Raw genomic sequence first — 40558 nt, 5'->3', positions numbered from 1 at the left:
CTTATTGTGTATGTGAGGAGAACGCGCACCACCTGGCGCAACCCCTGCACCACAGGCGGCATCGTCAGATGTTGATAAGAGCCAGGTCCTACGGCTACCCCCAGTCCCCGCCGGCGACCCAGCCGGCGTACGGCTACCCCCAGCCGACCAGCCAGCCCGCGTACGGCTACCCCCAGGCCCCGGTCACGGTCGCCCCGGACCCGGACTTCCGGCTGCCCCCGCAGGGCCCGCAGTTCATCGGACGCTGAAGAGAACGCCCCGGCTCACCGCTCCGCCTTGGTCTTGAAGCCGCGTCCCCACTGAAGGCCCCACCCGTACAGCCGGTCCAGCTCCGCCTGGAACCCGTAGACGAACTTCACCTCACGCCGGACGACGATCTCGCCCTTGACGTTCTCGATCATCACGACGGCGCAGGAGCGGGCCTGGGGGTGACGTTCGTCGAGGCCGATCTCGATGCGCGGCCCGTTGCTCGGATACAGCGTCACGATCGCGTGCGTGCGGTCGAACGCCGGTGTCTGGTCGTAGATGTAGACGAAGACCAGGATCCGCTTGATGGCGTCCTTGTGGTCGAGGTTGACGTAGATCGTCTCCCCGGACGCCGACCCGAACCGGTCGTCCCCGCTGAGCTTCACGAACGGCGCCGAGTTGACGTCCCCGAAGAACCCGCCGAGGGGCTGCACCACGCCCTTGGAGCCGTCGGCCAGCTCGTAGAGACACCCGAGGTCGAGGTCGACGTTGACCATGCTCTGGCTGTGCCCCATGACCTCCGGCGGCTTGAGGGCCCGGAAGGGGTGCCTGAGCAGGCTCTCCCGCTGTGAGCCGCCGATGTCGGAGGTCCGCATCCGCCAGGCCAGGTTGATGCGCAGATGGCCCGTCTCGGCGCCCTGTTCCTTGAGAGAGACCCGGTCGTGCCGTTTGGTCAGCACGATCGAGTTGGTCGCCGCGTTGCCCGAGTCGAACTCGGCCGCGCGTCCGCGCCAGAGCCCGTCCAAGAAGCCCATGTTCCCGCCCCCACCGTTTCGCGTCAGAAGACCGGCGGGGCGGCGTCGAGGAGTCGACGCCGCCCCGCTCAGAGCGTTCCCTCACACGAGGGCAGGTCACACCCCGGACGAGACCTCGGTCTTGTCGTCCGAGCCCTCAGCTTTTCCCTCTGCCGCTGCCAGTGCGTTGTTGCGGCGCACGGAGGACCAGAAGGACCAGCCGATCAGGACCACACCGACGAGACCGGTGATGACCTCGTGGATCTGGTACTGGATGGTGATCATGAGGATCACGGCCAGCGCACCGATCGCGTAGTGCGCGCCGTGCTCCAGGTAGACGTAGTCGTCGAGGGTGCCCTGACGGACCAGGTACACGGTCAGCGAACGGACGTACATGGCGCCGATGCCCAGGCCCAGCGCCATCAGCACGATGTCGTTGGTGACGGCGAAGGCGCCGATCACACCGTCGAAGGAGAAGGAGGCGTCGAGGACCTCCAGGTAGAGGAACATGAAGAACGCGGCCTTGCCCGCGAGCGCGACGGCCGAGCGCGGCTTGCCGGTGCGCGCGGCCTCTTCCTCCTCCTCGTGCTCACGTTCCTCCTCCTCTTCGAGCTTGTCCTCGAAGTAGCCGGAGAGACCACCGACGATCATGTAGGTGATCAGACCCGCGATACCGGAGAGCAGAACCGTCTCTGCCTTGTCGACATGCGCGCCGCCGTGCTGGTGGGCGTGGGTCGCGAAGGTCATGGCGGTGATCAGCAGGACGACGAGCGCGATGCAGACCGACAGCATGTCGACCTTGCCGAGCTTGGCGAGCGGGCGCTCCAGCCACGCGAGCCACTTGATGTCCCGGTCCTCGAAGATGAAGTCGAGGAAGATCATCAGCAGGAACATGCCACCGAACGCGGCGATCGCCGGGTGGGCGTCGGTGACCAGCTGCTGGTACTGGTCCTTGTCGTTGAGCGCGAGGTCGACGGCCTCGATGGGACCCATCTGGGCGGTGACCGCCACGATCACGACCGGGAACACCAGCCGCATACCGAACACGGCGATGAGGACACCGATGGTGAGGAAGATCTTCTGCCAGAAGGCATTCATCTTCTTCAGGATTCCGGCGTTGACCACCGCGTTGTCGAAGGACAGCGAGATCTCGAGGATGGAGAGGATCGCCACGATGCCGAACCCGGTCCACCCCCCGTAGAAGACCGCCGCTACGAGGCCGAGCGCGGTGACCGCGAACGACCAGCCGAAGGTTTTCAGAACCACTGGCTACCCAATCCTGTATGTACGGGTCTCCCCCGCTGCCCTACTCGGCTCTTTACCGAACTTTGAAGCGGAGTCTAGTCGGCCCCTCTCCGTACCCCACCGGGCCCCGGTTTTTGCTCATATCGCGTGACGCGACGTCGACTACGAGACGTGGACCCCGAAGTCCAGCGCGATGCCCCGCAGCCCGGACGCGTACCCCTGCCCGACGGCGCGGAACTTCCATTCGCCCTGGTACCGGTAGACCTCGCCGAAGATCATCGCGGTCTCGGTGGAGGCGTCCTCGCTGAGGTCGTAGCGGGCCAGTTCCTGGCCGTCGGCCTGGTTCACCACGCGGATGAAGGCGTTGCTGACCTGCCCGAAGGTCTGGCCCCGGTTGTCGGCGTCGTGGATCGAGACCGGAAAGACGATCTTGTCGCACTGGGCCGGCACCTTGGAGAGGTCGATCAGGATCGACTCGTCGTCGCCGTCGCCCTCACCGGTGAGGTTGTCGCCGGTGTGCTCCACCGAGCCGTCGGGGCTCTTGAGCTGGTTGTAGAAGATGAACCACTCGTCCCCCATGACCCTGCCGCTGTTGCAGATCAGCGCGCTGGCATCGAGGTCGAAATCGGCTCCGGTGGTGGAGCGCGCGTCCCAGCCGAGCCCGACCATCACCTGAGTGAGGTTGGGTGCGGCCTTGGAGAGGGAGACATTGCCCCCCTTGGCGAGCGTGACGCCCATGATGCTGGTCCTCCCCGTGTGCTGCTGTGTCTCTGGTGGTCCTGCGCGTCCGGCGCCACACGTAAACCGTGTGGCGCCGGACGGGGTGGCACGTGCGCCCGGCAGAGCCCGGCGGAGCCGTCAGACGTTGACGCCGAAGTCCTGCGCGATGCCGCGCAGGCCCGAGGCGTAGCCCTGGCCGATGGCGCGGAACTTCCACTCCGCTCCGTGCCGGTACAGCTCGCCGAAGACCATCGCGGTCTCGGTGGACGCGTCCTCGGAGAGGTCGTAGCGCGCGATCTCCGCCTCGCCGGCCTGGTTCACGACGCGGATGAACGCGTTGCGGACCTGGCCGAAGGACTGCTGGCGGTTCTCGGCGTCGTAGATCGAGACCGGGAAGACGATCTTCTCGATCTCGGCCGGGACGCCCGCGAGGTTGACCTTGAGCTGCTCGTCGTCGCCCTCGCCCTCACCGGTGATGTTGTCGCCGGTGTGCTCGACCGAGCCGTCGGGGCTCTTGAGGTTGTTGAAGAAGACGAAGTTCGCGTCGCTGCTCACCTTGCCCGAGCTGTCCAGCAGCAGTGCGCTGGCGTCCAGGTCGAAGTCGGTGCCGGTCGTGGTGCGGACGTCCCAGCCCAGACCGATGATGACCGCGGTCAGGCCGGGGGCCTCCTTGGTCAGCGATACGTTGCCGCCCTTGCTGAGGCTGACTCCCACGAGTCCTCCATTGGTGTCCAGGGGCGGGGAGCCCCGCCATGCGTTTGGTACCGGATCAACGAGTCGATCCTAGTGACGGGTTCCCGCCCTACGCAGGGCTTGGAACCTAACAATCACAGGGTGTCCCGACTCAGATGGTGTCGAGCGCCTTCACGTACTCGTTCAGGTCGCGGGCGTCCGGAAGGGCGTTGACGACGGTCCAGCGGACCACGCCCTCCTTGTCGATGACGAAGGTGCCGCGCACCGCGCAGCCCTTGTCCTCGGCGAAGACGCCGTAGGCGCGCGAGACCTCGCCGTGCGGCCAGAAGTCGCTGAGCAGCGGATACTCCAGGCCTTCCTGCTCGGCGAAGACGCGCAGGGTGTGGATGGAGTCGTTGGAGACGGCGAGCAGCTGGGTGTCGCGGTCGGAGAACTGCGGCAGGTTGTCGCGCAGCTCGCAGAGCTCGCCGGTGCACACCCCGGTGAAGGCGAAGGGGTAGAAGAGCAGGACGACGTTCTTGCTGCCGCGGAAGTCCGACAGCTTCACGGCCCTGCCGTGGTTGTCCTTGAGCTCGAAGTCGGGGGCCTTTTCGCCGACCTGGATCGCCATCGTCGTGAATCCCTCTCGGGTGGACTGTTCGGGTGAGAACACCCTACGCAGCGATCACGACAGACTGACGGACGGGCTGAGTGGAACTCAGCCCGTCCGGTGCTTTCTAGCGGAGGGTCACCGCTTGGACTTGGCTGCCTTCGGCGTCACCAGCCGGCTGCCGCTCCAGTCCTTGCCGACGCTGACGCTCTTGGAGGCGGAGAGCCCCGCCGTCGTCGCGGCTTCGGAGATGTCGCTGGGCTCGACGTAGCCGTCGCGGCCGGTCTTCGGTGTCAGCAGCAGGATCGAGCCGCCCTCCTCGATGTACGTGGTGGCGTCCACCAGTACGTCGGTGAGGTCGCCGTCGTCGTCGCGGAACCAAAGCACCACGGCATCGGCGACGTCGTCGTATTCCTCGTCCATCAGCTCGCTGCCGATGACTTCCTCAATGGCCTCGCGGAGCTCCTGGTCGACGTCGTCGTCGTAGCCGATCTCCTGGACCACCTGCTCGGGCTGGAACCCCAGCCTTGCGGCAGGGTTCGTCCGCTCCTCCGCGTGGTCCGCGGTCGCGCTCACGGGTTGCCTCCTGATCATGTTTCGGGAATAACTCAGCCACGCGCGTGCGCGCAGCATTGGCCGTAGTCCACACGGGCGGGACGGATCGCGCAAGTACCCGGCCGTTCAGACCGCCGAAACGGTGACGTTCCTGGCCGTGTCACCGCAACTCCAGGCACGCGATTACGGTCATAAGTGACCTACACCACACCTTTCTGCCCGGTATGCGGCATTGGGAACCCGGGCAGAGGTCGAGGAACCCGCGAAGAGCCCTGGTTACCAATCAGTAGAGATGACGTTTGCTTTTCCGAGGTACACGATGGGGAGCGGTGCAGACCTCCCGCATACCCATGGAAAACAGCCCTCTGACAGCGAAGGAACAGCGTGGCTTCCGGATCCGATCGCAATCCGATCATCATTGGCGGCCTTCCGAGTCAGGTTCCTGACTTCGATCCCGAGGAAACCCAGGAGTGGCTCGACTCCCTCGACGCCGCCGTCGACGAGCGCGGCCGCGAGCGGGCCCGCTACCTGATGCTGCGACTGATCGAGCGGGCCCGCGAGAAGCGCGTGGCCGTGCCCGAGATGCGCAGCACGGACTACGTCAACACCATCGCCACCAAGGACGAGCCGTTCTTCCCCGGCAACGAGGAGATCGAGCGCAGGATCCTCAACGCCACCCGCTGGAACGCCGCCGTCATGGTCTCCCGCGCCCAGCGCCCCGGCATCGGTGTCGGCGGCCACATCGCCACCTTCGCCTCCTCGGCCTCGCTCTACGACGTCGGCTTCAACCACTTCTTCCGCGGCAAGGACGAGGGCGACGGCGGCGACCAGGTCTTCTTCCAGGGCCACGCCTCCCCGGGCATCTACGCGCGCGCGTACCTCCTCGACCGGCTCAGCGAGCAGAACCTCGACGCCTTCCGCCAGGAGAAGTCGAAGGCGCCCCACGGCCTGTCCAGCTACCCGCACCCGCGCCTGATGCCGGACTTCTGGGAGTTCCCCACCGTGTCGATGGGCCTCGGCCCGATCGGCGCGATCTACCAGGCCCGGATGAACCGCTACATGCACGCGCGCGGGATCGCCGACACCTCCAAGTCGCATGTGTGGGCCTTCCTCGGCGACGGCGAGATGGACGAGCCCGAGTCGCTCGGCCAGCTGACCATCGCCGCGCGCGAGGGCCTGGACAACCTGACCTTCGTCGTCAACTGCAACCTCCAGCGCCTGGACGGCCCGGTGCGCGGCAACGGCAAGGTCATCCAGGAGCTGGAGTCGGTCTTCCGCGGCGCCGGCTGGAACGTCGTCAAGCTGGTCTGGGACCGCTCCTGGGACCCGCTGCTCGCGCAGGACCGCGACGGTCTGCTGGTCAACCGGATGAACACCACTCCGGACGGCCAGTACCAGACGTACGCCACCGAGACCGGCGCGTACATCCGCGACCACTTCTTCGGTGACGACCAGCGGCTGCGCGCGATGGTCGAGAACATGACCGACGACCAGATCCTGCACCTGGGCCGTGGCGGTCACGACCACAAGAAGATCTTCGCGGCCTTCTCGGCGGCCAAGGCGCACAAGGGCCAGCCGACGGTGATCCTCGCCAAGACCGTCAAGGGCTGGACGCTGGGCCCCAACTTCGAGGGCCGCAACGCCACGCACCAGATGAAGAAGCTGACGGTCGACGACCTCAAGGGCTTCCGTGACCGGCTGCACATCCCGATCACCGACCAGGAACTGGAGTCCGGCGCCCCGCCGTACTACCACCCGGGCCGGGACTCGGAGGAGATCCAGTACATGCACGACCGCCGCAGCTCGCTCGGCGGTTACGTCCCCACCCGTGTCGTGCGCGCCAAGCCGCTCGCGCTGCCGGACGACAAGACGTACGCGAGTGTGAAGAAGGGTTCCGGGCACCAGTCGATCGCCACCACCATGGCCTTCGTACGGCTGCTCAAGGACCTCATGCGGGACAAGGAGCTCGGCAGGCGGTTCGTGCTGATCGCGCCGGACGAGTACCGCACCTTCGGCATGGACTCGTTCTTCCCGAGTGCGAAGATCTACAACCCGCTCGGCCAGCAGTACGAGGCGGTGGACCGCGATCTGCTCCTCGCCTACAAGGAGTCGCCGACCGGCCAGATGCTGCACGACGGCATCTCCGAGGCGGGCTGCACGGCCTCGCTGATCGCGGCGGGCTCGGCCTACGCCACGCACGGCGAGCCGCTCATCCCGGTCTACGTCTTCTACTCGATGTTCGGATTCCAGCGCACCGGCGACCAGTTCTGGCAGATGGCCGACCAGCTGGCGCGCGGTTTCGTCCTGGGTGCGACCGCCGGACGTACGACTCTGACCGGTGAGGGTCTCCAGCACGCCGACGGCCACTCGCAGCTGCTCGCCTCGACCAACCCGGGCTGTGTCGCCTACGACCCGGCGTACGGCTTCGAGATCGCGCACATCGTGCAGGACGGTCTGCGCCGGATGTACGGGCCGGACAGCGAGGACGTCTTCTACTACCTGACCGTCTACAACGAGCCGATCCAGCACCCTGCCGAACCGGAGAACGTGGACGTCGAGGGCATCCTCAAGGGCCTCCACCGCTACCGCGAGGGCACTTCGGGCTCGATCCCGGCGCAGGTCATCGCGTCCGGTGTCGCCGTGCCGTGGGCCATCGAGGCGCAGAAGATCCTCGCCGAGGAGTGGAACGTCAAGGCGGACGTCTGGTCGGCGACCTCCTGGAACGAGCTGCGGCGCGACGCGGTCGACGTCGAGCGGCACAACCTGCTGCACCCCGAGGAGGAGCAGCGGGTGCCGTACGTGACGCGGAAACTGTCGGGTGCGCAGGGTCCCTTCGTCGCCGTGTCCGACTGGATGCGGGCGGTACCGGACCAGATCGCGCGCTGGGTGCCGGGGACCTACCAGTCGCTGGGCGCGGACGGGTTCGGCTTCGCGGACACCCGGGGCGCCGCGCGGCGGTTCTTCCACATCGACGCGCAGTCGATCGTCGTGGGCGTCCTGACCGAGCTGGCCCGGGAGGGCAAGGTCGACCGGTCCGTGCTGAAGCAGGCGATCGACCGGTACCAGCTGCTCGACGTGTCGGCGGCCGATCCCGGTGCCGCGGGCGGCGACGCGTAGTCGTTTCGCCGCGGGCCGGTGGGGGCCGTACCGGCGTTCCTTACGATGCCCCCATGCAGGAACAATCGGCGCAGGGCCGTTGGGAACAGTGGACACAACGGCCACTGCTGGCACTCGCCGTGGTGTTCGCGATCGCCTACGCGGTACCGATCGTGGACACCTCGGCCGGGCGGTCCCTGACCGTCGCATGCACAGCGGTCGAGTGGGTGGTGTGGGGAGCGTTCGCCGCCGACTACGTGATACGTCTCGTGCTCGCTCCGCGTCGGCGGGAGTTCGTCCGCACGCACTGGATGGACCTGTGCGCCGTGGTGCTGCCGCTCATACAGCCGCTGCGGCTGCTGCGGCTGGTCTCCACGCTGATGCTCGTGGGGCGGCGGGCGCGGATGGCCTCGCAGATCCGGCTGACGACGTATGTCGCGGGCGCGGTGGTCGGGTTGCTGATGTTCGGCTCGCTGGCGGTGCTCTCGGTGGAGCGGGACTCGCCGGACGGGAACATCCGGACGCTGGGTGACGCGGTGTGGTGGTCGTTCACCACGATGACGACCGTGGGGTACGGGGACCACGCGCCGACCACCGGAATGGGCCGGATCATCGCGGTGGGGCTGATGCTCTCCGGGATCGCGCTGCTCGGTGTCGTCACCGCGAACATCGCGGCCTGGTTCATCTCCCGCTTCGAGAAGGACGACGTGGAGGAGCGGCGGCAGACGGAGGCGATCGTGGCGCTGACCGAGGAGGTGCGGGCGCTGCGGGCCCAGGTGACCTCGTTGCAGGAGCAGCAGTCGGTCAGACACTGAGGCGGGCCCCCGGCCCGTCCGCCGGGGGCTCTCCCCTCACATCAGCCACATCAACGCGGCGATGGTGTCGATGGCCCCCAGGACCACGGCGATCAGGGCCGTCACCGGGCTGCCTCCGGCCCACCTGCGGCCCATGGCCAGCCAGCCCGCGACGATCGCGAGGGGGCCGAGGAGGATCCCCAGCACGAAGAAGCCCGCGATCGCGCAGACGACTCCGACGATCCCGAGCGTCGCGCGATCCGGCCCGGTCCATGACCCCGTCCGGCCACGTGAGCGGGGGTACCTGCGCGTTCGGTTTCCGAAGCCCGCCATCGTCAACAACTCCCAGAACCCCTAGGCAAGTTGGGTTCGACGTGGCGAGTACCCCCGGTACGCAGTTCAATCCTCCGGCCTTGCGGCGCGCCGCCCCCCTCCGGCAGCGCGCCGCAGCACCGGACGCCCTCCGCGGCATATGCACTGTCGTGCGGAGGGCTTGACTAACTGTGACCTGCGGCGCGTACCGGGGGCGAGGAATCTTTAGCGTCTTCACCCTGATAGGGGAAGTCGCCTTGAACTCCCGTCAGTTCAGACGTGGCCCACGCCCGCGCCCGCCTCCGCGTTCTCGCCGCGCTTGGTGAGCAGGGCGACGAAGACGGCGACGGCGGCGACTCCGGCGGCGACCAGGGACGCCAGGCTCATGCCGGAGATGAAGGTGTCGTGCGCGACGTCGGTGATCTTCGCGGCGATCGCCTCCGGGGTGCCCTTGGCGACCGGTGGCATACCGACCTGGACCGCCTCGGAGGCCTGGGCCTGCTGGGCCGCGGTGAGCGGCGGCAGTCCCGCGTCCTTCCAGTTGCCGGCGAGGTCGCTGTCGACCTTGGAGGCCATCACGGCGCCGAGGACGGCGGTACCGAGGCTGCCGCCGATCTGCATCGCGGCCTGCTGGAGACCGCCGGCGACACCGGAGAGCTCCAGCGGCGCGTTGCCCACGATGACCTCGGTCGCGCCGACCATGACCGGGGCGAGACCCAGGCCCAGCAGGGCGAACCAGAGGGACATCACCGCGCTCCCGGTGTCCGTCTGGAGCGTCGACATGCCGTACATGGCGATCGCGGTGGCCGCCATGCCGCCGGCCAGCGGGATGCGCGGGCCGAGCTTGGTGATCATCACGCCCGCGAGCGGGGAGCCGACGATCATCATGCCGGTGAGCGGGAGGAGGTGGAGGCCCGCGTCGATCGGGCTCATCCCGTGCACGTTCTGGAGGTAGAACGTCACGAAGAACAGGCCGCCCATGAAGGCGATGGCCATGAGGACCATCAGGACCACGCCCGCGGACAGCGCGACCGAGCGGAACAGGCCCAGCGGGATCAAGGGCTCCTTCACCTTGGTCTCCCAGAAGGCGAAGAGCGCGAAGCCCAGGACCGACGTGGCGATGAAGGTCCACGTCTGGCCATCGCCCCAGCCCCACGCCGGGGCCTTGATGAGGGCCCAGACCAGGCAGAACATCGCGGCCGACAGCAGGGCGATGCCCAGGATGTCGAAGGAGCGCGGGGCGTTCTCGGCACGGTGGTCGAGCAGGATCAGGACGCCCAGGACGAGGGCGAGGATGCCGACCGGCACGTTGATGAAGAACACCGACTGCCAGTTGACGTGCTCGACGAGGACACCGCCGAGGATCGGGCCACCCGCCGTGGAGGCGCCGATGACCATGCCCCAGATACCGATGGCCATGTTGAGCTTCTCGGCCGGGAAGGTCGCCCGCAGCAGGCCGAGGGCGGCCGGCATCAGCAGGGCGCCGAAGAGGCCCTGGAGCACCCGGAAGGTGACGACGAACGCGATGCTGTCGGACAGGCCGATGGCACCGGAGGCGGCCGCGAAGCCGACCACGCCTATCAGGAAGGTCTGGCGATGGCCGAAGCGGTCACCGAGCTTGCCCGCGGTGATCAGGGAGACCGCGAGGGCCAGGAAGTAGCCGTTGGTGATCCACTGCACCTCGGCGAAGGTGGCGCCGAGGTCCTGCTGGATGGCCGGGTTGGCGATGGCGACGATGGTGCCGTCGAGGGCCACCATCATGACGCCTACGGCGACGGTGATGAGGGTGAACCAGGGGTGGCCGCGCAGCCCTGAGGCCCGCGCCCCCTCCGACGGGGCGGCCGGCCTGCCGTCCTCCGGCCCCGTCTTGTCGAGCGTGGTCTGACTAGTCATACGTCGAGGCTAGTGACAGCCGCTGACAATTGACAAACCGTTTCATAAGTCGGTAACTGACACAGCATGGAAACCCTGCGCGACCGCAAGAAGCAGCGCACCCGCGAGGCTCTGGTCCGAGCCGCCCTCGAACTGTTCACGACCCGGGGGTACGACGGGACGACCGTCGACGACATCGCCGAAGCCGTCGAGGTCTCACAGCGCACCTTCTTCCGCTACTTCGCCGGCAAGGAGGAGGCCGCCCTCGCCGTCGTGGAGATGGCCGTCGTGCACTTCGTCGAGGCGGTGCGCGAGCGGCCGCCGCACGAGGCACCGCTGGAGGCGCTGCGCCAGGCGGTCCTGGAGCGCTGGGACTCGCTCAACGACGTGATCGAGTCCGTCGTACCCGTGGAGCTCTACCTCCAGATGTACCGGGTGATCGAGTCGACGCCGGTGCTGCTCGCCGCCCATCTGCGGCGCTCCATGGAGGTCGAGGAGACGCTGGCGCGCGTGATCGCCGAGCGCGAGGGACTGGATGTGACGGCCGATCCGCGGCCGCGGCTCGTGGTGGCCGTCTTCAGCGGGGTGATGCGGGTGACGGAACGGCAGTGGAGCGTGGCCGCGGACTTCAGCCTGGACGCGATGCGGACGCTCACCGTTTCGTATCTCGAACAGGTGGGTCCGGCACTGACGGAGAACTGGCGAACACACTGAGGTCATCGTCACGCGCGCCGAAACGTGACCTCCGTCACTCGGTTAACGCGAGACCCTCTCGTTCTCCTAGTGTGTCCTTTCAGTGACTTCCTTCGACACCTCTCCCCAACTGAACGTCTGGCGCGCACTGCTCGCGCTGGCCGTGGTGTTCGTGATGCTCGCGACCACCGGCTGGACCGCCATGCGCAACCAGCGGAACACCACCCCCCTCCAGAGCTCGCTCAGCGCCTGGGAGCACGGCCGGATAGCCGGACACCGGCTGCCGGACCCGGACGACTCGACCTCCGCCGCGCTCTCCCGCTTCTTCGCCTCGCTGACCGCCCAGCAGCGCGCCACCCTCGCCCGCCGCTATCCCCTCGCGGTCGGCAACATGAACGGCGCCCCCGTCGAGCTACGCTACCGCGCCAACCGCATCGCGCTCGGCCAGGCCCGCAAGGTCGAGCTGAAACGCATGCACGACAGCCGGCTCTCGGCCGACGGACAGCGCCAGGCGGGCCACCGCATGCACCGCTTCGAGGCGCTGATGAGCACCAAGCGCAAGATCCTCGCCTTCGACCCGGAGGGCTCCGGGCGGGTCGCCGAGGTCTTCGGCAACCTGGACAAGGCGCAGCGGATCTCGGTCGTCGTCCCCGGCGTCGACACCGATCTGCTCACCTTCCAGCGCACCTACCGCAAGTACTCGGCCCCGGTCGGCATGGCCAAGTCCCTGTACGCGGCGGAGAAGGCGGCGAGCCCCTCGACGCGCACGGCCGTCATCGCCTGGGCCGACTACACCGCCCCCGGCGGCCTCGGCCTCGACTCGGCGACCGCGACGCGCGCCGAGAGCGGTGCCGTCCGGCTGAACGCGCTGGTGCGCGCGCTGCCCGGCAGCACGCCCGTCTCGCTGTTCTGCCACAGCTACGGCTCGGTGGTGTGCGGTGTCGCCGCGCACACCCTGCCGGAGCGGGTGGCCGACATCGCGGTGGCCGGCAGCCCCGGGATGCGGGTCACCAACGCCGCCCAGCTGCACACCTCGGCCCAGGTGTGGGCGATGCGGGACGCCGACGACTGGATCCAGGACGTGCCGTACCTGGAGCTCGGCGGCCTGGGCCACGGAGCCGACCCGGTGTCCGACGCGTTCGGGGCACGGGTGCTCTCGGCGGCGGACGCGAAAGGGCACAGCGGCTATTTCGAGCCGGGCACCGAGAGCCTGCTGAACTTCGCCGAGATCGGCGTCGGCGCGTATCGCTCGGTGCACTGTGCGGAGGACGACGAAGCCTGCCGGGCCGGTTTGTCCGGCACCGTGGCGGGCTGACGCGCGTAGAGACGCAGGAATTGCGGTCTGCGCAGGGAGGCGACGGAGGAGCTCGTGCCGCATACGATGAGCCGCATGGGTGACGTACTGGCCGGATTTCATGCCGCCTGGGAGTTCGAGTCCGACTCCGTGCTCATCCGTTACGAACGAAGTATTCGAACACCCAAGCTCTTCCAGTCCCTGGGCGAGCGACGGATCCCCTTCTCGGCACTGGCCGGCGTGACCCTGACCCCCGGCAGGCGCGGCACCGTGGTGCTGCGCGCCGAGCCCCGCCCCGGCGCCGACCCGCTGATGGAAGCGGCCGCGGGACAGCTCAAGGAAGGGTGCGATCCGTACCGCCTGGTGCTGCCCGCCGAGCGCGAGGTGCTCGCCGAGTACTACGCCGACGAGCTGCGCGGCCTGCTGACACGGGACGCCGATGAGCCGGCCGAGCGGTTCCTGGTGCCGGCGCCCGAAGTGCCGCTGTCCTTCAAGGCGTACGACGGGAAGGCGTCCTTCGACGGGAAGACCGTGCACTTCCGGTGGTTCTGGACGGGCGCGTCCTCGGCGAAGTGGAAGGCCGGCGACCAGAGCTTTCCGGTGGCCGACCTGAGCGGGGTGGAATGGAGGTCCCCCGAGGTCTTCGAGGGACATCTGCGGCTGCTGAGCGGTGAGCCGGCGCCGGCCCAGGCGGACCAGGATCCGGCGGCCGTGGTGTTCGGTCTCGGCTACGGCCCGGTGCACGAGTCGCTGCCCTTCGCCGCGGCGGTCCTGGCGGCCGTACGGCAGCGGGGGCCGGTGGCCGCGGTCCCGGCCGCAGCCCCCCGCAGGGACCCCGCCGACATCGCCGAACGGATTCGTCACCTGGGGGAACTGCATCAGGCCGGGCTGGTCACCGACGAGGAGTTCTCCATGAAGAAGGCGGAGCTGCTCGCCGAGCTGTGACTACTCCCGGCCCGCCGACGTGAACGCCATGTCCGCGTACCGGTCCCCCGCCACCTTCGCCGCGATGGGCTCCAGCAGGGTCAGGTCCCGCTCGCCCAGGACGATCCCCGCGGCCGCCGTGTTCTCCTCGATCCGGCCGACCTTGGTGGTGCCCGGGATCGGGATCACCGCCAGCCCGTGCGTGCGCGCCTGCTCGTGGACCCAGGCCAGGGCTATCTGGCCCGGGGAGGCCCCGTGCGCCTCGGCCACCGTGCGGACCGGGTCCAGCAGGGCCGCGTTCGCGGCCGCGTTCTCGCCGGTGAAGCGGGGCTGGTGGCGGCGGAAGTCGCCGGCCGTCAGATCCTTGTCGGCGTCGGCGAACGAGCCGGTCAGGAAGCCCCGGCCGAGCGGGGAGTACGGGACGAGGGCGACGCCCAGGTCGCGGGCGGCCGGGACCACGCCCGTCTCGATGTCGCGGCTGAACAGGGACCACTCCGACTGCACGGCCGCGATGGGGTGGACGGCCTGGGCCGTACGCAGCTCCGCGCCCGTGACCTCGCTCAGGCCCAGGTGCTTGACCTTGCCCTCGCGCACCAGCTCGGCCATGACACCGACGGTGTCCTCGATCGGCACGTTCACATCGCGCCGGTGCATGTAGTAGAGGTCGATGACGTCGACGTCGAGACGCTTCAGGCTGGCCTCGACGGCCTGGCGGATGTACGGGGCGTCGTTGCGGATGACGCGCCGGGTCTGGTCGTCCGGCGGGATCGACAGGGCGAACTTCGTGGCGATGACGACCTCGTCGCGGTGGGCCCTGAAGAACGGCGAGAGGAACGTCTCGTTCTCCCCCGCGCCGTAGGCGTCCGCCGTGTCGTAGAGGGTGACCCCGAGTTCCAGGGCCCGTTCCAGGGTCGCCCGGGACTCACCCGCGTCCGTGGGCCCGTACGCGAAGCTCATGCCCATGCAGCCCAGGCCCTGCACCCCCACCTCGGGGCCGCCGGCGCCCAGTCGTGCGGTCGGGATCCTGTTGTCGGTCATCCGGCCTTCTCCGTTTCGTAGCGGTGACCGGCGTCGGCGTAGAAGCTGATCTTCCGGTCGAGCACGGCGAGTGTGTCCTGCAGTTCCGTGATCCGGGTCAGGACGTCCCGGCGGGTCGACTCCAGCAGTTCGAAGCGCTCGCCGAAGGTGTGGTCGCCCTCGCGGACGAGTTCCGCGTAGCGCACCATGTCGGCGACCGGCATCCCCGTGAGCCGGAGCTTGCCGACGAAGTCGAGCCAGTCCAGGTCGCGGTTGCTGTAGCGGCGCTGACCGGTGTGCGAGCGGTCGATGTGCGGCATCAGGCCGATGCGCTCGTACCAGCGCAGCGTGTGCGCGGTCAGCCCGGTGAAGGCGACGACCTCGCTGATCGTGTAGCTGTCCTGGCCCAGGGGGCGCCGGTGCGGGTGCGGCGGGGCGCTGCAGCTGTCGGTCCTGGTACCCGTCGTGGTGGTCTCCATCACCGTCATGACCTCAACGCTATGGCCTTGGAGTGCACTCCAAGCAAGCGAAACCGGTAAGAATTCGCGGGACGTCGACAGGGCGCGGTGGCTAGCGTGCGGGACATGACTGTCGTACGACGTGCTGGGGCCGAGGACGCCGGGGAAGTGCTGCGCCTTCGGCAGGTGATGATCGACTCGATGGCCGGTACCGACCCTTCCACGCGGTGGCACACGGAGTCGCTGCCCGTGCTGAAGGGGCGGCTGGCGGATCCGGACGGGGACTTCGCGGCGTTCGTCGTGGAGCACCCGGAGCGGCCGGGGGCGCTGGCGGCGCTGGCCGCCGGGGCGCTGGAGTACCGGATCGGGCGGGCGGACAATCCGCTCGGGCGGGTCGGGCACGTCTTCAGCGTGGCGACCGACCCGGACGCCCGCCGTCGCGGTCACGCGCGGGCGTGTGTGACGGAACTGCTGGCGTGGCTCCGCGAGCGGGGCGCCGCCCATGTCGATCTGAACGCCTCCGCCGAGGCCGAGCCGCTCTACGCCTCCCTCGGCTTCGTCCGCAAGCCGGACCCCTCGATGCGGCTGGCCCTGTGACCGGCATAGTCTCGACGGCATGTCGCTGAAGAGCCTCGCCCTGATCGAGAACTGGCCCGTGCCGACCGCCGCGGCGGCCGTGGTGCGGGCGGACGGGACCCTGCTCGGTGCGCACGGTCCTGTCGGGCACCGGTTCCCGCTGGCCTCGGTCACCAAGCCGCTCGCGGCGTACGCGGCGCTCGTCGCGTACGAGGAGGGGGCGATCGAGCTCGACGAGCCCGCCGGGCCCGCGGGGTCGACGGTGCGGCATCTGCTGGCGCACACCTCGGGGCTCGCGTTCGACGAGCACCGGGTGACCGCGCCGCCCGGTGAGCGGCGGCTCTACTCCAACGCCGGGTTCGAGCAGCTGGGCGACCACATCGCGAAGGCGACGGACATCCCGTTCGGGGAGTATCTGCGGCAGGCCGTGCTGGAGCCGCTGGGCATGGTGTCCACCTCGCTGGCGGGCTCGCCGGCCAAGGACGGGGTCTCGACGGTCGAGGACGTGGTCCGGTTCGCCGCCGAGGTCCAGGCGCCGCGGCTGCTGGACCCCCGTACGGTCGCGGACGCGATGACGGTCCAGTACCCGGGCACCAAGGGCGTCCTGCCGGGTTACGGTCATCAGAACCCCAACGACTGGGGGCTCGGCTTCGAGATCCGTGACTCCAAGTCCCCGCACTGGACGGGGTCTTCGTCCTCCCCTCGCACCTTCGGGCACTTCGGGCAGTCCGGCACCTTCCTGTGGATCGACCCCGCCGCGAACGCGGCCTGCGTGGCCCTGACCGACCGCGCGTTCGGTCCGTGGGCGGTCGAGGTGTGGCCGGCCTTCACGGACGCGGTGCTGGCAGACCTGCGGGGCTGAGGCCGGCTTTCCTCGCGGGGGCGAGATCACATGCCTGGGTCCTGCATCTCCCATATCAGCAGCTCCGCCGTCGTCGTCGCCACCGCGTCCAGGGCCTCGGCGTCCGTAATGCGGGCCGCGTCGCCCGTATGCAACTGGTCACCGTTCAGCCGCACTTCACCTCGTACGACGTGGACGTACACATGTCGGCCGTCCGGCACCGCTGTTCGTTCACCCGCCGTGAGGCGTCGTACGTGGAGCATCGCCGCGGCCTCCGGGACGGCGTACGGGGTCGCGTCGGCGATGCCTCGGACGATCTCGTAGGACGGTTCGCCACCCGGCTCCAGGGGGGCCAGCCACATCTGCACGAAGGTCAGGGGGGTCTCGCCGTCGTTGCGCTCCACGTGGCGGACGCCCGCCGCCGCGCTGAGGCGCTGCACGTCCCCGGGTCGCACGGTCGTCTCATGGCCCGCCGAGTCCCGGTGGGTGAGCTCGCCCTCGACCACCCACGTCACGATCTCGGTGTGGCTGTGCGGATGCTCGTCGAACCCGGCGCCGGGAGCGAGCCGCTCCTCGTTGCAGGCGATCACCGCGCCGAAACGGAGGTTGTCGGGGTCGTAGTGCGGGCCGAAGGAGAAGGCGTGCAGCGAGTCGATCCCGGTCGCCGGGTCGCCCCCTGGATAGCGCTCAGCGGCGCGCCGTACGTCCATCACGGACCCCACCGTAGACCTCACCCGGTACCCGGCGGAGCGCACTCACGTCCGGATAAGGCAGTCTTGTCCCGTGCCCGAACCCGAAGCCAGCAACACCGAAGCCTTCGCACGTGACTCCCATCCGCACTCCGCGACCCTGAAGCGGCTGGAGAAGTCGTCCGGGTCCCTGGCCGCGCAGGCCATCACGCGGATGGACGAGACGCTGTCGTGGTACCGGGCCATGCCCCCGGAGAACCGTTCCTGGATCGGGCTGGTCGCGCAGGCCGGTATCGCCGCGTTCACCGAGTGGTTCCGGCATCCCGACGCCCCGCAGGCGATCTCCACCGATGTGTTCGGCACCGCTCCGCGCGAGCTGACCCGGGCCATCACGCTGCGGCAGACCGTGGAGATGGTGCGCACCACCATCGAGGTCATGGAGTCCGCCATCGACGAGGTGGCCGCTCCGGGTGACGAGTCCATCCTGCGGGAGGCCCTCCTCGTCTACGCCCGCGAGATCGCCTTCGCCACCGCCCAGGTCTACGCCCAGGCCGCCGAGGCACGCGGCGCCTGGGACGCCCGGCTCGAATCGCTCGTCGTCAACGCCGTGCTCAGCGGTGAGGCCGACGAGGGGGCCGTCAGCCGGGCCGCCGCGCTGGGCTGGAACTCGCCCGAACATGTGTGCGTCGTCCTCGGCACCGCGCCCGACGGTGACTCCGAGCTGACCGTCGAGGCGATCCGGCGGGCCGCCCGGCACGCCAAGCTCCAGGTGCTCACCGGCGTCCTCGGGGACCGGCTCGTCGTGATCGCCGGCGGCAGCGACAACCCGATCGCCGTCGCCAAGTCCCTGATCGGGCCCTATGCCGCGGGACCCGTGGTCGCCGGGCCCGTCGTACCCGATCTGCTGGCCGCCACCCGCTCCGCGCAGGCCGCCGCGGCCGGGCTCAAGGCCTGTACCGCCTGGCAGGACGCCCCGCGCCCGGTCCTGGCGGACGATCTGCTTCCGGAGCGTGCCATCGCGGGTGACCCGAGCGCGCGCGAGCAGCTGGTGGAGGAGATCTACAGACCACTGGAGGAAGCCGGTTCAGCGCTCCTGGAGACGCTCTCGGTCTATCTCGAACAGGCGAGCAGTCTCGAAGGCGCAGCCCGGATGCTCTTCGTCCATCCCAACACCGTGCGCTACCGGCTTCGACGTGTGACTGACGTCACCGGCTGGTCGCCCTCCGATGTGCGTTCCGCGTTCACGCTGCGGATCGCGCTCATCCTGGGGCGTCTGGTCGACGGGGAACTCCAGCCCTAGGCTTTTGTCGGGGGCCCACAAAACCCCCTCGTGTTCTTCGTCCCTGTCCCCACGGGCGGCTTGGGCCGCCCTCAAGAGAGAGTGTGAGAGTGCTCGTACTCGTCGCTCCCGGCCAGGGCGCCCAGACGCCCGGCTTCCTGACCCCCTGGCTCGAACTCCCCGGTGCCGCCGACCGCGTCGCCGCGTGGTCGGACGCCATCGGCCTGGACCTCGCCCACTACGGGACCCAGGCCGACGCGGACGAGATCCGTGACACCTCGGTGGCCCAGCCGCTGCTGGTCGCCGCCGGAATCCTGTCCGCCTCGGCACTCGGTGCCGTCACGCCGGGCGCTGTCGCGGGGCACTCCGTCGGTGAGTTCACCGCCGCCGCCCTCGCCGGCGTCCTCGACGACACCGCCGCGCTGACCCTCGTCCGCAAGCGCGGCCTCGCCATGGCCGACGCCGCCGCGGTCACCGAGACCGGCATGTCGGCGCTGCTCGGCGGCGACCCCGAGGTCTCCGTCGCGCACCTGGAGAAGCTGGGCCTGACCCCAGCGAACGTCAACGGCGCCGGTCAGATCGTCGCCGCGGGCACCCTGGAGCAGCTCGCCGCGCTCGCCGAGGACAAGCCGGAGGGTGTCCGCAAGGTCGTCCCGCTGAAGGTGGCCGGCGCCTTCCACACGCACCACATGGCGCCCGCGGTGGACGCGCTGGCGAAGGCCGCCGAGGCCGTCACGCCCGCCGACCCGAAGCTGCCGTACGTCTCGAACAAGGACGGGCGGGCCGTCGCCACCGGCGCCGAGGTACTGGCGCGGCTGGTCGGCCAGGTCGCCAACCCGGTCCGCTGGGACCTGTGCATGGAGACGTTCAAGGAGCTCGGCGCGACCGCGATCATCGAGGTCTCCCCCGGCGGGACGCTGGTCGGCCTCGCCAAGCGCGCGCTGCCCGGCGTGAAGACGCTGGCTCTCAAGACACCCGCCGACCTCGACGCCGCTCGCGAGCTCATCGCCGAGCAGAGCGCCTGAAAAGGAGCCCGAGAGCAATGTCGAAGATCAAGCCCAGCAAGGGCGCCCCGTACGCGCGCATCCTCGGTGTCGGCGGCTACCGCCCGACGAGGGTCGTGCCGAACGAGGTGATCCTCGAGACGATCGACTCCTCCGACGAGTGGATCCGCTCACGCTCCGGCATCGAGACCCGGCACTGGGCGAGCGACGAGGAGACCGTCGCCGCGATGTCGATCGAGGCGTCCGGCAAGGCGATCGCCGACGCCGGGATCTCCGCCGAGCAGATCGGCGGCGTGATCGTCTCGACCGTCTCGCACTTCAAGCAGACCCCGGCCGTCGCCACCGAGATCGCCCACAAGCTGGGCACGGACAAGGCCGCCGCCTTCGACATCTCGGCCGGCTGCGCGGGCTTCGGCTACGGCCTGACCCTCGCCAAGGGCATGGTCGTCGAGGGCTCCGCGGAGTACGTCCTGGTCATCGGCGTCGAGCGGCTGTCCGACCTGACCGACCTGGAGGACCGGGCCACGGCCTTCCTGTTCGGTGACGGGGCCGGCGCGGTCGTCGTCGGCCCCTCCAAGGAGCCGGCCATCGGCCCGACCGTGTGGGGCTCCGAGGGCGACAAGTCCGAGACGATCAAGCAGACCGTGGCGTGGGACCAGTACGACAGCTCCACGGACAAGTTCCCCGCCATCACCCAGGAGGGCCAGGCGGTGTTCCGCTGGGCCGTCTTCGAGATGGCGAAGGTCGCCAAGGAGGCGCTGGACGTCGCGGGCATCACCGCCGACGAACTGGACGTCTTCATCCCGCACCAGGCCAACGAGCGGATCATCGACTCGATGGTGAAGACACTCAAACTGCCGGAGTCCGTCACGGTCGCGCGTGACGTACGCACCACCGGCAACACCTCGGCCGCCTCGATCCCGCTCGCGATGGAGCGGCTCCTGGCGACCGGCGAGGCGAAGAGCGGCGACACCGCGCTCGTCATCGGCTTCGGGGCGGGTCTCGTCTACGCCGCGACTGTCGTTACCCTCCCCTAGGCACTCCGTGCCGGACCGAACGGTCCGACGCGGGAAGCACCAACCGCCACACCCTCTGGATCAATACGAAGGAGCGCCTCACATGGCCGCCACTCAGGAAGAGATCGTCGCCGGTCTCGCCGACATCGTGAACGAGATCGCCGGCATCCCGGTCGAGGACGTCCAGCTGGACAAGTCCTTCACCGACGACCTGGACGTCGACTCGCTGTCCATGGTCGAGGTCGTCGTCGCCGCCGAAGAGCGCTTCGACGTCAAGATCCCGGACGAGGACGTCAAGAACCTCAAGACGGTCGGCGACGCCACCGACTACATCCTGAAGAACCAGGGCTGATCCCCGGATCAGTCCATTGCCCCGCCACCCGGCGGTGGCGCCGCTGAATCCTCGTAATCGTTGGAGAAAGATTTCCCGTGAGCCCGACCAATCGCACCGTGGTCGTCACCGGTATCGGCGCAACCACACCGCTGGGTGGCGACGCAGCCTCTACCTGGGAAGGTCTGGTCGCCGGCAAGTCCGGTGTGAAGCCCCTGGAGCAGGAGTGGGCGGCCGACCAGGCCGTCCGCATCGCGGCACCCGTCGCCGTGGAGCCGACCGAGGTCATCCCGCGGCCGCAGGCCCGGCGCCTGGACCGGTCGGCGCAGTTCGCGCTGGTCGCCGCCCAGGAGGCGTGGGCCGACGCAGGCTTCACCGGCCGCGCCGGTGAGGACACCGCCGTGGACGCCGACCGCCTCGGTGCGGTCATCGCCTCCGGCATCGGTGGCGTCACCACGCTGCTCGACCAGTACGACGTGCTGAAGGAGAAGGGCGTCCGCCGCGTCTCCCCGCACACCGTCCCCATGCTCATGCCGAACGGCCCGTCCGCCAACGTGGGTCTCCTCGTGGGCGCCCGCGCCGGTGTGCACACCCCGGTCTCCGCGTGCGCCTCGGGCGCCGAGGCCATCGGCTACGCCATCGAGATGATCCGCACCGGCCGCGCCGACGTCGTCATCGCGGGCGGCACGGAGGCGGCGATCCACCCGCTGCCGATCGCCGCGTTCGGCAACATGATGGCGATGTCCAAGAACAACGACGACCCGCAGGGCGCCTCGCGTCCCTACGACATCGGGCGCGACGGCTTCGTCCTCGGCGAGGGTGCCGGCGTGATCGTCCTGGAGTCCGCGGAGCACGCCGCCGCGCGCGGTGCCCGCGTGTACGCCGAGGCGGTCGGCCAGGGCATCTCCGCCGACGGCCACGACATCGTGCAGCCCGAGCCGGAGGGCCGCGGTATCGCCCAGGCCCTGCAGAACCTGCTCGACAACTCCGACCTGAACCCGGCGGAGATCGTGCACGTCAACGCGCACGCCACCTCGACGCCGGCCGGTGACGTGGCCGAGCTGAAGGCGCTGCGCAAGGTGTTCGGCGACGAGGCCGACCACTTCGCGGTGTCCGCCACGAAGTCCATGACGGGTCACCTGCTGGGTGGCGCCGGTGGTGTGGAGTCGGTGGCGACCGTCCTCGCCCTGTACAACCGTCTCGCGCCGCCGACCATCAACGTCGAGAACCTCGACCCGGAGGCGGAGGCCAACGCCGACATCGTCCGCGGCGAGGCGCGCAAGCTGCCCGTCGAGGGCCGTATCGCCGCGCTGAACGACTCGTTCGGGTTCGGCGGTCACAACGTGGTGCTGGCGTTCCGTACGGTGTGACAACGCCGTTCAGCCGAGAAGTGGCCCGGTCTCCGTGGGGAGGCCGGGCCACTCGCCGTTTCGGCGTCGTCGGAGACTGTCAGACCACCTGGTGCAGCCAGCGCACCGGGGCGCCCTCGCCCGCGTATCTGAACGGCTCCAGTTCGTCGTCCCACGGCTTGCCGAGGAGCTTGGAGATCTCCGTCTCCAGGTTCGTCTCGCCGCCCTGCGACCTCACCAGCGCCGCGCGCAGGCGGTCCTCCGGGATGAGGATGTCGCCGTGGATGCCCGTCACCGCGTGGAAGATGCCGAGTTCGGGGGTGCAGCTGTAGCGCTCGCCCTCGGCGGTGGGGCAGGGCTCGGCCGTCACCTCGAAGCGCAGGAGGTGCCAGCCTCTCAGCGCCGACGCCAGCTTCGACGCCGTGCCCACCTCGCCCTTCCAGGAGAACTCCGAGCGCCAGGTGCCGGGCGCGGCCGGCTGCCGGATCCAGTCGAGGTTGACGCGTGTGCCGAGCACGCCGGCGACGGCCCACTCGACGTGCGGGCACAGCGCGCGCGGCGCGGAGTGCACGTACAGAACTCCACGTGTCGTCACCGGGACCTCCGGGCAGAGCGGGACCATTGTGCGAATGGGCGGAACGGTGGTGGCGGCAGCCACGTTGATGGCGAGGCTACCGTGCGGCGGCGCAAGGAGTGTGACGTACCGTCTGTCCCGGTGCCGTGAAACACCCGCCATTCACCCGGCAGGACGCTAGTTCCGGGGTGAGCCGTTGCATGGCGGAGGGTCGGGAACTCCCGTGCGTTGTTATGGAGGGGGACGAAGTTCGCAGGGGATTGCATGTCGACCGAGGGGATCACCAGAGGGATGCGGAAGCGAAGCCGACGCTCGCGTGCCGTTCTCGCCGTCGTGACGGCGGCCGTCCTGGGCGCCGCCGGCTGTGACGCCGTCGGCGGCAACGAGCCGGCGCCGTCCGGCACCGAGGCGCAGAGAGCGAAGCCCTCCCCCACTCCGACGACGCCCGCCTGGGACTCCAGCCCGTCCTCCCTGGCCGCGGTGGGCGACTCCATCACCCGCGGCTTCGACGCCTGTTCGCTCCTCCAGGACTGCCCGGAGGCCTCCTGGGCGACCGGCAGCAGCACCGAGGTCGACAGTCTCGCCGTGCGGCTGCTGGGGTCGGCGAAGGCGGCCTCCCACAGCTGGAACTACGCGGTCAGCGGGGCGCGGATGACCGACCTGGCCGGGCAGATGGCCCTGGCCGCCGCGAAGAAGCCCGGGCTGGTGACGGTGATGGCGGGGGCCAATGACGCGTGCCGGGACTCCACGGCGGCGATGACGTCCGTGGCCGACTTCCGGGCGCAGTTCGAGGACGCGATGAGCACCCTGCGCGACGCGGCGCCGAAGGCGCAGGTGTACGTGGCGAGCGTGCCGAACCTGAAGCGGCTGTGGTCCGAGGGGCGCTCCAACCCGCTGGGCAAGCAGGTGTGGAAGCTCGGGATATGCCCGTCGATGCTCGGCGACGCGGATGCCGTGGACACGGCGGCGACCGAGCGCCGCGACACCGTGCAGGACCGGGTGCGGGAGTACAACAAGGTCCTGGAGGAGGTCTGTGCCGAGGACGAGCGCTGCCGCTTCGACGGGGGCGCGGTGTACGAGTTCCGGTTCGGCACGGACCAGCTGAGCCATATCGACTGGTTCCACCCGAGTGTGAACGGGCAGGCCAGACTGGCCGAGATCGCCTACCGGGAAGTCACGGCGAAGAGGGCGTGACCTAGAGTTTCGAACATGAACGAGCTCTTCGGCACACTTTCCGACGGCACCCCGGTCCACCGCTGGACGCTTGCGCGGGCCGGTGTGCGGGTCAGGGTGCTGTCGTACGGCGGGATCGTGCAGTCCGCCGAGGTCCCGGACCGGGACGGAGGCGCCGGGAACGTGGTGCTGGGGTTCGCGGACCTGGACGGGTATCTCACGCACACCGGGCCCTACTTCGGCGCGCTGATCGGCCGGTACGCGAACCGGATCGCCGGTGGCCGCTTCCCGCTGGACGGGGTGACGTACGCGCTGGCGCCCAACAACGCGCCGAACTCCCTGCACGGCGGCGGGCGCGGCTTCGACAAGCGGGTGTGGGACGTGACGCCCGTCGAGCACGGCATCCGGCTCTCCCGGGTCAGTCCGCACGGCGAGGAGGGCTTCCCGGGGCGCCTCGATGTCGCGGCGACGTACACGCTGGACGCGGACGGTGCGCTGCGGATCGCGTACGAGGCGGTGACGGACGCGCCGACGGTCCTCGCCCTGACGAACCACAGCTACTTCAACCTGGCCGGGTCCGGGGACGCGGGCGGCCATGAACTGCGGATCGCCGCCTCCCGGTTCACACCGGTCGACGCGGATCTCATCCCGACCGGGGTCCTGGAGGACGTGACCGGCGGGCGCTTCGACTTCCGGGAGAGCCGGAAGGTGGGCTCGGGGTACGACCACAACTTCGTGCTCGACAAGGGGGTGACCCCGGCGCCGGTCGAGGTCGCCGAGCTGCACGATCCCTCCACCGGGCGGGTGCTGACGGTGTCCACCACCGAGCCGGGCCTCCAGCTGTACACCGCGGACCATCTGGAGGAGCCCTTCGTGCCCTGCGAGGGTGTCGCGCTGGAGACCCAGCACTTCCCGGACTCCCCGAACCGGCCGGAGTTCCCGAGCACGGTGCTGCGGCCGGGCGAGGTGTTCCGGTCGGAGACGGTGTACGCGTTCGCGGTCCGCTAGAACGGCATAAGCCCCGGCCCGGGTGTCAGGTCCCGGACCGGGGCTGCTCTGTGGGGAGGCCTGTCCCGGATCAGACGTTAATCGTGGCGGTGAGGCGGCGGTCCGTGATCGAGCGGCCGACCTGGATCTCGTACGAACCCTTCACAAACGACCACGAGCCCTCCGCGCCCTCTCCCCCGGTCCACTGTTCGAAGGCCCGGCGGGGGATCTCGACGGTCACCTGGACGCTCTCGCCGGGTGCGGCCTCGACTGCGGCGAAGCCGGCCAGCTGCCGTTCCGGACGGTCGGTGCCCGCCTGGGCCGGGGCCAGATAGACCTGGACGACCTCGCGGCCGGTGCGCTCGCCGGAGTTGCGCAGGCGGACGTGGACCGTGGTGCCCTCGACCTGGACGGACTCGTAGGTCCAGTCGGTGTAGCCGAGGCCGTGGCCGAAGGGGTACGAGGGGGTGCGGCCCTCCTTCGCCCAGGCGCGGTAGCCGATGAAGACGTCCTCGGTGTAGCGGAGTTCGCCGTCGGCGGGGATCACCTGGGTGACCGGGGCGGCGTCCAGGGAGCCCCAGGTGGTGGGCAGGCGGCCGCCGGGCTCGTGGGCGCCGGTGAGGACGTCGGCGAGGGCGGCGCCGCCCTCCTGGCCGGGGAACCAGCTCAGGAGTACGGCGGCGACGTCGTCGCGCCAGGGCAGTTCGACCGGGGAGCCGGAGTTGACGACGACGACGGTGTTCGGGTTGGCGGCGGCGACGGCGCGGACGAGGTCGTCCTGGCGGCCGGGCAGTTCGAGGTCCCCCCGGTCGAAGCCCTCGGACTCGACGCGGTCGGTGGTGGCGACCACGACGACGGCGGTGTCGGCCCTGCGGGCGGCCTCGACGGCCTCGGCGATCAGCTCGTCGGCGTCGCGCTGCGGCTCCTGGTGGGCGAGTGCGAAGGCGATGACCATGAAGGGGATGCCCTCGGGCAGCTGGAAGACGTAGGTGAGGGAGACCTCGACCGGCTCGCCCGCGGTCAGTTCGACCTCGCCGCGCGGCACCGGGGAGCCGAAGAAGGCCTCGAAGGGGTCGCTGGTGTCGGCGGGGAGCTGGGGGGCGTCGTGGTACGTCGTGCCGTCGACGGTGAGGGTGAAGGCGCCGACGCCCTTGATGCCGAAGGTGTGGGTGCCGCTCTCGCGGGGGGTGAAGGTGCCGGTCAGCTCGATGGTGTGAAGGGCGTCGTGGGTGACGCCCTCGGGGAGGTCGTTGCCCATCCACTGGATCTGGCCGTTGGGCGCGGAGCCGCTTCCGATGACGTTGCCGTCGATGTCACGGCAGACGGCGCGCAGCGTGAACCCCTTGTCGGCGACCGCGAGTTCGGTGTTGGGGTCGGCGCCGACGGCGTACGTCAGGTCGGGGACGACCGCGGTGAGGCCGTCGAGCGGGGAGACGATCCGGGGCGGGAAGACGGTGGCGGAGCCGCCGCCGAGGACACGGGCGTCGCGGGCGGCGGCGCCGATGAGGACGACCGTGCCGTTCGGCTTCAGCGGCAGCGCGCTGTTCTCGTTTCTTACGAGCACGAAGCCGCGGCGGGCGATCTCGCGGGCCAGCGCCTCGCCGTCGATGGTGTCGGGCAGTTCGGTGACGACCGGCTCGGCGTTCTCCAGGATGCCGACGCGGGCGGCGAGCCGCAGGACGTTGCGTACCGCCTCGTCGACCTTGGCCTCCTCGACCTCGCCGTCCCGGACGGCCTGGGCGAGGGCCTCGCCGTACACGGTCCGGGGGCCGGGCATGGCGACGTCGAGGCCGCCCTCGATGGCGCCCTTCGTGGAGCGGGCGGCCATCCAGTCGGAGACGTTGTAGCCGTCGAAGCCCCACTCGCCGCGCGCGATCTCGTTCACGAGGTGGTGGTGCTCGGTCATCGTGACGCCGTTGACCTGGTTGTAGGCGGTCATGATGCCCCAGGGGCGGGCGTTCTCGACGATGAGTTCGAAGGGCCGCAGGTACAGCTCGCGCAGGGCGCGTTCGGAGACCACGTTGTCGACCGTGAAGCGGTCGGTCTCGGCGTCGTTGGCGACGAAGTGCTTGACGGTGGTGCCGACTCCGCCGGACTGGACGCCGTTGACGTATCCCGCGCCGATGAGGCCGGTGAGGTACGGGTCCTCGCTGTAGGCCTCGAAGTGGCGGCCGCCGAGCGGGGAGCGGTGCAGGTTGACGGTCGGGGCGAGCAGGACGTGGACGCCCTTGCGGCGGGCCTCCTGGGCGAGCAGCGCGCCGGCGCGGCGGGCGAGCGCGGGGTCCCAGGTGGCGCCGAGGGCGGTCGGGGACGGCAGCGCGATCGAGGGGTCGTCGGCGGTCCAGCGCACGCCTCGGACGCCGATCGGCCCGTCGGACATGACGAGGGAGCCGAGGCCGATCTCGGGCAGGGCGGGCAGGGTCCACATGTCCTGGCCGGCCAGCAGCCGGGACTTCGCGTCCAGGTCGAGCTTGCCGAGGGCCGCTTCCACGGCAGTCTCGCGCGCCTGGTCCGCCGGGGTGGAGTGGGTGCCCGCCATTGGGTCCTCCTGGTTTCGGTTCCGTGCAGTTCCCCCATCGTGCACCCGTTACCTGTAGAGCGGTAGGTTTCGTTATCTTGCCGTTATATTTGGCATACGGTCATGCCGTACGGTGACCCCATGAACGCCAGGGTCAGGAGCGAGGAACGGCGCGCGGAGATCGTCCGGGCGGCCCTGGAGGTGATCGCCGAGCGCGGCTACCGCGGGGCGAGCCTCGCCGCGGTAGCGGAGCGCGTCGGCCTCACCCAGCAGGGGCTGCTGCACCACTTCCCCACGAAGGAGGCCCTGCTGGTCGCCGTGCTCAAGGAGCGGGACCAGTGGGACGCGGTGCCCGACACCCGGTGGCGGATCGACCTGCTCGGCTCGCTCGTCGAGTACAACGCGATGCGGCCGAACATCATCCAGACCTTCTCGGCACTGCTCGGCGAGAGCGTGACCGACGGGCATCCGGCGCGCGCGTACTTCACCGAGCGCTATGCGCAGGTCCGCCAGAGCATGGCGGCGGTGCTGCGGACCGAGTACGGGGAGCGACTGCCGAACGGGCTGACGCCCGAGCGCACGGCGCCGTTGCTGGTGGCGGTCATGGACGGCTTGCAGTACCAGTGGCTCCTGGACCCCGAGTCGGTGGACATGCCCGGGGCGTTCCGGGACTTCCTCACGCTGCTGGGTGAGAACCCGGGCTAGCCCTTTGCCGGTACCGCGGCGACCACCTCCACCTCGATCCGCGCCTCCGGCCGGAACAGCTTCGGCACCTCGAAGGTCATGCTGGTGGGCGGGGTGCCGGTGAGGAACTCCCGTCGTACGGCGCCGTATTCCTGGAGGCTGTCGATGTCGGTGAGGTACGTGCGGATGTTGATGACGTCCGCGAGGGTGCCGCCGTGGGCCTTCAGCAGGGCGTCGATGGTCTCGAAGACGCCTCGGCTCTGCTCGGCGAGCGTCTCCCCCTCGGCGATCTGTCCGGAGACGAACAACAGGGCGCCGCCGTCGGCCTGTTCGACCCGGGCGACCTGGGAGTAGTAGGGGCTCAGGGGCTGGGGTGCGGAGGCGGGGTTGTCGATGGTGACCTTCACGGGGGCTCCCTTGTTCGCGGGTTCAGGCGGTGCGGATGCGGGCCGCGGCCCGGGAGATGTCCTCGCCGGGTTCGGCGACCCGGCGGTAGTGCTCCAACGCGGCCTCGACGGCGGGCAGTCGGGCCGTCCTCGTGGCCAGGTCGAGGTCCTTCACCGCGAGCGTGGCGTCGAAGTGCACGCCCTCGGCGTGGGCGCGGGCCACGACTCCGGCGAGGGGGCCGTTCGCGAGGGCGGTGCGGACCGTGTCGCCGTCCAGGCCGAGGGCGTCGGCGAGCCGCAGGGCCTCGGCGACCACCGCGATCCCGCTGATGACGGCCGAGTTGAGGACGAGTTTGAGGGCGGCGCCGGAGCCGAGGGGCCCGGTGCGGGTGACGCTGCCGAGGTGGGCGAGGAGGTGCTCGACGCCGGCCGTGTCACCGCCGGCGAGGATGCCGAGGGCGCCCGCGGCCGCCTTGTCGGTGCTGCCCATGACAGGGGCGTCGACGAGGGTGGCCCGAGGGAGCCGGGCGGCGAGCCGGAGCACGGCATCCGGGCCGACGGTCGACATCTCGATCCAGTGGACGCCGGGCCGCAGGGCTTCCCCGGCGGCCCGGGCCACCGCCTCCAGCGCGTCGGGGCCGGCGAGCATGGTGATGACGACGTCGGCGTCCCGGACGGCCCCGGCCGGGGAGGCGGCGAGCGCGGCCCCCTCGGCGACGAGCGGTCCTGCCTTGTCGGCGGTGCGGTTCCAGACGGTCAACGGGTGTCCTGCGGCGAGGAGTCGGCGGGCCATGGGGGCGCCCATGTGACCCAGGCCGAGGAATGCGATGTGCTCCATGGCGCCGACGCTAGGTCCGCGCCAGCGATGCGACAAGCGAATGTCTAGCATGGCTCCCATGCCGTCTCCGCATGAATTGCCCGATCTCTCCACCGTCTGGCTGCGCGCCTTCCTCGAAGTCGCCCGCCAGGGTTCCTTCACGGTCGCCGCGCGGACCCTCGGCTGGACCCAGTCCGCGGTGTCCCGGCAGATCTCCTCGCTGGAGTCGGCGCTCGGCGGGGGGCCGCTCTTCGACCGGCTGCCGCGGGGCGTACGGCTCACCGAGGCGGGCCGGGTCCTGGTGCCGCACGCCGAGGCCGTCGTCGAGGCGTTGCACGGGGCCGGGCGCGAGCTGTCGGCGCTGCGCGAAGTGGCGGGCGGGCGGCTGCGGTTCGGGGCGTTCGCCACGGCCGACGCGGCGCTGGTGCCGCGGGCGCTCGGCGCCTTCCGGGACCGCCATCCACGCGTCCGGGTCTCCCGCGAGGAGGGGTTCACCCCTGGACTCCTGGACCGGCTCGCCGCCGGACATCTGGACTTGGCGGTGGTGTCCACGACGGGCGGCACGCCGCTGGAGCCGTACGACCTCCACCACCTCCTCGACGAGTCCCTCTACGTCGCCGTCCCGGCCGCGCATCCACTGGCGGACGGCGGCCCGGTCCGGCTCGGCCGGCTCGCCGACGCCGACTGGATCTCCGGCAGCGCCCGCCCGGAGGGGACGCTGCTGGACGCGGCCCTGCGGCAGGGCTTCCGGCCGCGCGTCGCCCACGTCGTCGCCGAGTGGACCGCCAAGCAGGGGTACGTCGCCGCGGGCCTCGGGGTGACGCTGGTCCCGGCGCTGGCGGCGGAGTCGGTACGGCCGGACGTCACCCTGCTGCGGGTGCTGGACGAGGGGGCGCCGGCGCGGGCGGTGTACGCGGCGACGGCACGGGGACGGACGCCGGCACCCGCGGTGGGGGCGTTCGTGGCTGTGCTGCGGGAGGCCGCGGGCCGGATCCCGGGGTAGGTACGGATACTCAGGCGGCTCCGCTCCCCTCCGGCGAGGATGGGCGCCATGAGGGCGAAGAACACCATCACCGTGCTCGCGCTTCTGCCGGTCGACCTCCTTGCCGTGGCCTACGGATGGTGGGTCGCCGGGTGGAGCGGATGGGCGGCGAACTGGAACGAGGAACCGTACGAGCCGCCGATGACGGAGCTGGGCACGGCGTGCGCGGTGGTGGCGGCCATCGGCGTCGCGCTGCTGCTCGCCCGGCTGTGGGGAGCGGCCGTCTTCCAGGTGATCCCCGTGCTCGCACTGATCGCGTTGATGTACCCCTCCTGAGTCACACCCCATGGCGTAGACCACTTCCGTCACGCATACTTCCGCCGTCGGCACCACCACGCTCCCCACGGCGACGGAAGGCTGAACCTCCTTGAATTCCCTACGTGTTCGCATCGGTGTTCTCGGTGTGGTCCTGATGGCCGGGCTCGCGATACCCCAGGCGGCCGAGGCGGCTCCCACCGCCACCGTCGAGGAACTCCGGCTCGACAAGGCCGTACCGCAGGAGATTCTGCGGCGGTCCGGATTCGACTCGGTGGCACCGGAGTTCGCGCGCGAGCTCGGCTCGGCGCGCACCTACGCGCAGGCCCGCCGGATCGTCGTACGCGAGGGGTCCGCGCTGTGGAAGCGGGCCGTCGACCGGGCGCAGGGGCGGGGGCCGGCCGGGGGTGATCTGAGCCGGGACGACGATCGGCCGTTGTACTGGGCGCGGTTGGGGATGACGCGGGAGGTGCGGACCTGGGAGCCGGGGTTCGGGCTGGGTGAGGGGCAACGGGCCGCGCTGCTGGACGAGTTGGAGCGGACCTCGCGGGGGCAGACCGCCATCCGCTATCCGTCCGGGAAGGGGATCAGGCGGATCCTCGTCACCGGGTTCGATCCGTTCACGCTGGACCGGGACATCCGGATCTCCAATCCGTCCGGAGCGACCGCGCTCGCGCTCGACGGCACGGTGATCGAGACGGCGGAAGGGCCGGCCCGGGTGGAGACGGCCGTGTTCCCGGTGCGCTGGCAGGACTTCGCGGCGGGGACGGTGGAGCGGACGCTCCGACCGTATCTGAGGAAGGTCGACCTGTTCACCACGGTCAGCCAGGGGCGGGTCGGGCGGTTCGACATCGAGCGGACCAACGGGGCCTGGCGGGGCGGGTTCCCGGACAACGAGAACATCTCGCGCACGGAGACCGTCCCCGTCACCGACCCGGCCTCGCAGCCGCAGTGGACGACGACGACCCTGCCGTACAAGGCGATCGTGGCGGCGGGCACCGGGCGCTTCCCGGTGTACGACAACACGAGCGTGACCGAGATCCCGGCGGGAGGGACGGAGGCCGTCGTGCGGGCGGACGGGCCGACGGAGGGGTCGACGGCCCGGGCCGGGGGCGGCGGGAACTACCTGTCCAACGAGATCGCCTACCGGGCCACGCTGCTGCGGGACCGGCTGGGGCTGCACGACGCGTTGCCCGGTGGGCATGTGCACACGCCCGTGCTCCAGTTCGGCACGGGCAACACCACCGAGGTCACCGATCCCGAGTTCGTGAAGAACCGGCTGGACATCATCGCTCAGGTGCGGTCGATCCTGACCGTGGCCGCGGACTCTAGTGGGACGGGGCGAACGCGAGGCTGACGCCGAGGCCGGCCAGGACCGAGCCGATCACCTTGTTGAGGATCTTCTGGCCGCGCAGCATCAGGTCGCGCATCCGGTCGTGCGAGAAGAAGACCGCGACGACGCCGAACCACAGCAGGTGGGCCAGCGACATGAACAGGCCGTAGCCCACCTGCTGGTAGACCGGGGTGCCGGGGCTGACGACCTGGGCGAAGGTCGAGACGACGAAGAGGGTCGTCTTCGGGTTGAGGACGTTGGTGAGGAAGCCGGAGCGCAGGGCCTGCGCCGGGGTCAGGTCCGAGGTGGTCTCCAGGTCGACCTGGACCTCGGCGCGGGTGCGGAAGGTGCGGACGCCGATGTAGACGAGGTAGGCCGCGCCGACCAGCTTGATCACCGTGAACAGGAAGGTGGAGGAGGCGATCAGCAGGCCCACGCCGAGCATCGTGTAGGTGACGTGCACGAGGACGCCGGCGGCGACACCGGTCGCGGCGAGCAGTCCGGTGCGGCGGCCGTGGAGGTAGCTGTTGCGGACGACCATGGCGAAGTCGGCGCCCGGGGCGATGACGGCCAGGACGGTGATGACGGCGACGGCGAGTATCTCGGTCAAGAGGTGATCTCCTCCACGTCATGGTCGTTGCTGTTGTTGCTCTTGCCGTGGGAGTCCTCGCGGGTCTCCTCCCCGAGCAGGTCGCGGGCCATCAGGGTGGCGCCCGCGACCGCGCCGGGCATCAGGAACACCGCGACGAACGGCACCAGGAAGGCCACGCCGAGAGGGGTGCCGAAGCCCCAGATCAGCATCTTGCGGGAGCGGAACAGGGCGAGCCGGTCGCGGAGTTCGACGCCTCGGCGCTGGAGGGCCACGGCCGCGAGTTCCTCGGTGAGGAAGAAGCCGGTGACGAAGAAGCCGATCACCGGGACGACGGTCTGTCCGACGAACGGGATGAAACCGAGGCCGAAGAGCAGCACCGCCCAGAGCGCGGCACGGACCACGATCCGCAGGCTGTCGCGGCCCGAGATCCACAGCTCGCGCCAGAGGGGGAGGCCGGACTCGGGGGCGGTGCCGTCCGGGGACACATCACGGTCGACCGTCTCCGAGAGGCTCTCGTAGAAGGGCTGGCCGACCAGGAGCGTGACCGCGGTGAAGGTCAGCACGGCGAGGAGGAGGGCGAGGGCCCACAGCACGACGGTGAGGAAGCCGCGGAACAGGCCGAGCCAGGGGCTGGACCAGTCGTCGGCGAAGGGGGTGGCCCAGGTGATGAAGTCCTCGCCCCAGAGCGCGAGCGAGACGAGCGCCGCCGCGTAGAGAACGAGGGTGATCAGGCCAGGGATCAGCCCGAAGCCGTACTGCTTGCCGTGCCGGGCCACCCATCGCTGGCCTTTCAGCAAGTACGTGAAGCCCACCCCAAGATCGCGCATGGGGGAACTCTATCGGGCGGCGGGGACAGGGTTCGCGGTCGTGGACGCCATCAGGCCTCACCCTCGGCGGGCCCCCTCCCGGTCACCCCGGTGCCACCGCCACCACCACTCCCCGCTCGGCGGCCGGTGACACCGCCGCCTGTACCCGTACCGCCGCCGCCCGGGCCACCCGCCCCGCGCGCGACGCCCCGGCCAGCAGCACCGGCTGGAGGTGTTCAAGGCCCGCCACCAGCAGTTCCTCCCCCGCGATCAGCACCGGACGGGCCGCCTTCGTGGTCGCCGCCGCCGCTTCCGTGAGGTCGGCGAGGGGCTGGAGGGAGGCGCGGACCACGCCCGCGCCCGCGACGGCCGCGCGTTCCGCCAGGGCGACCTGGAGCGGCATCAGCGGGGCCAGCGCGGCGGTCAACGCGTCGGCGATGCGGCGGAGTTCGGGGGAGGAGTCGCGCAGGATCTCCGCCGCCGTCCGGATCACCGGGGTCAGGGCGAGCATGGTGCCCGCCGCCAGCCCCGCCGCCGCGGGCAGCAGCGGGGACATCGCCTCCACCAGGTCGCCCAGCGCGGTCGCGAACTCCTCCACCGCCGGCTCCACCGCGTCCAGGACCGGCAGCAGACTGTCGCCCAGCGCCGTCAGCAGGGCCTGCGCCGGTTCGCTGACCGGGTGCACGGCCAGAGGAGCGCCGCTCGTGCCGAGCCGGGTCAGCGTGTCCACGATCCGGTAGAACGCCTCCTGCGCCTGCGGCGACGCGCTCGCCTGAGCCAGCTCCGCCGTCGTCTCGCGCAGGACCCTCAGCACCTCCTGGCCCGAACCGTCCCTGGGGTCGAAGGTGTTGATCGCGATCTTCGTGATGTTGCCGGCCGTGTCCAGGAGTTGGCCGGTGATGTCGGTGGTGCTGCGCGCCATACGCAGTACGTCTTCCCTGCTGGGGAGCGGAGGGATCGGTGCCATGAGGAGCCTTCCTCGCATCGCCTGACAAGCCGCCGTCGCCGGATGTCCCGAGCTCAGCATGCCCCCTTCGGCCCCCTGGAGATGCGCCATCCGGGGCATCCGTGACACCAACTCCCTCTTGTTCCGGTTGAGTCGAACAGGTACATGTCGCCGTACCGATCTCAGGAAGCTCCCGGAGGAGGTACGACGCGTGCGCACCACGAGAACCGCACCCGCGAGACCCGTACTGATCGCCGCCCTCGCCCTCACCACGGCAGGATCACTGCTGCTCACCCCGCACCCGGCCGGTGCGGAACCCGCGCCGCCCGTCACCCGGGACGAGGCACCGCTGGACCAGCGGGCCGCCCAGGCCCCCGCGAGCGCCGCCCTAAGGGCCCTCGCCGGCGAACGGACGACGGGCGGCGCGGTCGGCACGGTCCGCGGCTACCCCCGCGAGCAGATCCTCTCCCCCGACCCGGTGAACCCCGCCGACAAGTCCATCAAGCTCGGCCTCACCCCGTACCACGCGATCGCCCCGAAGCTGAACGCCGTCCAGGCCCTCGGCGACCGCGTCAGTGTCGAGGTCGCCGGACGGTCGGCCGGCGGACACCGGCTCTACCTCGTGACCGTCACCGCGCCGGAGACGGCCCGCCAGGCCCGCGCCCAGGAGCGGATGCGCGACCTCATCGAGAACTCCCCCGACCGGGCCGCCAAGTCAGCGGAGATCAAGACCGGTTACAAGGCACCCGTCTTCGTCAACAACAACATCCACGGCAACGAGTGGGAGGGCACCGACGCCTCCCTGAAGCTCATCGAGCGGCTCGCCACCGCCACGGACGCCGGCACCCGGGACCTGCTCGCCCGCTCCCGGCTCTACTTCAACATCACCGCCAACCCGGACGGCCGTATCGCCGGCACCCGCGCCAACGCCAACGGCTTCGACATGAACCGGGACTTCGTCACCGCCTCGCAGCCCGAGGTACGGGCGATGCGGCAGATCGAGATCGACAAGCAGCCCGCCGTCATGCTCGACCTGCACGGCTATGTCAACGGCACCCTCATCGAGCCCACCACTCCCCCGCACGGCGAGAACTACGAGTACGACCTCTTCCTGAAGAACACCTACGCCAACGCCCTCGGCATGGAGGCCGCCGTCAACGGCCTCGGCTACACGCCCGCGAAGGACGGGGTGCGGCCCGCGCAGATCCCCTTCCGGGACCAGGAGGAGGGCTGGGACGACTGGCCGCCGATCTTCACCCCGCAGTACGCGGCGTTCCACGGCACGGTCGCCGCGCACACGGTCGAGATCCCGTTGCAGGTGAACAACGCGGCCTACGACAACCTGCCGGTGGAGGAACTGCGGCGCCGGTCGGCCGTCAACGTGGACGTCGCCGGCGCGGCCATCCGCGCCACCCTCGACTTCGTCCGGACCCACCGCACCGCGCTGGTCAGCGACCAGATCGAGGTCTTCCGCCGCGGGACCACGGGCGCCGCACAGATCCCCGTCTCCTCCGAGTCGGTCCCCGGAGTCCCCGGCATCGGCCCCGAGGACGTCTACACGACCACCTTCCCGCGCGCCTACGTCCTCCCCGGCACCGCGAACACCACCGCCACCGCCCGTCTCGTCGGCCACCTCCTCGCCAACGACGTCCGTGTCACCCGCGCGAGCCACTCCTTCCGGCTCGGCGGAAGGACGTACGCGAAGGGCTCGTACGTCATCGACATGCACCAGCCCAAGCGGGGCTTGGCCAATGTGCTGCTCGCCGACGGACGGGACATCAGCGACAAGGTCTCGGTGATGTACGACATCTCGGGCTGGAGCCTGGGCCGGCTGTGGGGCGCCACGGTGGAGGCGGTGCCGACCGGCACCCTCAAGGCGCTGCCGCTGCGGTCCGTCGACGAGGCCGCACCCGTCGGCCACGTCGCCCCGCGCGGCGCCCTGCGGCTGCGCCTGGACGACCCGCAGGCGATCGCCGCCGTCAACTCCCTGCTCCGGCAGGGTGTTCCGGTACGACGGACAGCCGACGGCGGCAGCGCGATCGTCCCGGCGTCGGCACGGCAGAAGGCGGCCGAACTGGCCCGGACGTACGACGTGACCTTCGACGCGACGACCCTCACCGGCACCCGGGCACTCCCCCGCACCCGTATCGCGGCGGCCGTGACCCCCGGCGAGCTCTTCGCGCTGCGCGAGATGAACTTCGAGGTCACCCCCGTCTCGACGGCCGTCCTCAACGCGGGCTTCGACTGGTCGTCGACGGACGCCCTGTTCGTGTCCGCGGGGCTGGAGCACGGGGCGCTCACCGCGTCCGCCCGCACCGCCCTGGACGCCTTCCTCGACTCCGGTCACGGTCTCGTCGGGCGCGGCGTCACCGGAGCCGGACTCGCCACCGCCACCGGCCTGCTGACCGCGAAGCCGGTCGAGGGCAACGGGGACGCCAACGGGGTGGTGCGCGTGGTGAACTCGGGGCCGGTGACCGCCGGCACTCCCGGGCACGGTTTCGTGTACGCGCCCGTCTGGTTCACGGACCTCGGCCCACAGGTCCGGGTGGAGCAGTCGTACGCGGCCGGGAACCCCCTTGTCTCCGGGCACTGGCGCCCGTCGCAGGACGGCAGCGGTGGGCCTCTGGCCGCGGCCGGACAGCCCTCGGTCGTCAGTGGTCCGCAGTCGGTCCTCTTCGGCACCGAACCCCTCTTCCGGGATCATCCGAAGGGGCAATTCCCGCAGGTCGCAAGGGCGCTGTTCAGCATGGCCGGCGCCGGCTAGCGGTGTAGATCAGTCAAGGAGAGCGGATGACACAGGAGATACACGGCACCGTCGCCGACGGCTTCGAGGCGGTGCGTGAGGAGTTCACCGCGTTCGTGGCCGGTGAACGCCCCGACTACGAGGGCCAGTTGTGCGCGTACGTCCACGGCCGCAGGGTCGTGGACCTGTGGACGGGGGACGGCAACGACGCCGACTCCCTCCACGCCGTGTTCTCGTCGACGAAGGGTGCCGCGCATCTCGTGGCCGCTCTCCTCGTCCAGGACGGCACGCTCGAACTGGACCGCAAGGTGACGTACTACTGGCCGGAGTTCGCGGCCGAGGGCAAGGGCGCGCTGACCCTGCGCGAACTGATCACCCACCGGGCCGGACTGGTCGGTCTCGACGCCGGGTTCAGCCGGGACGAGCTGGCCGACGACCGGGTGATCGCCGAACGCCTCGCCGACCAGCGGCCGTTCTGGCGCCCGGGCACGGCCTTCGGCTACCACGCCCTGGTCATCGGCGCGCTCACCGGCGAGGTCGTACGCCGGGCGACGGGCCGTACGATCCAGGAGCTGTGGGAGGAGCGGATCCGGGCACCGTACGCCCTGGACTTCCATCTGGGCCTGCCCGCGGCCCTGGAACCGCGGTACCGCTCCGCGCAGCCGATGATCCCCACCCCGGTCCAGCAGGCCGAGATCGACGCCGCCCCCACGGGCCCGCACACCCTGGCGTCGATCGCGTTCAACGCGCATGTGCCGGACCCGGGTGACCTGCTGGAGTACGCCAACTCCCGTACCGTGCGCGCCAAGGGCCCGGCGTCGGCGGGCGGGGTGGCGGCCGCGCGCGGGCTCGCCGGAATGTACGCGGCGGCGATCAGCGAGGTGGGCGACCGGCCACCGCTGCTGAAGCCGGACACCATCGCCGAGGTCGGCCAGATCCACTCCAGCGGCTACGACCTGGTGGTCCGTGACCACCGCTCCTTCGGTCTGGGTTTCCAGGCCATCGCCGACACCCGCCACCCCTTCCTGGGCGCCGGCACCTTCGGGCACAGCGACGCGGGCGGCTCCCAGGCCTTCGCCGACCCGTGGAGCGGTCTGGCCTACGGCTACACCCGGCGCCGGCTCGCCTTCCCCGGCGGGGCGGCGCCGGAGAACGACCGGCTGGTGAAGGCGGTGCACACCGCGGCGCTGACGCTGCGCGTGTGACACGGACGAAGGCCGCACCCCACGTCCGGGGGTGCGGCCTTCGCCGTACGCGGCGAACGGTGTCAGACCAGCGTCACGCTGATGTTGCCGCGGGTCGCCTTCGAGTACGGGCAGACCTGGTGGGCCTTCTCCAGAAGGTCCCTGGCGGTCGCGGCGTCGACGTTCGGGATGCGGGCCGAGATCTCGACGATGATCCCGAAGCCGTCGTCGTTCTTGCCGATGCCGACCTTCGCGGTGACCGTCGAGCCGGAGATGTCGGCCTTCTCCAGACGGGCGACGACGCCGAGGGCGCCCTGGAAGCAGGCGCTGTAACCGGCGGCGAACAGCTGCTCGGGGTTGGTGCCCTCGCCGCTGCCGCCCATCTCCTTGGGCGGGTTCACGACGACGTCGAGCCTGCCGTCCTCGGTGGCCACCCGGCCGTCACGGCCGTTCTCGGCGGTCGCGACGGCGGTGTACAGGACATCGGTCTGCTGGATGGACATGCGGTGTCTTCCTCCTAGGTCCGCCGCGCTCGCGCCCACGATCGACGACGGGATTCGGAAAGAAGTTACCGCATTACGAAAACCGGCAGAAGGTGTCAGATCTTGACGATCATCTTTCCGGTGTTGTCGCCGCGCAGAACACCGAGGAAGGCCTCCAGGTTGTTCTCGATGCCCTCGACCACGGTCTCGCGGTACTTCAGCTCACCGGAGCGGACCCAGGCGCCGACCTCCTGGACGAACTGCGACTGAAGGTCGTAGTGGTCGCCGACGAGCAGGCCCTCGATGCGGCCGCGGGTCTGGATGAGACGGGCGAGGTTGCGCGGGCCGGGGGCGGGCTCGGTGTTGTTGTAGACCGAGATCATGCCGCAGACGGCGATACGACCTCCCTGGTTCAGCGAACCGATGGCCGCCTCCAGGTGATCCCCGCCGACGTTGTCGAAGTAGACGTCGACACCGTCCGGCGCGGCCTCTCGGAGCTGCTGGCTCACCGGGCCGTTCTTGTAGTTGAACGCGGCGTCGAAGCCGTACTCCTCGACGAGGAGCTTCACCTTGTCGTCCGAACCGGCCGAGCCGATGACCCGCGAGGCACCCTTGAGCTTCGCGATCTGACCGACCTGGCTGCCGACGGCGCCGGCCGCGCCGGAGACGAAGACGCTGTCGCCCTCCTTGAAGACGGCGGTGCGCAGGAGGCCGGCGTAGGCCGTGAGGCCGGTCATGCCGAGGACGCCGAGGTACGTCGACAGGGGCGCGGCCTCGGGGTCGACCTTGACCGCCTGCGTGGCGTCGAACGTGGCGTACTCGCGCCAGCCGCCGAAGTGCAGGACGTGGTCGCCGACGGCTATCCCCTCCGCCTCGGAGGCGACGACCTCGCCGACCGCGCCGCCCTGCATCGCCTTGCCGAGCTCGAAGGGGGCCACGTACGACTTCGCGGCGCTCATCCTGCCGCGCATGTACGGGTCGACGGACAGGTACTTGTTCCGTACGAGGACCTGTCCCGCCGCGGGCTGCTTGACCTCTGCCTCGACCAGGGCGAAGTCCTCGGGCTTGGGCCAGCCGACGGGACGGGAGAGGAGGTGCCACTCGCGGTTGATCATCACGGAACCTTTCGGATTTACTTCAGTACCTGAAACAACCATGCTCCTGAATATTTCATGTTGTCAAGTAATGGGGGTATGCTCGTCTCATGGCCACACCACAGAAGACCGCTCGTCCCGATGCGCTGACCCTTGAGGTCGTCGAGCTGATCGGGGACGTCGTGGCCCGTTTCTACGCGGATTTCGAGGATGCGGCGGCGGAGCATGCGCTGACCGGGGCGCAGGCTCGGTTGTTGAGTCTGCTGTCGCTTGAGCCTCTGCCGATGCGGAAGCTGGCGCACAAGCTGCGGTGCGAGCCGTCGAATGTCACCGGGATCGTGGATCGGCTGGAGTCGCGGGGGCTGGTGGAGCGGCGTCCGGATCCTGCGGATCGGCGTGTGAAGCTGGCGGCTGTGACGGAGGAGGGGCGGGTGGTGGCCCGGAGCCTGCGGGAGTCCCTCCGGTTCGCCCGGGAGCCACTGGCGGGCCTGTCCGACTCGGAACGAACGGTCTTCCGGGACCTGCTGCGGCGGATGCTCGGCTCTTGAACCGGGGGGGGTGCGCACCAGACCTTCTTCGCCCCCGCCGCCCTTACCCATCCACACCCCCAGGGGC

Annotated in this window: 41 protein-coding genes and 1 pseudogene; 22 read left to right on the top strand and 20 right to left on the bottom strand. The window is 70.2% G+C overall.

What is annotated here, in order from left to right:
• A pseudogene (locus tag HLK59_RS24885) lies at positions 1 to 248 on the top strand (TerD family protein); the annotation flags it as partial.
• Positions 249 to 263: 15 nt separating this feature from the next.
• Here HLK59_RS24885 and HLK59_RS24880 read toward each other — a convergent pair.
• From HLK59_RS24880 to HLK59_RS24855, 6 genes are all read right to left on the bottom strand, one after another.
• Entirely contained in the window at positions 264 to 1001 is a 738-nt protein-coding gene (locus HLK59_RS24880) for a Tellurium resistance (RefSeq protein ID WP_171143720.1), read from the bottom strand.
• Between the two features lie 96 nt (positions 1002 to 1097).
• Positions 1098 to 2246: a DUF475 domain-containing protein gene (locus tag HLK59_RS24875; protein WP_171143719.1), complete on the bottom strand. Its 1149-nt coding sequence runs from the start codon at positions 2244 to 2246 to the stop codon at positions 1098 to 1100.
• A 141-nt stretch (positions 2247 to 2387) separates the two neighbouring features.
• Positions 2388 to 2963, bottom strand: coding sequence for a TerD family protein (locus HLK59_RS24870; protein WP_171143718.1), 576 nt, complete (start codon positions 2961 to 2963; stop codon positions 2388 to 2390).
• A gap of 120 nt (positions 2964 to 3083) precedes the next feature.
• Positions 3084 to 3659, bottom strand: coding sequence for a calcium homeostasis/redox stress adaptation protein (locus tag HLK59_RS24865; RefSeq protein ID WP_171143717.1), 576 nt, complete (start codon positions 3657 to 3659; stop codon positions 3084 to 3086).
• A 130-nt stretch (positions 3660 to 3789) separates the two neighbouring features.
• The gene (locus HLK59_RS24860; RefSeq protein ID WP_171143716.1) at positions 3790 to 4248 is read right to left on the bottom strand and encodes a peroxiredoxin; all 459 of its coding nucleotides are present in this window, start codon (positions 4246 to 4248) and stop codon (positions 3790 to 3792) included.
• Positions 4249 to 4365: 117 nt separating this feature from the next.
• Positions 4366 to 4803 (bottom strand): DUF3052 domain-containing protein, encoded by a 438-nt coding sequence (locus tag HLK59_RS24855; protein ID WP_171143715.1) that lies wholly within the window; start codon positions 4801 to 4803, stop codon positions 4366 to 4368.
• A 363-nt stretch (positions 4804 to 5166) separates the two neighbouring features.
• On the opposite strand from HLK59_RS24855, the gene aceE reads away from it, so the two are divergent.
• Entirely contained in the window at positions 5167 to 7899 is a 2733-nt protein-coding gene (gene aceE / locus HLK59_RS24850; protein WP_171143714.1) for a pyruvate dehydrogenase (acetyl-transferring), homodimeric type, read from the top strand.
• 53 nt (positions 7900 to 7952) lie between these two features.
• Positions 7953 to 8693: a potassium channel family protein gene (locus tag HLK59_RS24845; protein WP_171143713.1), complete on the top strand. Its 741-nt coding sequence runs from the start codon at positions 7953 to 7955 to the stop codon at positions 8691 to 8693.
• A gap of 36 nt (positions 8694 to 8729) precedes the next feature.
• Here the strand turns inward: HLK59_RS24845 and HLK59_RS24840 are convergent, their stop codons facing one another.
• Positions 8730 to 9005, bottom strand: a complete 276-nt coding sequence (locus HLK59_RS24840; protein WP_171143712.1) for a small hydrophobic protein — start codon at positions 9003 to 9005, stop codon at positions 8730 to 8732.
• Between the two features lie 252 nt (positions 9006 to 9257).
• Complete coding sequence (locus HLK59_RS24835; protein WP_171143711.1) at positions 9258 to 10877, bottom strand: MFS transporter; 1620 nt, start codon at positions 10875 to 10877, stop codon at positions 9258 to 9260.
• 66 nt (positions 10878 to 10943) lie between these two features.
• Between HLK59_RS24835 and HLK59_RS24830 the strand changes: the two genes are divergently transcribed.
• From HLK59_RS24830 to HLK59_RS24820, 3 genes are all read left to right on the top strand, one after another.
• The gene (locus HLK59_RS24830; protein WP_171143710.1) at positions 10944 to 11570 is read left to right on the top strand and encodes a TetR family transcriptional regulator; all 627 of its coding nucleotides are present in this window, start codon (positions 10944 to 10946) and stop codon (positions 11568 to 11570) included.
• A gap of 82 nt (positions 11571 to 11652) precedes the next feature.
• Entirely contained in the window at positions 11653 to 12864 is a 1212-nt protein-coding gene (locus HLK59_RS24825) for an alpha/beta hydrolase (RefSeq protein WP_171143709.1), read from the top strand.
• Between the two features lie 66 nt (positions 12865 to 12930).
• The gene (locus HLK59_RS24820; RefSeq protein WP_171143722.1) at positions 12931 to 13788 is read left to right on the top strand and encodes a DUF4429 domain-containing protein; all 858 of its coding nucleotides are present in this window, start codon (positions 12931 to 12933) and stop codon (positions 13786 to 13788) included.
• On the opposite strand, the gene HLK59_RS24815 is transcribed toward HLK59_RS24820, so the two are convergent.
• Positions 13789 to 14805: an aldo/keto reductase gene (locus HLK59_RS24815; RefSeq protein ID WP_171143708.1), complete on the bottom strand. Its 1017-nt coding sequence runs from the start codon at positions 14803 to 14805 to the stop codon at positions 13789 to 13791. It lies immediately after the preceding gene.
• Positions 14802 to 15272, bottom strand: a complete 471-nt coding sequence (locus tag HLK59_RS24810; RefSeq protein ID WP_171143707.1) for a MerR family transcriptional regulator — start codon at positions 15270 to 15272, stop codon at positions 14802 to 14804. The genes HLK59_RS24815 and HLK59_RS24810 overlap by 4 nt, the downstream gene beginning before the upstream one ends.
• 96 nt (positions 15273 to 15368) lie before the next feature.
• On the opposite strand from HLK59_RS24810, the gene HLK59_RS24805 reads away from it, so the two are divergent.
• Both HLK59_RS24805 and HLK59_RS24800 read left to right on the top strand, forming a co-directional pair.
• Positions 15369 to 15839: a GNAT family N-acetyltransferase gene (locus tag HLK59_RS24805; RefSeq protein WP_171143706.1), complete on the top strand. Its 471-nt coding sequence runs from the start codon at positions 15369 to 15371 to the stop codon at positions 15837 to 15839.
• 19 nt (positions 15840 to 15858) lie between these two features.
• Positions 15859 to 16680 (top strand): serine hydrolase domain-containing protein, encoded by an 822-nt coding sequence (locus tag HLK59_RS24800; protein WP_171143705.1) that lies wholly within the window; start codon positions 15859 to 15861, stop codon positions 16678 to 16680.
• Between the two features lie 26 nt (positions 16681 to 16706).
• Here HLK59_RS24800 and HLK59_RS24795 read toward each other — a convergent pair whose 3' ends face one another.
• Positions 16707 to 17369, bottom strand: coding sequence for a pirin family protein (locus HLK59_RS24795; RefSeq protein ID WP_171143721.1), 663 nt, complete (start codon positions 17367 to 17369; stop codon positions 16707 to 16709).
• Positions 17370 to 17442: 73 nt separating this feature from the next.
• On the opposite strand from HLK59_RS24795, the gene HLK59_RS24790 reads away from it, so the two are divergent.
• From HLK59_RS24790 to fabF, 5 genes are all read left to right on the top strand, one after another.
• Complete coding sequence (locus tag HLK59_RS24790; RefSeq protein ID WP_171143704.1) at positions 17443 to 18648, top strand: helix-turn-helix domain-containing protein; 1206 nt, start codon at positions 17443 to 17445, stop codon at positions 18646 to 18648.
• Positions 18649 to 18737: 89 nt separating this feature from the next.
• Complete coding sequence (locus HLK59_RS24785) at positions 18738 to 19652, top strand: ACP S-malonyltransferase (RefSeq protein WP_171143703.1); 915 nt, start codon at positions 18738 to 18740, stop codon at positions 19650 to 19652.
• A 17-nt stretch (positions 19653 to 19669) separates the two neighbouring features.
• Positions 19670 to 20668, top strand: a complete 999-nt coding sequence (locus HLK59_RS24780) for a ketoacyl-ACP synthase III (protein WP_171143702.1) — start codon at positions 19670 to 19672, stop codon at positions 20666 to 20668.
• An 82-nt stretch (positions 20669 to 20750) separates the two neighbouring features.
• Positions 20751 to 20999 (top strand): acyl carrier protein, encoded by a 249-nt coding sequence (locus HLK59_RS24775; RefSeq protein WP_019067091.1) that lies wholly within the window; start codon positions 20751 to 20753, stop codon positions 20997 to 20999.
• Between the two features lie 77 nt (positions 21000 to 21076).
• Positions 21077 to 22348 carry a beta-ketoacyl-ACP synthase II gene (gene fabF, locus HLK59_RS24770; RefSeq protein ID WP_171143701.1) on the top strand — a complete coding sequence of 424 codons (1272 nt, stop codon included), beginning with the start codon at positions 21077 to 21079 and terminating at the stop codon, positions 22346 to 22348.
• 79 nt (positions 22349 to 22427) lie between these two features.
• Here the strand turns inward: fabF and HLK59_RS24765 are convergent, their stop codons facing one another.
• The gene (locus HLK59_RS24765) at positions 22428 to 22922 is read right to left on the bottom strand and encodes a DUF3145 domain-containing protein (protein ID WP_171143700.1); all 495 of its coding nucleotides are present in this window, start codon (positions 22920 to 22922) and stop codon (positions 22428 to 22430) included.
• A gap of 270 nt (positions 22923 to 23192) precedes the next feature.
• Between HLK59_RS24765 and HLK59_RS24760 the strand changes: the two genes are divergently transcribed.
• Together HLK59_RS24760 and HLK59_RS24755 are read left to right on the top strand one after the other, a co-directional pair.
• Positions 23193 to 24095, top strand: coding sequence for an SGNH/GDSL hydrolase family protein (locus HLK59_RS24760; RefSeq protein WP_171143699.1), 903 nt, complete (start codon positions 23193 to 23195; stop codon positions 24093 to 24095).
• Positions 24096 to 24110: 15 nt separating this feature from the next.
• The gene (locus HLK59_RS24755; RefSeq protein WP_171143698.1) at positions 24111 to 25082 is read left to right on the top strand and encodes an aldose epimerase family protein; all 972 of its coding nucleotides are present in this window, start codon (positions 24111 to 24113) and stop codon (positions 25080 to 25082) included.
• Positions 25083 to 25152: 70 nt separating this feature from the next.
• Here the strand turns inward: HLK59_RS24755 and HLK59_RS24750 are convergent, their stop codons facing one another.
• Entirely contained in the window at positions 25153 to 27600 is a 2448-nt protein-coding gene (locus tag HLK59_RS24750; protein WP_171143697.1) for a glycoside hydrolase family 3 C-terminal domain-containing protein, read from the bottom strand.
• 102 nt (positions 27601 to 27702) lie between these two features.
• On the opposite strand from HLK59_RS24750, the gene HLK59_RS24745 reads away from it, so the two are divergent.
• Positions 27703 to 28284 carry a TetR/AcrR family transcriptional regulator gene (locus HLK59_RS24745; RefSeq protein WP_171143696.1) on the top strand — a complete coding sequence of 194 codons (582 nt, stop codon included), beginning with the start codon at positions 27703 to 27705 and terminating at the stop codon, positions 28282 to 28284.
• Here HLK59_RS24745 and HLK59_RS24740 read toward each other — a convergent pair.
• On the bottom strand, positions 28281 to 28670 hold the full coding sequence (locus HLK59_RS24740; protein ID WP_171143695.1) for a RidA family protein: 390 nt from the start codon (positions 28668 to 28670) through the stop codon (positions 28281 to 28283). The two genes, HLK59_RS24745 and HLK59_RS24740, sit on opposite strands and share 4 nt — an antisense overlap.
• 22 nt (positions 28671 to 28692) lie before the next feature.
• On the bottom strand, positions 28693 to 29487 hold the full coding sequence (locus tag HLK59_RS24735) for an NAD(P)-dependent oxidoreductase (protein WP_171143694.1): 795 nt from the start codon (positions 29485 to 29487) through the stop codon (positions 28693 to 28695).
• Between the two features lie 58 nt (positions 29488 to 29545).
• On the opposite strand from HLK59_RS24735, the gene HLK59_RS24730 reads away from it, so the two are divergent.
• The 3 genes from HLK59_RS24730 (at position 29546) to HLK59_RS24720 (ending at position 32120) form a co-directional block, all read left to right on the top strand.
• A complete protein-coding gene (locus HLK59_RS24730) occupies positions 29546 to 30469 on the top strand; it encodes a LysR family transcriptional regulator (RefSeq protein ID WP_240982626.1) in 924 nt (307 codons plus the stop codon).
• 48 nt (positions 30470 to 30517) lie between these two features.
• The gene (locus HLK59_RS24725; protein WP_171143692.1) at positions 30518 to 30784 is read left to right on the top strand and encodes a hypothetical protein; all 267 of its coding nucleotides are present in this window, start codon (positions 30518 to 30520) and stop codon (positions 30782 to 30784) included.
• A gap of 91 nt (positions 30785 to 30875) precedes the next feature.
• Positions 30876 to 32120 (top strand): pyroglutamyl peptidase, encoded by a 1245-nt coding sequence (locus HLK59_RS24720; RefSeq protein ID WP_171143691.1) that lies wholly within the window; start codon positions 30876 to 30878, stop codon positions 32118 to 32120.
• Here HLK59_RS24720 and HLK59_RS24715 read toward each other — a convergent pair.
• The 3 genes from HLK59_RS24715 to HLK59_RS24705 all read right to left on the bottom strand — a co-directional run bounded on the left by HLK59_RS24715 (position 32092) and on the right by HLK59_RS24705 (position 34461).
• Complete coding sequence (locus HLK59_RS24715; RefSeq protein WP_171143690.1) at positions 32092 to 32706, bottom strand: LysE family transporter; 615 nt, start codon at positions 32704 to 32706, stop codon at positions 32092 to 32094. The two genes, HLK59_RS24720 and HLK59_RS24715, sit on opposite strands and share 29 nt — an antisense overlap.
• The gene (locus HLK59_RS24710; RefSeq protein ID WP_171143689.1) at positions 32703 to 33515 is read right to left on the bottom strand and encodes an EI24 domain-containing protein; all 813 of its coding nucleotides are present in this window, start codon (positions 33513 to 33515) and stop codon (positions 32703 to 32705) included. The genes HLK59_RS24715 and HLK59_RS24710 overlap by 4 nt, the downstream gene beginning before the upstream one ends.
• A gap of 82 nt (positions 33516 to 33597) precedes the next feature.
• Positions 33598 to 34461, bottom strand: a complete 864-nt coding sequence (locus HLK59_RS24705) for a hypothetical protein (RefSeq protein WP_171143688.1) — start codon at positions 34459 to 34461, stop codon at positions 33598 to 33600.
• A 190-nt stretch (positions 34462 to 34651) separates the two neighbouring features.
• On the opposite strand from HLK59_RS24705, the gene HLK59_RS24700 reads away from it, so the two are divergent.
• Together HLK59_RS24700 and HLK59_RS24695 are read left to right on the top strand one after the other, a co-directional pair.
• Positions 34652 to 37204 carry a M14 family zinc carboxypeptidase gene (locus tag HLK59_RS24700; protein ID WP_171143687.1) on the top strand — a complete coding sequence of 851 codons (2553 nt, stop codon included), beginning with the start codon at positions 34652 to 34654 and terminating at the stop codon, positions 37202 to 37204.
• 26 nt (positions 37205 to 37230) lie between these two features.
• Positions 37231 to 38388: a serine hydrolase domain-containing protein gene (locus tag HLK59_RS24695; RefSeq protein WP_171143686.1), complete on the top strand. Its 1158-nt coding sequence runs from the start codon at positions 37231 to 37233 to the stop codon at positions 38386 to 38388.
• Between the two features lie 62 nt (positions 38389 to 38450).
• Here HLK59_RS24695 and HLK59_RS24690 read toward each other — a convergent pair whose 3' ends face one another.
• Both HLK59_RS24690 and HLK59_RS24685 read right to left on the bottom strand, forming a co-directional pair.
• Complete coding sequence (locus tag HLK59_RS24690; RefSeq protein ID WP_171143685.1) at positions 38451 to 38870, bottom strand: organic hydroperoxide resistance protein; 420 nt, start codon at positions 38868 to 38870, stop codon at positions 38451 to 38453.
• Between the two features lie 95 nt (positions 38871 to 38965).
• Entirely contained in the window at positions 38966 to 39964 is a 999-nt protein-coding gene (locus HLK59_RS24685) for an NADP-dependent oxidoreductase (RefSeq protein WP_171143684.1), read from the bottom strand.
• An 89-nt stretch (positions 39965 to 40053) separates the two neighbouring features.
• Here HLK59_RS24685 and HLK59_RS24680 point away from each other — a divergent pair, with 89 nt between their 5' ends.
• Positions 40054 to 40491, top strand: a complete 438-nt coding sequence (locus HLK59_RS24680) for a MarR family transcriptional regulator (RefSeq protein ID WP_171143683.1) — start codon at positions 40054 to 40056, stop codon at positions 40489 to 40491.
• Positions 40492 to 40558: the final 67 nt, after the last annotated feature.

Origin of the sequence: Streptomyces sp. S3(2020) (assembly GCF_013044505.1) — a bacterium.
GTDB lineage: Bacteria > Actinomycetota > Actinomycetes > Streptomycetales > Streptomycetaceae > Streptomyces.
The sequence above is the reverse complement of the archived record's forward strand: the minus strand, read 5'-3'. Positions and strand labels throughout refer to the sequence as shown.

Coding starts and splice junctions, on each gene's coding strand:
- HLK59_RS24880 (WP_171143720.1), bottom strand. CDS start 1,001: ATGGGCTTCTTGGACGGGCTCTGGCGCGGACGCGCGGCCGAGTTCGAC.
- HLK59_RS24760 (WP_171143699.1), top strand. CDS start 23,193: ATGCGGAAGCGAAGCCGACGCTCGCGTGCCGTTCTCGCCGTCGTGACG.
- HLK59_RS24820 (WP_171143722.1), top strand. CDS start 12,931: ATGAGCCGCATGGGTGACGTACTGGCCGGATTTCATGCCGCCTGGGAG.
- HLK59_RS24810 (WP_171143707.1), bottom strand. CDS start 15,272: ATGACGGTGATGGAGACCACCACGACGGGTACCAGGACCGACAGCTGC.
- HLK59_RS24870 (WP_171143718.1), bottom strand. CDS start 2,963: ATGGGCGTCACGCTCGCCAAGGGGGGCAATGTCTCCCTCTCCAAGGCC.
- HLK59_RS24830 (WP_171143710.1), top strand. CDS start 10,944: ATGGAAACCCTGCGCGACCGCAAGAAGCAGCGCACCCGCGAGGCTCTG.
- HLK59_RS24815 (WP_171143708.1), bottom strand. CDS start 14,805: ATGACCGACAACAGGATCCCGACCGCACGACTGGGCGCCGGCGGCCCC.
- HLK59_RS24705 (WP_171143688.1), bottom strand. CDS start 34,461: ATGGCACCGATCCCTCCGCTCCCCAGCAGGGAAGACGTACTGCGTATG.
- HLK59_RS24690 (WP_171143685.1), bottom strand. CDS start 38,870: ATGTCCATCCAGCAGACCGATGTCCTGTACACCGCCGTCGCGACCGCC.
- HLK59_RS24845 (WP_171143713.1), top strand. CDS start 7,953: ATGCAGGAACAATCGGCGCAGGGCCGTTGGGAACAGTGGACACAACGG.
- HLK59_RS24735 (WP_171143694.1), bottom strand. CDS start 29,487: ATGGAGCACATCGCATTCCTCGGCCTGGGTCACATGGGCGCCCCCATG.
- HLK59_RS24685 (WP_171143684.1), bottom strand. CDS start 39,964: ATGATCAACCGCGAGTGGCACCTCCTCTCCCGTCCCGTCGGCTGGCCC.
- HLK59_RS24730 (WP_240982626.1), top strand. CDS start 29,546: ATGCCGTCTCCGCATGAATTGCCCGATCTCTCCACCGTCTGGCTGCGC.
- HLK59_RS24835 (WP_171143711.1), bottom strand. CDS start 10,877: ATGACTAGTCAGACCACGCTCGACAAGACGGGGCCGGAGGACGGCAGG.
- HLK59_RS24840 (WP_171143712.1), bottom strand. CDS start 9,005: ATGGCGGGCTTCGGAAACCGAACGCGCAGGTACCCCCGCTCACGTGGC.
- HLK59_RS24775 (WP_019067091.1), top strand. CDS start 20,751: ATGGCCGCCACTCAGGAAGAGATCGTCGCCGGTCTCGCCGACATCGTG.
- HLK59_RS24805 (WP_171143706.1), top strand. CDS start 15,369: ATGACTGTCGTACGACGTGCTGGGGCCGAGGACGCCGGGGAAGTGCTG.
- HLK59_RS24695 (WP_171143686.1), top strand. CDS start 37,231: ATGACACAGGAGATACACGGCACCGTCGCCGACGGCTTCGAGGCGGTG.
- HLK59_RS24860 (WP_171143716.1), bottom strand. CDS start 4,248: ATGGCGATCCAGGTCGGCGAAAAGGCCCCCGACTTCGAGCTCAAGGAC.
- HLK59_RS24745 (WP_171143696.1), top strand. CDS start 27,703: ATGCCGTACGGTGACCCCATGAACGCCAGGGTCAGGAGCGAGGAACGG.
- HLK59_RS24780 (WP_171143702.1), top strand. CDS start 19,670: ATGTCGAAGATCAAGCCCAGCAAGGGCGCCCCGTACGCGCGCATCCTC.
- HLK59_RS24755 (WP_171143698.1), top strand. CDS start 24,111: ATGAACGAGCTCTTCGGCACACTTTCCGACGGCACCCCGGTCCACCGC.
- HLK59_RS24680 (WP_171143683.1), top strand. CDS start 40,054: ATGGCCACACCACAGAAGACCGCTCGTCCCGATGCGCTGACCCTTGAG.
- HLK59_RS24710 (WP_171143689.1), bottom strand. CDS start 33,515: ATGCGCGATCTTGGGGTGGGCTTCACGTACTTGCTGAAAGGCCAGCGA.
- HLK59_RS24795 (WP_171143721.1), bottom strand. CDS start 17,369: ATGGACGTACGGCGCGCCGCTGAGCGCTATCCAGGGGGCGACCCGGCG.
- HLK59_RS24800 (WP_171143705.1), top strand. CDS start 15,859: ATGTCGCTGAAGAGCCTCGCCCTGATCGAGAACTGGCCCGTGCCGACC.
- HLK59_RS24725 (WP_171143692.1), top strand. CDS start 30,518: ATGAGGGCGAAGAACACCATCACCGTGCTCGCGCTTCTGCCGGTCGAC.
- HLK59_RS24750 (WP_171143697.1), bottom strand. CDS start 27,600: ATGGCGGGCACCCACTCCACCCCGGCGGACCAGGCGCGCGAGACTGCC.